We start from the raw sequence: 57,671 nt of genomic DNA, 5'->3' as shown, positions 1-57,671 counted from the left end.
GGCATGGCGGAGCGGCTGGCGCTCGTCGTGCGCGACGTGGCCGAGCTGCGGGACGGGCTGGAGGCGTACGCGGCGGGCGCGAACCCCGGCCCCGGCGTCTTCACCGGCTCCGGCGGCGAGGACGGGAGGCCGTCGGCGGCGGACTGCGTCCGGCTGTACCGGGCCGGACGGCTGGAAGAGGTGGCGGCCGCCTGGGCCGGAGGAGCCGAGGTGCCGTGGCGCGAGTGCCATGACGGCGGACGGCTGGTGTCGCTGCCGGTCTACCCGTTCCAGGAGGAGAGCTGCTGGCTCGGCCGCTGGCAGCGCGCCACCGCGACCCCCGAGCAGCCTGCCGAGTCACCCATCGAGCCGCCGGCCGTGGAGACGCCGGAGGAGCAGGCCGTGGAGCTCGTGCCGGACGGGGAAGGGCTGCGGTTCGAGGTGCTGCCCGACGGGGTGGCGCTGGTGGTGATGGGGTCCGGGGCGTCCATGTTCACCAGGGAGCTGATCGACGACCTCCAGGCCGCGTTCGCCGAGATCGCCGGGCGCGAGGACGTCAAGGCGGTCGTGCTCACCGGCAGCGGCAACGTCTTCAGCATGGGCGCCACCCCGGAGGCCCTGCGCACCCTCGCGGGCGGCGAGGGACGTTTCACGGACGTGCCCTTCCTGTACGAGGGGCTGCTGCGGTGCGACCGGCCGGTCGTCGCCGCCGTCCAGGGGCACGCGTCGGGCGGCGGGCTGGCCTTCGGGCTCTTCGCCGACCTCGTCATCATGGCGGCCGAGGGGGTCTACAGCGCCAACTTCATGAAGTTCGGCTTCACGCCCGGGATGGGCGCGACGTACATCCTGGAGGAGCGGCTCGGCCGGTCGGCGGCGCACGAGATGCTCTACACCGGCCGGTCCGTGACGGGTGAGGAGCTGGCCCGGCGGGGGGCCGGGGTGACCGTCCTGCCGCAGGGCGCCGTGCTGAAGGCGGCGCTCAGGCACGCCCGCTCGATCGCCGCGCTGCCGCTGCCCGCCCTGCGGGCGCTCAAGTCCGAGCTGGCCGGACGGGTGCTCGACCGGCTGACCGGCGTCATCGCGGGGGAGTCGGGGATGCACGAGCGCGTGCTGGGGGAGGAGTCGCTGGCCCGCGTCGACGACTACTTCGCCAAGGTGGACACCTTCAGAGGCGACGCCCCGAAGGCGGACACGGGCAGAAGCGCGTCACCGAAGGCCGGGGGTTCTGCGGGGGGCGGGCCTGAGCCGGGGGAGGTGCGGCGGGTCATCGAGGGCACGCTCATGAGCCACCTCTACCTCCAGGCCCACGAGGTGGACGACTCGCTGAGCTTCAGCGAGATGGGGCTGGACTCGATCGGGGCCGTGGAGATCGTCCGGGACCTGAACCGGAGCTTCGGGCTCGACCTGGACTCCGTCGCCGTCTACGACCACCCGACCGTCCCCGCTCTGGTGGACGCCGTACGGGAGGCCGTGGCCGCCGACGGGCTGACCGTGCCTCCGCCGCGTCCCGCCCCCGAGCAGCCGGTCCCGGAGGAGCGGCCCTTCGTGCCCGAACAGCCCACCCCCGCCGAGCGGGACGAGACGCCCGAACCGGGCGATCCGGAGGAGCGGGCGGGCCAGGTCCGGCTGCCCTCGCTCGACGGCGACCGCGCCGAACCGGACACCACGACCGCCGAGCCTCCCGCTAACACCGGCACGGTCACCCTGGAGGCGGTGAGGCCCACCGAAGAGCCCCCCGCCCGTGAGGAGCCCACCCCCGCACGAGAGAAGACGCCTGTCCGGGAGGGGGACATCGCGGTCATCGGCATGGCCGGGCGGTTCCCGGACGCGCCCGACCTCCGGACGTTCTGGCGGAACCTGGCGGACGGCCGGTGCAGCATCCGCGAGGTGCCCCCCGAGCGGTTCGACGTCTCGCGGGTGTACGACGCCGACCGCATGGCGCCGGGCCGGACGTACAGCAAGTGGGCCGCCATGCTCACCGACGTCGACGCCTTCGACGCGGCCTTCTTCAACATCTCGCCCCTGGAGGCCGAGACGATGGACCCGCAGCAGCGGCTGTTCCTCCAGGAGGCGTGGCACGCCCTGGAGGACGCCGGCTACGCCGCCAGGTCCGGTCGCCGGCCGTGGGGGTGCTTCGTCGGCTGCGGCGCGGGCGACTACGCCGGCCTGCTGGCGGCGGCCGGACGCGACGACACCGGGCACGCCTTCCTCGGCAACGCCTCCTCGGTGCTGCCCGCGCGGATCGCGTACCTGCTGGACTTCGGCGGGCCGACCATGGCCGTGGACACCGCGTGCTCGTCCTCGCTGGTGGCCGTGCACCTGGCCTGCGAGAGCATCCGGCGCGGCGAGTGCGAGGCGGCGGTCGCGGGTGGGGTGGCGGTGATGAACACCCCGAGGATGCACATCTGGTGCAGCAAGGCCGGGATGCTCTCGCCCACCGGCACCTGCGCGCCCTTCGACGAGTCGGCCGACGGCATCGTGCTGGGCGAGGGCGTCGGCGTGGTCGTGCTGAAGCGGCTGGACCGGGCGCTGGCGGACGGCGACCACGTCCACGGCGTGATCCGGGCCAGCGGCGTCAACGGCGACGGCGCGAGCAACGGCATCACCGCGCCCAGCGCCTCCTCCCAGGCGGAACTGCTGACCGAGGTGCACCGGCGGGCCGGGATCCGTCCCGGCGCGGTGGACTACGTCGAGACGCACGGCACCGGGACCGAGCTGGGCGACCCGATCGAGGTCAAGGCGCTGGCGAAGGTGTTCGGCGCGGACCGCGAGCGCCCGTGCCGCATCGGCTCGCTCAAGGCGAACGTCGGCCACACCACCATGGCGGCGGGGATCGGCGGGCTGCTCAAGACCCTGCTGGCGTTGCGGCATCGGCAGTTGCCGCCGTCGCCGGGGTTCGTCCGGGCCAACCCGAAGATCGACTTCGCGGACGGCGCGCTCGAAGTGGTCACGGAGCTGTCGCCCTGGACGCCCGGTCGCTCCGGCGAGCGGGTCGCGGCGGTGAGCAGCTTCGGCTTCAGCGGGACGAACTGCCACGTCGTGGTCGCCGAGCCGCCCTCCCGCGAACCGCGGGCCGGAGGCCGCGAGGACGTCGTCGTCCCCCTGTCGGCCTCGGACGAGCAGGCCCTGGCCCGGCTGCGCACCGGCCTGGCCGGCCACCTCGACGCCCACCCGGAGCTCGACGTGCGCGACGTCGCCCGCACGCTCGCCGTGGGCAGGCCGCACCTGGCCGGGGCCCGGTGCGCGTACGTGGCCGGGGACCTCGCCGACCTGCGCGGCCAGCTGCGCGACGGCGCCCGCCCGGCACGCGGTGAGGCGGGACGCCTCGCCGAGCGGTACATCGGCGGCGACGACCTCCCCTGGGACGACCTGACGGCGGGCGGGCGGCGGGTGCCGCTGCCGGGATACCCGTTCGCGGACGACCGGCGCCACTGGATCGGCGGCGACGACCACCGCGCCGGGCCCGGCGACGACCACCCCGCCGGGCCCGCCCCGGGGACGTGGATCCGCCCCGACGACCGGCTGGTCGCCGACCACCGGATCGGCGGCACCCCCGTGCTGCCCGGCGTGGCCCTCCTGACGATCGCCGCCGAGCGCGGCGGGCTGTCCGGTCCGGTGCGCTTCGAGCGGGTACGGTGGCTGCGCCCGTTCGAGGTGCGCGAGGCCCGCGCCCTGGACGTGGTCGTGCGCGACGACGGCGGCTTCGAGCTGGACGGGCACGCCCGCGGCACCCTGCGGACCGGCGACGGCGCACTCGGGCGGCTGGACGTCGCCCAGGTCGAGGCCCGTTGCGCGGACAGCCGCTCGGCCGACGACCTCTACCGCGCCTTCGACCGCGCCGGGCTGCACTACGGGCCCGGGTTCCGGGTGCTGCGCGAGGTCCGCGTCGGCGGCGGCGAGGCGCTCGGCGTCCTGCGCGACGGCGCGCGCTGGGAGGCGCTGCTGGACGGCGCGCTCCAGACCCTCGCGGCGCTGCGTCCCGAGGGCGGTGAGCCCGCGATGCCGTTCAGCGTGGAGTCGGCCGAGCTGGACGGCCCGCTCACCGGCCCCGCCCACGCCCACGTGACCGACGAGGGCCGGGACGGGTACACGGTCCGCCTCGCCGACTCCGCAGGGCGGGTCAGGGCCGAGTTCCGGGGGGTCGTCCTGCGGACCCGGCCGGCCCGCCCGGCGGACGGCATGATCTTCGCCCCCGTCTGGCGCCGGACCGAGCCCGCCACTGGGTCCGGTGCGGGCGGCGGCAGGGCGCTCGTGCTGCACACCCCCGCCGCCGAGCCGCTGGCCCGCGCCCTCCTGGACACCCACGAGGACGGCCGCCTGGCCCCGCTCGCCTCACCCGCAACGCCGGAGGAACGGTACGACACCGTGTACGTCCTCGCCCTGCCCGACCGGAACGGCCCGCCCGCCGGCGACCCCACCACCCATGATGTGTTCCGCCTGGTCAAGCGGCTTTCCGAGAAGGGGCGCGGCGGCCGGCGGCCCACGGTGAAGGTGGTCGTCGCCGGAGCCGTGCGGGTCGGGGACGAGGAGATCGTCCCGCACGCGGCCGGGGTGATCGGACTGACCAGGGCGGTGGCCGCCGAGCACCCGCACTGGACCGTCGCCGTCATCGACGTCGGCGCCGCGCCGCAGCCGCCCGCCGACCTCGCCCGCCTGGTACGCGCCGAGAGCTGCGCCGACGAGCTGGTCGCCCTCCGCGACGGCCACCGTCACCTCCGCACCCTGGAACCCCTGCCCCTGACCGCCGGACGCAGCCCGTACCGGGACGGCGGGGCCTACCTGATCGTGGGCGGGACCGGCGGCCTCGGACGCACCCTGAGCAGGCACCTGGCCGCCACCGCAGGGGCGCGGCTGGCCCTGGTCGGGCGGCGCGAGATCAGCCACGAGATCCGCGAGCAGCTGGCCGAGATCGAGTCGCTCGGCGGCCAGGCCGTGTACCTGCGGGCCGACGTTGCCGACCGGGCCGCGTTCGGCAGGGCCGTCGAGGCGGCGCGGCAGCGGTTCGGCGAGCTCCACGGCGCCTTCCACGCCGCTCTGGTGCTGCGCGACATGACGCTCGCCAACATGGACGACGACGCGTTCGCCCAGGTGCTGGCGCCCAAGGTGGCCGGCGCCGCCGTCTTCGCCGAGGCGCTGGCCGGCCTGCCGCTCGACTTCCTGGCCTACTTCTCCTCGGCGGCCTCGTTCGTCGAGGTGGGCGGCCAGGCGAACTACGCGGCCGCCAGCACGTTCGAGGACGCCTACGCGCTGAGCCTGCCCGACCGGCCGGTCAGCGTGATCAACTGGGGTTACTGGGGCAGCGTCGGCGCGGTCTCCGGCGGCGGCTACGACGGCCGGTTCGCCGAGCTGGGCATCGGCTCGATCGAGCCGGAGGAGGGCATGGCGGCGCTGGCGTCCGTCCTGGGCTCGGGCGCGCGGCAGGCGCTCGTCGTCAAGGCGGACCCGAAGGGACTGGCCCACATCGGCGTCCGCAGCCCGGACGCCGCCGCCGAGCCCGGCCGGACCGGCGAGCCCGGTGAGCTGGAACGGGCGCGGACGGCGTTCGCCGCGCTGGACGACCTGGCCCGCGGGTTGCTGCACCGGTCGGCCGACCGGGTGAGGTCCGTCGAGAACGTGCGCGCGGACCGCGGACGGCTGCGCGCCGCCGTGCTCGACCTGCTGGACGGGCCCGCGCCGCAGACGTCGCCGGCGGACGTGCTGGCCCGCTTCCCCGACCTGGAGCCGCACGTCAAGCTGCTGACCGCCTGCGTCGAGGCGCTGCCCGGCGTGCTGGCGGGCGAGCGCGACCCCATGGAGGTGCTGTTCCCCGGCGGCTCGATGAGCCTGGTCGAGCAGGTCTACAAGGGGCAGGCGGTCTCGGACCACTTCAACCGGCTGCTGGCCGGGGAGGTCGCCCGCGGCGGCCCCCGCCGCGTCCTGGAGATCGGCGCCGGCACGGGCGCGAGCACCGGCTTCGTGCTGGACGCCCTCGAAGGCCAGGACGTCGAGTACACCTACACCGACGTCTCGCCCGGGTTCCTGCGCCACGGCGAGCGGGAGTTCGGCGCGCGCCGCCCGGACCTCGTGCTCGCCCTCTTCGACGTGGAACGCGACCCGGCCGAGCAGGGCTTCGAACCCGGGACCTACGACGTCGTGCTGGCCACGAACGTCCTGCACGCCACCGCCGACGTCGGCCGGACGCTGCGCAACGCCGCCGCGCTGCTGCGTCCCGGCGGACGGCTGCTGGTCAACGAGGTGACCAGGGCGGCCGACTTCCTGACCCTCACGTTCGGGCTGACCCCGGGCTGGTGGCGCTTCACCGACGAGGAGCTGCGCCTGCCGCACAGCCCGCTGCTCGGCGCGCCGCAATGGCAGCGGGCGTTCCGGGACGCCGGTCTCACCCCCGCCCGCACCCTGGGCATCCCCGGCACGCCCGTCGCGGAGCTCGACCAGTGCGTCCTGGTGGGCGAGACGGCGGCCGCCACAGCTCCCGGCACCGGCGCCCGTGGCTACGTCAAGCGGGTGTTCGCCGAGGTGCTCAAGTACGGGAGCACCGATCTGGACGAGCGCGCCACCTTCGAGACGTTCGGCATCGACTCGCTGGTGAGCCAGAACGTCATCCACCGGTTCGAGCAGGACCTGGGGCCGCTGCCGTCCACCCTGCTGTTCGAGAACCTGACGATCGAGGAGCTGGCCGCGTACCTGGAGAACGAGCACGGCGAGCGCCTGCGCGCGGCCCTCGGCCAGGAACCCGCGCCGGAGGAGCCGGCGCGGCCCGCGCCGCGCCGCGAGCCCGCCGCGCAGGCCCTCGACATCGCCGTGGTCGCGGTGACCGGCCGCTACCCGGCCTCCCCCGACCTGGACGCCTTCTGGAGCAACCTGGCGAAGGGCGCGAACTGCATCACCGAGGCGGACCGCTTCGACCTGGACGCCCTCTACGACCCCAAACGCGGACGCAAGCAGCGCACCTACAGCAAATGGGGCGGCTTCATCGAGGGAGTGGAGCAGTTCGACGCGCCCTTCTTCGGCATCCTGCCGCGCGACGCCGAGATCACCGACCCGCAGGAACGCCTGTTCCTGGAGACCGCCTGGACCCTGCTCGAAGACGCCGGCTACCTGAGCGAGCACACCAGGCAGCCGAGCACCGGCGTCTTCGTCGGCACCATGTACGGCTCCTACGGGCGCATGGCCGCGGCCGAGGGCTGGCCGGAGGGCAGGTTCGCGGGGGCGCACTCGGCGTACTGGTCGATCGCCAACCGGGTGTCGTACTTCTTCGACCTGCGCGGGCCGAGCCTCGCCGTCGACTCGGCCTGCTCGTCGTCGCTGGCCGCGGTCCAGCTCGCCTGCGAGAGCCTGCGGCGCGGCGAGTGCGCGCAGGCCATCGCGGGCGGCGTGAACCTGATCCTGCACCCCGCCCACTTCGTGGCGCTCTGCTCGCTGAACATGCTCGCCGCCGACGGCGCCTGCAAGGTGTTCGACGAGGCGGCGGACGGGTTCGTCCCGGGGGAGGGCGTCGGGGCGGTGCTGCTCAAGCCCTTGGCCGACGCCGAGCGGGACGGCGACCGGATCTACGGCGTCATCAAGGGCGCCTTCGCCAACGCCGGCGGGAAGACCGCCGGGTACACCGTGCCCAATCCGAGCGCCCAGGCCGACCTGGTCACCGAGGCGGTCCGGCGGGCCGGGCTGGACCCGCGGACCATCTCGTACGTCGAGGCCCACGGCACCGGCACCGCGCTCGGCGACCCCATCGAGATCGCCAGCCTGACCCGGGCCTTCGCCTCCCAGAGCTTCGCGGACGGGGACCGCGTGGACCGGATGGTCGGCTCCGTCAAGGCCAACATCGGGCACCTGGAGGGGGCGGCGGGCATCGCCGGGCTGACCAAGGTGCTGCTGCAGTTCCAGCACGGCCAGGTGGCTCCCTGCGCGAACCTGGAGACGCCCAACTCCAAGATCGACTTCACCGCGTCCCCCTTCCGGCCGCCGGACCGGCTGACCGACTGGCAGCGGCCCTTCCTGGACGGCGAGACGTTCCCGCGCCGGGCCGGGGTCAGCTCGTTCGGCGCCGGCGGGGCCAACGTGCACGTCGTCCTGGAGGAGTACGTGCCCACCGCCGGGACGCCGCCGGAGCCCGCCGACGCGGGGGAGCAGGTGATCCTGCTCTCGGCGCGTACCCGCGACCAGCTCCGCGCCATGGCGGGCCAGGTCGCCGACGTCGCGGCGAGCGGGCGGGCGGGGCTGGCGGAGCTCGCCTACACCACCCAGGTGGGCCGCGCCGAGCTGCCCGAACGGCTCGCCGTCCGGGCAGCCGGCCTGGACGAGCTGGCCGCCCGGCTGCGCTCGTTCGCGGGCGACGGCGAGGCCGCAGGCGTCCTCGTGGGGACGGCGGAGCCAGGCGCCGGCCAGGCTCCGCCGGAGGACGGCGCGGAGGGGCTCGGGGCCGGATGGGTCGCGGGGGCCCGGGTGGACTGGGCCGCCAACTGGCCCACCCCCCACCCGCGCCGCGTGACCCTCCCGCCCTACCCCTTCGACCGCCGCCCCTACTGGCTCCCCACCACCCCCACCACCCACCCCACCACCCACCCCACCGACCAGATCGCCGGTGAGCCCGCCGGCAAGCCCGCCGACCGACCCAGCCCCCTGCCCCGACCTCCGGCCCCTCAGCCGACGCCCGCCGACGCGGCCGCCTCTCGGACGGGCTCCGAGCTCGCCGCCGGGCCGGCGTCCGACCAGAAATCGGGGGAGGCCGCCGACGGGCGTTGCACCTACCTGCGGCCTCGCTGGACACCCGCCGCACTCCCCGAAGGACCCAGGGAACCGGAAGCCCTCCTGGTGATCACCGACGACGACCGGCTGGCCGAAGCGCTCGGCGGCGCCCAACTCCGCCCCGGCGACGCCTTCCCCCCGGACGATCCCCCCGAACAGGCCGCCCGGCAGCTCGGCGACCTGGACCGGACGCCCGACGCCATCGTGATCGCCCCCTCGGACCCGTTCCCCGGGACCGCCGCCTTCGACGTCCTGCTGCGCACGGCCACCGCCGTCCTGCGCGACGGGGGCCCGCTCAGGGTGGTGGTGTCCGCCGCGACCGGCGAGCCGCACCACACCGCCCTGGCCGCCGCCCTGAGGACGCTGGCCCTGGAGCACACGGCGTTCAGCGGCGTGTGCGTCACCGGCGCCACCCCGGCGCAGGTCGCGGCCGAGCTGCGGGCGCCCGCCGCCGGAACCGCTCCCGAGCAGCGGGTCTCCGAGGTCGCCTACCGCGACGGCGTCCGCCTGGTGAAGGGCATGGAGCCGTACGAGCCGCCGCCGTCCGGGCTGGACGTCCGGCCGGACGGCACGTACCTGATCACCGGCGGCGCCGGGGCCATCGGGCTGGCGTTCGCCCGCTTCCTCGCCGGGCGCGGGGCGGCGAAGCTGGTCCTGACCGGACGCTCCGAGCCCGGCGACGACATCGAGCGCCGGATCGCCGGGCTGCCCGCCGTCTACGTGCGCGCCGACGTGTGCTCGGCCGCCGACCTGCGCGACCTGCGCGACCGGTACGGCCCCTTCCACGGCGTCATCCACGCCGCCGGGATCCACCGGGACGCGCGGGCCGTGCGCAAACGTCCCGAGGACACGCGGGCCGTGCTGGAGCCCAAGATCCTGGGCACTGTCCTGCTGGACGAGGCCCTGCGCGGCCAGCCGCTGGACTTCCTGGCGCTGTTCTCGTCGGTGGCCGCCGAGACCGGCAACATCGGGCAGATCGACTACGCCTACGCCAACGCCTTCCTCAACCACTTCGCCGAGCGGCGCGCGCGGCTCGGGCACGGCAGGACGCTCGCCGTCGGCTGGCCGCTGTGGGAGGAGGGCGGCATGAAGGTGGACGACGCCACCCGCCGGCTGTTCGAACGCCGCTGGGGCAGCGTCCCGATGAGCACCGCCGCCGGGCTCGCCGCCTTCGCCCGGGGGCTGGCCGGAGCCGAGACGAGCTTCGCCGTGGTCGAAGGCCCCGCCGAGCCCGCCCCCGAACGGTCCCAGCCGCCCGCGAACCCCGAATCCGAGGTTATGGAGATGAGTGAGCCCATGTCCGCGACGGAGACGACCGGGTCCGACGACCATCTGATCGAGGCGGTCCGGGCGGAGCTGCGTCGCGCGGCGGCCGGATTCCTGCTGGTGGGCGAGGAGCACGTGGACCTCGACGCCGAGCTGATGGACATGGGGTTCGACTCGATCTCCATGGCCGAGCTGGTGGACCAGGTCAACGAGCGGTACAAGCTGGACCTGCTGCCGACCGTGCTCTTCGAGGCCACCGACCTGACCACCTTCTGCGACCACCTGCTCGCCGAGCACCCGGCCGAGATCGCCGCCGCCCACACCCCACCCGCCCCCGCCGCAGAACCTCTCGCCGCCCCCGCCGGGGGGCAGGAGGACGCCGAGCCAGGCCCGGCGCCGGAGACCGTGACCTCGCCCCCACGGCCCGGCGCCGGGACCTCCCCGACCACCCCTGACAACCCACCGACCACAGGGACCGGCACAGAAACCGGCACAGCGACCGGTACAGCGACCGGCACGACGGCTGGGACCGCGACGGACACCCCCGCGACGGACACCCCCGCGACGGGTGGCATCGCGATCGTCGGCATGGCGGGCATGCTGCCCGGCTCCGCCGACCTGGACGACTTCTGGCGCCACCTGACCGAGGGCCGCGACCTGACCCGCCCGGTCCCCGAGGACCGGCGCGAGCTGCGCGAGAACCCCGAGACGGCGAACGTCCGCGCCGGCTTCCTCGACGACGTGCGCTCCTTCGACGCCGCGCTGTTCGGCATCTCGCCCAAGGAGGCGGCGATGATGGACCCGCAGCAGCGGCTGTTCCTGCAGACCGTCTGGCGGGCCGTCGAGGACGCCGGCTACCGCCCCGCCGACCTGGCCGGCACCAGGACGGGCCTGTTCGCGGGCGTGTCCGCGTGCGACTACGACGACCTGCTGCGCGAGCACGGCGTGCCGGTCGAGGCCCACACGGCCAGCGGCGTGGCCGACTGCATCCTGGCCAACCGCGTCTCCCACCTGCTGGACCTGCGCGGCCCGAGCGAGGCGGTCGACACCGCCTGCTCCAGCTCCCTCGTCGCCCTGCACCACGCGGTACGCGCCATCGAGGACGGCGAGTGCGACGCGGCCATCGCCGGCGGCGTCAACCTGACGCTCAGCCCGGGGCTCTACATCGCCTTCGCCAAGTCCGGGATGATCAGCGAGGACGGCGTCTGCAAGACGTTCGACGAGCGCGCCGACGGCTACGGCCGGGGCGAGGGCTGCGGAGCCGTCCTGCTCAAGCCGCTGCGGACGGCGCTGGCGGACGGCGACCAGATCCTCGCCGTGATCAGGGGCAGCGCGGTCAACCACGGGGGCCGGGCCAGCTCGCTCACCGCGCCCAACCCCGAGGCGCAGGCGCGCGTGCTGGTCGACGCCTACCGCAAGGCGGACGTCGATCCCGCCCGCGTCACCTACATCGAGGCGCACGGCACCGGCACCAGGCTCGGCGACCCGATCGAGATCGAGGGCATGAAGAAGGCGTTCGCCCGGCTGTACGCCGACCGGGGGCGGCCCGCGCCGGACGTCCCGCACGTCGCGCTCGCCACCGTGAAGACCAACATCGGCCACCTGGAGGCGGCGGCCGGCATCGCCGGGCTGCTCAAGGTGCTGCTCTGCATGCGTCACGGGGCGCTGCCGCCGACGATCCACTACGAGCGCCCCAACCCGTACGTGCGGCTGGAGGGCAGCCCGTTCACCATCAACACGCGGCTCACGCCCTGGGACGGGCCGGACCGGGTGGCGGGGGTCAGCTCGTTCGGCTTCGGCGGGACGAACGCGCACGTGGTGCTGGAGGCGTACCGGCAGCAGGTCCCGCCGGAGAAGGCGGGGGAGCCGCGGGTGCTGGTGCTGTCGGCGGCCCGCCGGGAGGCCCTGGAGGAGTACGCGCGGAACGTCGCCCGGTACATCCGGGAACATCCGGAGATCGGGCTCGACCGCATCGCCTGGACCCTCCAGAACGGACGCCGCCACCTGTCCGAACGGCTCGCCGTGGTGGTCAGCGATCGCGAGCAGGCGGTACGGGCGCTGAGCGGCGAACCGGCGGGCGTGCACAGGGGCACCGCCCGCAGGGACGCCCCGGCGCCGTGGGGCACCGGGCCGGAGGACCTCGCCGAGGCGTGGGTCTCCGGCAGCGAGGTGGACTGGCAGGGGTTGTGGCAGGGGCCGCGCCCGGTGCGGGTCTCGCTGCCCGGCCCGCCTTTCGCCCGCGTCGAGCACTGGTTCACCGCACCCGAGCCGTCCCGCGCCGCCGCCCCGGCCGCCGTGCCGTCCGCCGCGTCTTCGGACGGCGCGGTCGTGCGGCGGACCAGCGACGGGAAGGTCCGCCTGCGCGCCGCCAAGGGTGGCCGGACGCCGGACGCCCCCGCTCCGGCCCCCGCCGCCGAGCGGGCGGAGGCCGCGCGACTGGACGAGACGCCGGTCGCGCCCGCCGGAAGCGCCGGCGGGCCCGCCGGGGTGGAGGAGATGCTGCGCGAACGGCTCTCCACGATCCTGGACGCCGATCCCGCCGGTGTGGACGTGGACACCCCCTTCGAGGAGCTGGGACTCGACTCCATCTTCCGGATGGAACTGGTCAAGGCGATCAACACCGCCTTCTCCCTCGACCTCCAGGCAGCCGAGCTGTACGAGTACGACACGGTGGACCGGCTCGCCCGCGCCGTCGAATCAGCCATCACCGACTCCGCCCCCACCCAAAAACCGCAACCGAAACCCGCCCCGAAACCAGCGCAAAAGGCCGCGGAACCGGCCCCGAAGCGCACCCGCATGCCCGAGCAGGCGCAGGAGCCCGGCCCAGCGCGAGCCAAGGCCCCGCAGCAGGCGCGAGGGAAGGCAGGCACTCTGGAGGACCAGCTCGCGGACCTGGTCGGCGCGATCATCGAGCGCCCGCTCGACCCCGCCCGCAGCTTCGCCGACAACGGCCTGACCTCCTTTGAGATGCTGCGCGTGGTGAGCGTCCTGGAGAAGCAGGTCGGCGCGCTGCGCAAGACCCTCCTGTTCGACCACCCCACGCCCGCCGACCTGGCCGCCCACCTGCGCGACGAGCGCGGCACAGAGTCCGTACAGCCCCCGGAGCAGCCGGACGGGCCGGCACCGTTCGAGACGAGGACGCGCGACGGCGAGCCGGCCGTGCTGCTGAAGCGGGACCTGCACCGGCACCCGGACCTGCGGGACCTGGTCGCAGGCATCGACCGCCGCCACGCCAAGGAGGGCGGCCTGGCCGGACGCGACATCGCGCCGCTGGCCTTCATCGGCTCGGCGCGCAAGGGCTACCTGCACGTCTCCGAGAACGGCGGCAACCTGCTGGCCTGGAGCTACGCCGGCTCCGAGGAGTACTTCCATGAGCTGGTCGAGGAGTACACCGCCTACGCGCGGGCGCGCGGCCTGCGGCCCAACTTCCTGTCCCTCCTCCCGGTGCGCGAGGTGGCCGGGGAGCCGTACAGCGCGACGCCGTTCGGGGCCGTGCAGCGGCTCGACGACCTGGGCTCCTTCACGCTGAAGGGCGGCCGGATGGAACGCCTGCGCTACATGGTGCGGCGCTTCTGCAAGGCGGGCGAGTGCCGGACGGCCGAGTACCGCTCGGGCGAGGACCCCGAGATGGACCGCAGGCTGGCCGGGCTGGTGGACGACTGGGCCGGCCGCAAGCAGATGGTCAACCCGTACGTGTCGGTCGTCCGGCGGGAGATCGAGGAGGGCCGCCTGGACGGCAGGCACCGCGTCTTCGTCACCTACCTGGACGACGAGGTGGCCAACGCCGTCGTCATCACGAAGATCCCGTCGGAGAACGGCTACCTGCTGGACGTCGAGTTCTACCCCAAGGGCATGCCGCTCGGCGGGCTGGAGTTCGCGATCGTGCAGATCATCGAGCGGCTCGTGGAGGAGGGCTGCACGATGTTCAGCTTCGGCGCGAGCTTCGGCGTGGAGACGGAGGAGTCGGCCAACGCCGCCCCGGACGTGCGCCAGGCGCTGGACGAGCTGCGTTCCGCGGGCATCTTCGGCGAGGGGAACTTCCAGTTCAAGAACAAGTTCCGGCCGGTGAACGTGCCCATCTACCTGTGCCAGCCGGAGGGGGAGGACCGCACGCCGGTCTCGGAGATCATCCTCATGATCGCCGACCCGGACCTGCGCCCCGCCACCACCGAGGAGCCGGCGGAAGCCAAGCCCGAAGCCAAGCCAGAAGCCAAGCCCGAAGCCAAGCCGACAGCGGACATGCCGGACATGGCCGGACTGCTGAACCGGTACGGCGGCGAGCCGGCCCGCGTCCCCGCCCACCACGTCACCACCGACCTGATCACCGACTCCTGGGCCGAGCTGGACGCCCCTTGGATCGCCGAGCGGCTGCGGCGCCTGACGGAACGGTCGGCCGCCCGCCCGGACACCGAGATCGACGGCCTGCCGTTCCCCTTCGTCGTCCCGACGGGCTCCGGCCGGGCGGCCGAGGCGCTGCTGTGCCGGTCGTGGCCGGGCCGGCGCGGTCGGGTGCTGCACAACGGCCTGTTCCCCACGTGGTTCCTGAGCCTGGCCGACAACGGCTTCAAGCCGGTCGAGCTGCCCGGCGGCCCGGAGATCGACGTCGAGGCGCTGGAGGCGGAACTGGCCGGGGACGAGCCGGTGTCGTTCGTCTGCGTGGAGGTGGCCAATAACGCGGCCGGCGGCGCGCCGACCCCGCTGGCGAGCCTGCGCGCGGTCAAGGAGGCCGCGGCCCGGCACGGCGTCCCGCTGGTGATCGACGGCGCCCGCGTGGTGGACAACGCGGTGGCGGTCGCGGACGGCCGGGACGTGTGGGAGGTCGTCGGCGAGCTGCTCAAACTGGCCGACAGCGCCACGATCAGCCTGTCCAAGGACTTCGGGGTGCCGTTCGGCGGCCTGCTCGCCACCCGCGACGACGCCCTGCGCGAGCGGGTCGCCGAGCGGCTGGAGACGTGGGGCAGTGACGTCGGCCTGGCCAACCGCCGGATCATGGCGGCCGCCCTGGAGGACCGCGAGACGGTGGCCGACCAGGTCCGCGCCCGAGCGGACGCGGTGGCGGCGCTCCGGCAGGGCCTGTCGGAGGCGGGCGTCGCGCTGGAGGGCCCGCCCGGCGGTCACTGCGTGCTGCTGAAGGACGCCGACCACGTGCGCATCTTCCGCGAGACGGGCATCAGGGGCGCGCCGCACTTCGGCCGCGAGGGCGTGGTGCGCCTGGCGGTGCCGGTCGGCCTGAGCGTCGAGGAGGCCAAGGACGCCGCCGCCCGCCTGGGCGCCCTCCTCGGCGCCGACGCCTCGCGATCCGCCCGCCGCAAGGCCGACGCCCCGCAATCCGCCCGTCCCGAAGGCCGGAAGAACGAGACCCGGAGCAACCCCGACAACCCCAATCTGGCGATCCTGCGCGAACACCACCCCGACGTCGAGCACGAGATCGTCACCACCGCGGACGGCGACGTCGAGCTGTTCAGCGCCGGCTCAGGACCGGCCCTGCTGCTCATGCACCCCTTCAACATCGGCGCCGGCGTCTACGCCCGCCAGTTCGAGGGCCTGGCCCACCGCTACCGGGTGACGAGCGTGCACCATCCGGGCGTCGGCGCGACCACGGCCGCCGCCGACCTGTCGCTCAGCGGCCTGGCCCGGCTCTGCCACGACGTGGCGGGCGGCCCGGCGCACGTGGCCGGGGCGTCGTTCGGCGGGCTGGTCGCCCTGGCGTACGCGCTCGACCATCCCGACGACACCGAGTCGCTGATCCTGATCGGCAGCTCCTGCCGCATCGGCAACCGGGTCGGCGACATCGACAAGCTGGAGGTGGTGGCCACCCAGGACTTCGACCGGGTCATCGAGGGCAGCGGGTCCAAGCGGCTGCGCAAGCGGCGGGACGCCCTGATGCGGCTGCTGCTGCGCGCCGAGAGCATGGCCCCGCAGGTCGGCCTGCGCTACCTGGACGTGTTCGCCGAACGCCCGGACCTGGGCGACCGGCTGCCGGAGATCCGGGCGCGCACGCTGATCGTCCAGGGCCGGTACGACACCGTCATCCCGGCCAAGACCGCGCACCTGCTGCACGCCCTGATCCCCGACTCCCGGTACGAGGAGATCCCCGACGCGGGTCACTTCCCGCAGCTCACCAGCCCCGACCACGTCAACCGGCTGATCTGCGAGTTCCATGATGAACAGAATTGACGACAGCACCGTGACCAGGACCGAGCTGGTCAAGCCAGGGATGTGCGGGCCCAGCTCGCTGTTCATGGGCGAGGTCGGCGACTGGACCTGGGACACGGTCAGCGCGCTGTGCGGCACGAACGCCTTCGACGCGCGCAACGCCGCCGGCGACCCGACGTACCTGTCGTTCTACTACTTCCACGTCAGGGGCAGCCGCGACCTGCACGTCAACGCGCTGACGTTCGGCGACGAGCTGGAGGTCACCTCCCGGCTGTTCGGCTTCGGCAGCGAGTCGGTGCTGGCCCTGCACCGGATCGGCCGCGGCGGCGGCCGGACGGGCGAGCTCGACCCCGACCGCTTCTACGCCTTCGACGACCCCGGCTGCATCTACGTCGAGACCTTCAACCGCTGGATCTCGCGCAGCGCGCCCGGCAGCAACGAGGGGCTGGTCAAGTCGTCGCCGGTGGACTTCAGGCACGAGCACCTGCCGACGCTGCCCGGCGCGTACTCGCCGCGGAAGATCTACGGCCACGCGCGGAGCACCGGCACGTTCCTGGCCCGCAAACCGGACGACCCGGTCACGTTCACCGCCGACTACCCGGTGGAGCCGTCCAGGGACCTCAACGGCGTGGGCCTGCTCTACTTCGCCTCCTACTTCGCGATCGTCGACTGGGTGCTGCTGCGCTTCTGGCGCAGCCGGGGGATCGGCGTCGCCGACTTCCTCCGGCGGGTCGTGCTCGACCAGCGGCTGTGCTACCTGGGCAACGCGAACGCCGACTCGGTGCTGCGGGTGAGCCTGGAGTGCTGGCCGGCGCCGCAGGACGAGAACGAGGAGATCGTCAACCTCGTCATGGAGGACCGGGGCCGCACGATCGCGGTCAGCACCCTGCGCGTTCTCAGGAGGGGAGACACCGATGACGACGCGTGAACACGTCGAGGGCGTCGTGCACAAGACGATCGACGAGATCCTGCCCGGCGTCGAGATCGACGGCCGGGCGCACCTGAAGGACCTGGGCGCGGACTCCGTGGACCGGGTCGAGATCATCCTGGCCGTGCTCGACCGGCTCGGCGTGCGCGAGCCGCTGTCCTCCTTCGGCGGCGTGCCCAGCATCGACGCCCTGGTCGACTTCCTGTGGGAGCGTGTGAGGTGAACGTCGGAATCGAGGCACTCAACGTCTACTGCGGCCTGGCCCAGATCCCGGTGCCGGAGCTGTTCGAGGGGCGCGGGCTCGACGCCGAGCGCCTGGGCAACCTGATGATGCGCAACCGCTCGGTCGGCCTGCCCTTCGAGGACCCGGTGACCAACGCCGTCAACGCCGCCCGGCCGATCGCCGGCGACGACCGGATCGAGATCCTGATCACCTCCACCGAGTCCGGCCTCGACTACAGCAAGTCGGTGGCCTCCTACGTGCACGAATACCTGGGGCTGCCGAGGAGCTGCCGGGTCGTGGAGGTCAAGCAGGCGTGCTACGCGGCCACGGCGGCCGTCCAGCTCGCCGCCGCGTACGTCGCCTCGGGCGTGTCGCCCGGCGCGAAGGCGCTGGTGATCGCGACGGACGTGGCGCTGGTGGACGAGCGCGCCGCCTACGCCGAGCCCGCCATGGGCGCAGGGGCGGCGGCCGTGCTGATCAGCGACCGGCCGCGCGTCCTGGACCTGGATCTGGGGGCGTTCGGCAACCACAGCTACGAGACGATGGACTCGGCCCGGCCGGGGCCGACGTTCGACATCGCCGACTCCGACCGCTCGCTGTTCGCCTACCTCGACTGCCTGACGAGCTGCCTGGCCGGCTACCGGTCCAGGGTCGAGGACGCCGACTTCGCCACCACCTTCGACCATCTGGCCATGCACACCCCGTTCGCCGGGATGGTCAAGGCCGCGCACCGCAAGCTGATGCGCGAGTCGGGCGGCGGCACGGCGTCGGTCGAGGAGGACTTCGAGCGGCGGGTGCTGCCCTCGCTCGCCTACCCCAGACGGGTGGGCAACCTCTGCTCCGGCTCGGTCTACCTGGCCCTGGCCAGCCTGATCGACCACGCCACCCTGGACGGCCCGGCCCGGGTCGGCCTCTACTCCTACGGCTCGGGCTGCTCATCGGAGTTCTTCAGCGGCCTGGTCGACGAGGAGTCGGCGAGCACGCTGGCCGCGATGCGGATCGGCGAGCACCTGGACGGCCGCTGCGAGCTCGGCTTCGACGAGTACGCGGCGCTGCTGCCCGAGACCCTGACCTGCCTCGTGCCGGAGCGGGACAGGCAGGTCGACGTGGGCGCGTACGAGCACCTGCTCGCCCGCGCCCGCTTCGACCGCGACCTCCTGGTGAACACCGGGACCAAGGACTACCACCGAACCTACGAATGGCTGGCACCATGACAAATGCGGAGATTTTCGAGACCGTCAAGCAGAACGTCCTGAGGGTGCTGCCGGACCTGCGGCCCGGCGACGTGACGACCGAGGGCACCCTGACCGACCTGGGCGCGAACAGCGTCGACCGGGCCGACGTGGTCACCATGAGCATGGAGGACCTCGGGCTGACCGTGCCGGTGTCGGAGTTCCAGGAGGTGCACGACATCCGGTCCCTGGTGGACCTGCTGGCGAGGCATTCATGAAGGTCGTCGTCACCGGCATGGGCATCGTCTGCTCGATCGCCTCCACCGTCCCGTCGTTCACCAGGGCGTTGCGGGCCGGACGGTGCGGGATCGGGCCGGTGCCCGACCCCGGCGACGGCGGGCCGCGCCTGGCCGCCCTGGTCAAGGGCTTCCGCTTCCGGGAGGCGGTGGCGGCCCGCCGCCGCCTGCCCGAGGAGATCGTGCGCAACGCGCTGCGGGCGGCCAACCGCTCGCCGCAGCCGCTGCAGATGGACCTGGTCGCCGCCATGCAGGCGTACGAGCAGGCCGGGCTGCACGAGGCGCGCGCCGACCCCGAGCGGATGGGCCTGGTCGTGGCCGGGCACAACCTCAGCTCCGGCTACGCCCACGACCTGCACCCCAAGTACGAGGACAACCCCGCCCACCTGCCGGCCAGGTTCGCGCTGCACTTCATGGACACCGACCGGGTGGGCACGCTCAGCCAGGTGTTCGGCATCAGGGGCGAGGGCTACACCGTGGGCGGCGCCTCGGCCAGCGGCAACGTCGGCATCATCAACGGCAGCCGGCTGGTGGAGTCGGGGGCGGTGGACGTCTGCCTGGTGGTGGGCGCCATGACCGACCTGTCGCCGATGGAGAAGCGCGGCCTGGCCACGCTCGGGGCGGTCGCCGGCGTCGAGGAGCCGCAGCAGGCCAGGTGCCGGCCGTTCGACGAGGAGCACGAGGGGTTCGTGCCCGGTCAGGGCGCCGGCTGCGTCGTGCTGGAGAGCGCCCGTTCGGCCGCCGCCCGCGGCGCGCCGGCGCTGGCCGAGCTGTGCGGCTACGACCTGAAGCTGGACGCCAACAGCCTGCCCGACCCGCGCGAGGAGGGCGAGGCCAAGGTGATGGTCAACGCCATGGCCAACGCGGGCGTCGGGCCGCGCGACATCGACTACGTCAACGCCCACGCCACGGCGACGCCCAGCGGCGACGTGGCCGAGCTGGCCGCGCTGCGCAGGGCGCTGGGCGACAGCTTCGGCCGGCCGTGGGTCAACTCCACCAAGGGGCTGGTCGGCCACTGCATGTGCGCGGCCGGCGTGGTGGAGGCGATCGCGACCGTGGTGCAGATGCGCCGCGGCTTCGTCCATCCCAACCTGAACCTGCGCCATCCGATCAACCGCGACTGCCGGCTCGCACCCGGCAGGCTGCGGGCCGCCGACATCCGTTACGCGCTGTCCAACAGCTTCGGGTTCGGCGGCTTCAACACCTGCATCGTCCTCGGACGCGAGCGTTGACCGACGGCCGACGCATAGCGCCCAGGGTCAGGGGTAGCGAAAAAGAGAGCAAAAAAGGGAGCTGACATGACCACCCAAGGTAAGGGCTCGTACCAGATCACCGGTTGGGACGAGAAGCCCTACGAGGAGAAGAAGGGCCAGCCCAAGCTCACTCAGGCCCACGTCACCAACGCCTGGACCGGCGACATCGAAGGCGAGGGGCAGGCCGAGTACCTGATGGCCTACGCCAGCGACACCGAGGCCAGCTTCGTCGGCCTGCAGAAGGTCGTCGGGAGCGTCCGCGGCAAGAAGGGCTCCTTCGTGCTGCAGGCGACGGGCACCTTCGACGGCGGCGTGGCCAAGGCCGACTGGTCCGTCGTGCCGAACTCCGGCACGGAGGAGCTGAAGGGGCTGAGCGGCAAGGGAGGGTACGTCTCCAAGACCGACGGCTCGGCGGAGGTCACCCTCAACTTCAACCTCAAGTAGGCGCTGCACGCAGTCGGGTACGCGGGGCCGGGGGCTCCGCGTACTCGCATGTCAGGAACTGCTCAGTGTTGAGCAGACCGCCTCGCGCCCGCGCGCGACGATGGCCGCATGGACACTGAAGTGATCGTCGTCGGTGGCGGCCAGAGCGGGCTCGTCGCGGGCTACTACCTGAAACAGGCCGGCATCCCCTTCGTCATCCTCGACGAGGAACCGCGGCTCGGCGAGGCGTGGCGGCAGCGCTGGGACTCCCTGGAGCTGTTCACGATCGCCGAGTACTGTGCCCTGCCCGGCCTGCGCTTCCCCGGCCGGAAGAACCGCTTCCCCACCAAGGAGGAGATGGCCGACTACGTCGAGGCGTACGGCAAGGAGTTCGACCTGCCGGTCAGGCTCGGCACCCGCGTCACCTCCCTGGAGCCGATCGAGGGCGGCTACCGGCTGGAGACCACGAAGGGCACGTACGAGGCGCCGCAGGTGATCATCGCGACCGGCGCCTACCGGGTGCCGAAGGTGCCCGAGCTCGCGGGCAGGCTGGACCCCGAGGTCTACCAGGTGCACACCGGCCGCTACCGCAACCCGTCCCAGGTGCCGGGCGGGACCGTCGTCGTGGTCGGCGCCGCGAACTCCGGCGCCCAGATCGCGCCCGAGCTGGCCGCCGGCCGCCGCGTGCTGCTGTCGCAGGGCTCGCCGCTGCCGCACTTCGGCCGCCGGTTCCTGGGCAAGGGCCTGCACTGGTGGGGCGACAAGTTCGGGCTGATCGCCAAGCCGCTGATGGGCGAGCGCGACCGGCTGCACAAGAAGACGATCCTGGTCGGGCCGAGCCTGAAGAAGCTGGCCAAGCGGCACCGCTTCGAGCTCGTGGGCCGCACGGTCGACGCCGAGGGCCGCACGATGCGCTTCGAGGACGGCCGCTCGGCCGACGTCGACGCCGTCGTCTGGGCGACCGGCTTCCGCTACGACTACTCCTGGGTGCACGCGCCCGTCCAGGACGAGGGCGGCGGCATCACGCAGGACCGCGGTGTGACCGCGTCCCCCGGCCTCTACGTCCTCGGCATGCAGTGCCAGCACTCCTACGGTTCGGCGCTCATCTGGTGGGTAAAGGACGACGCGGCTTATCTGGTCGAGCGCATCAGGCAGTTCCGTCCCCAGGCGGTGGCGGGCAGAAGGGGTTGAGCGACATGTCCAGGCAGGTGGCGCTGCTGCGCGGAGTGAACGTCGGCGGCCGGAACATGGTGAGCATGGCCGAGCTCCGCAAGCTGCTGGAGGGCCTCGGCTTCGAGGACGTCAGGACGCACCTGCAGAGCGGCAACGTCGTCTACACCAGCGGGAAGAGCCCCGACAAGGCGGCGGCCGAGATCCAGGCCGCGCTCGCCCGCGACCTCGGCGTCTCGGTGCCCGTCCTGGCCAGGACGGGCGCCGAGCTGGGCGAGATCCTCAAGGCCAACCCGCTCGGGGACGTCGCCGCCGACGACGCCCTGCACCTCGTCACGTTCCTGTCGGACAAGCCCGACGCCGGGCCGATCAAGGCGCTCGACCCCGACGCCTTCAAGCCCGACGTCTTCAAGCACGTCGGCAAGGAGATCTACGTCTGGTGCCCCGACGGGGTGCGCAACACCAAGCTGTCCTACTCCTTCTGGGAGAAGAAGCTCGGCGTCACCGCCACCGCCCGCAACTGGAAGACCGTCTCCAAGCTGCACGAGCTGGCCACCGCCGGTTAGCCCGCCAGCACCCGCTTGAGCGTCTTGCCGATCGGCCCGCGCGGCAGCGACTTCGCGACCACGTACCGCGCCGGCCGCTCGGCCGGGTCCAGCCGGTCGGCGGCGAAGGCGCGCAGTTCCTCCTCGGGCACCGGCGAGCGCAGCACGACGGCCGCCGTGACGCCCTGCGGCCCCTGGAACGCCGCGGCCTCGACCACCTCGGGATGCCAGTGCAGGGCGTGCTCGACCCGCAGCGAGGAGATCCGGCGCCCGCCGGCGGTGATGACGTCGGCGGCCCGGTCGAAGAAGCGCAGCCTGCCCTCCCCGTCCAGCTCGCCCAGGTCGCCCATGTGGGTCCAGCCGTCGCGGAAGGTGCGCTCGTCGGCGGCGGCGTCGTTCAGGTAGTAACGGCGGGGGGCGGCCGAGCGCAGGCAGATCTCGCCCGCGTCGGTGACCCGCACCTCGGTGCCCGCGCTCGGGCGGCCCAGCAGCCCCTCGTCGTCCGGCGTGGGGGGCGTCTCCACCGGGCGGTGCACGAAGGCGGGGGCCGACTCCGTCGAGCCGTAGCCGATGACGATCCGCACGCCCGGCAGCGCCCGCATGAGCCGGGCCACGGTGGCCATCGGCACCGGCGCCGAGCCCAGCATGAGCGCCCGCAGGCCGGACAGGTCGTACCGCTCGTGCCAGCCGTGCGCCACCATCCGGGTCGCGGTGGACGGCGGGACGATCGCCATCGGCACCCGCAGCTTCTCCAGCATGCGGGCCACGTTCTCCGGCCCGAGGTCGGTCAGCACGTGCGTGGTCGCCGGGGCGGTCATCGCCGTCATCAGCGCGCTGTGCCCGGCGTTCGTGCCCAGCGGGACGGCGGCCAGCACCCCGTCCACGCCGGTGAACAGCTTCCCGCGGCCCTCGTGGCCGTAGGTGAGGTTCGCGACGGGGACCGCCACGGCCTTGGGGCGGCCGGTCGTGCCCGAGGTGTAGAGGATCTCGGCGACGTCGTCGTCCCGGGCGCCCGCCGCGTCACCCAGGGGGCCGGGCAGCACCTGGCCCACCCCGCACTCGGCCAGCCGGGCGCGGACCTCCTCCTCCGGCAGCGCGGGCGGCAGCCCGAGCACGGTGCCGCCGGCCAGGTGCACGGCCACGGCGGCGACCGCGTGCCCGATCCAGTCGTCGTGCCGCAGCGCCGTCCTGACCGGGGCCAGCCGGGCGGCCAGCTCCTCCGACCGGGCGGTCCAGTCGGCCACCCGCAGCTCGCGCTCGCCGTCCACGACGAGTGCCACATGATCGCCCCGACGGGCGCTGACCAGTTCTGCCGGGTTCGTCGTCATGCGGCCGATGGTAGGAAGCCGGGCGCTCCCCGGATGCTCAGTGTTGAGCAGACCCGTGGGGCGCTTTCGTGTGGGCTGGAGTCGGCATGGGTCCGCGAAGAAGTGGGACGGCTGCCAAGAACAAGGGAGGCGATGACATGAACCAAACCGGTTCGAGTACGCGCGGCCAGCTGTTCGCCACCATCGGCGCACTCCTGGCCCTGGCGCTGGCGTCGATCGACGTCTCGGTGGTGGGGGCGGCGATGCCCCGGATCGCCGCCGACCTGCACGGCCTGTCGCTGTACGCGTGGGTGGGGGTCTCCTACGCCGTCGCGGCCGCCGTCGTCGTGCCGATCGCCGGGAAGCTCGGCGACATGTTCGGCCGCAAACCGGTGCTGCTCGTCGGCCTGGCGGGCTTCCTGGTGGCGTCGTGGTTGTGCGGCGCGGCCCAGACGATGCCCCAGCTCGTCGGCGCGCGAGGGCTGGCGGGGCTGTTCGGCGGCGTGCTGATGGCCAACGTCTTCACGCTGCTCGCCGACGTCTACACGCCGGAGCGCCGCACCCAGATGCAGGGCGTCTTCTTCGGCTTCTCCGGCCTCAGCATGGTGATCGGGCCGCCGCTCGGCGGGTTCATCACCGACAACTGGAGCTGGCGCTGGGTCTTCTACGTCAACGTGCCCATCGGGCTGCTCGCGATCGCCGCCGTGCTGATCGGCGTCCCGTTCGTGCGCAGCGGCGCGAGCTGGCGCGACATCGACTTCGCCGGCGTCGTCACGCTCGTGGCCGGGCTCGTCCCGATCCTGATCGGGCTCACGCTCACCGGCGACCGGCACGCCTGGACCTCGCCCGAGGTGCTGGCCCTGCTGATCGGCGGCGCCGTGCTGCTGGTGGCGTTCTACTTCGTCGAGACGCGGGTGGCCAAGAACCCGCTGGTGCCGTTCGCGCTGTTCCGCAGCAACCAGGTGTCCGTCATGGCCGTGGTGGCCTTCTTCTCCGCGTTCGCCATGATGGGCACGGCCTTCTACGTGCCGCTGCTCTACCAGGGCGTGCTCGGCGTGAGCGCGACCCACTCCGGCACGCTGCTGATCCCGATGATGCTCGGCCTGATGCTCATGGCCCCGATCGCCGGCAAGGCGATGACGGCCATGCCGCGCTACCGGCTGCTCGGCGTGTTCGCCATGGCCGCCATCGTCGCCGGGCTGCTGATCCTGTCGGCCGTCGGGCCGGACAGCGGGCAGGGCCTGCCGATCGTCGCCATGGTGCTCATCGGCGTCGGCATCGGCATCGCGTTCCCGATGGCCACGGCCGTCACGCAGAGCGCGATCCCGATGGAGCAGGTGGGCGTCGGCACCAGCCAGATCCAGTTCTGGCGGATGATCGCCGGGCCGGTCTCGCTGGCGATCCTCGGCTCGATCATGTCGTCCCGGCTCGGCGTCGCCGGTCAGGGCGGCGAGGGCGTCGCGCCGGCGGTGCTCGCCGACGCGCTGGGCGACCTGTTCCTGGCCTGCGCGATCGCGGTCGGCATCGGCCTGGTGGCCAGCCTCTTCCTGAAGGAGGTCCCGCTGCGCGACATGTCGATGGGCAGGTCGAAGGCGGGCAAGGCCGACCAGAAGGCCGCACCCAACCAGGGGCGTGCCGCCAGGGCGTGACCCCGGAGCACCGGGTGGCGGGGCCGTGCGCGGCCCCGCCATCGCCATGTCCGCCCGCCATGTCCGCTCGTGCCGGCCTGCGCGCAGGGGCCTGCTCACAGTTGAGCAGACGCGGCCGGGCGCGCGGGCGAGGCTGCTGGCATGGACTCCTACCCCATCCCCCGGACGTGCCCGCTGGATCCGCCGTCCGAGTACCGGGACCTGCAGGCGGGGCGGCCCATCACGCGCGTCCGGCTGGACTTCGACGGGAGCGAGGTCTGGCTGGTGACGCGGTACGAGGACGCCCGCGCCGTGCTCGGCGACGCCCGGTTCAGCTCCGACTTCGCCACCCCCGGCTTCCCGGCCAGGCTCACCTCGCAGCCTCCGGGGCCGGGCACCTTCATCAGGATGGACCCGCCCGACCACTCGCGGCTGCGCCGCCTGCTGCTGCCGGAGTTCAACCGCAGGCGGGTCGAGGCGCTGCGCCCGGCCATCCGGCGCATCACCGAGGCGCTCGTCGACGAGATGGCCGCCCAGGGCCCGCCGGCCGACCTGGTCCAGACGCTGGCCCTGCCGCTGCCCTCCCAGGTCATCACCGAGCTGCTCGGGGTGCCGTACGAGGACCGCGACTACTTCCACGAGACCACCAAGGTCATCGGCGACCGCAACGTGGAGCCCGAGCAGCGCATGAAGGTCCGCGAGGACCTGCGCCACTACCTGGAGCGGCTGGTCGCCGAGCGCGAGCAGCGGCCCGCCGACGACCTGCTCAGCCGCCTGGGCGCCCACCGCGAGGCGGCCAAGGTCAGCCGGGAGGAGGTCGTCGGCATCGCCACGCTGCTGATGGTGGCCGGCTACGAGACCATCGCCAACCAGATCGGCGTGGGCACCGTGGCGCTGCTGGAGAACCCCGAACGCCTGGCCGAGCTGCGCGAACGTCCCGAGGCGCTGCCCGCCGCCATCGAGGAGATCATCCGCCACCAGACCGTCATCGACTACGGCGCCCGCCGCGCGGCCACCGCCGACGTCGAGGTCGGCGGCAAGCTGATCAGGAAGGGCGAGGGCGTGGTCGTCGTGCTGGCCGCGGCCAACCGCGACGAGGAGGTGTGGGCCGATCCGGACCGGCTGGACTTCGGCCGCTTCGGCGACCTCGCCGACCGGCAGGAGCACCTGTCCTTCGGCTTCGGCATCCACCAGTGCATGGGCCAGCTCCTGGCCCGCGCCCAGCTGGAGATCGCCTGGTCCACGCTGTTCGCCCGGCTCCCGGGGCTGCGCCTCGCGGTGCCGCTGGAGGAGGTGCCCTTCCGCTCCGACATGTTCGTGTACGGCGTGCACGCCCTCCCGGTGACCTGGGGATGAACCGCGACCCGCGGGACCGGGTCCGCGCGCTCTTCGACCCCGGGACCGTCCGGCCGCTGCCCGGGGACGACGACGGCGACGACGGCTGCGGCGTGCTCGCCGCCCGCGGCGGCATCGGCGGCGGACCGGCCGTCGCCTACGCCACCGATCCCGGCCGGATGGGCGGCGCGATGGGCGCCGAGGGCTGCGCCCGCATCGTCCGGGCCATCGACCTCGGCGTCCGGGAGCGGGCGCCCGTCGTCGGCCTCTGGCACTCCGGCGGCGCCCGGCTGGGCGAGGGCGTCACCGCGCTCGACGGCGTCGGCCAGGTGTTCGCCGCGATGGTCCGGGCCTCCGGCGCCGTCCCGCAGATCTCCGTCGTGCTCGGCCCGGCCGCCGGCGGCGCGGCCTACGGCCCGGCGCTCACCGACGTGGTGATCATGAGCGAGAGCGGGCGCGTCTTCGTCACCGGCCCGGACGTCGTCCGCAAGGTCACCGGCGAGGACGTCGACATGGAACGGCTCGGCGGCCCCGACCCGCACAGCAGGCGCAGCGGCCTGGCCCACCTCACCACCCCGGACGACGAGGGCGCCATCGACGCCGCCCGCCGGATCACCACCCTGCTCGGCGGCCAGGGCGAGCTGCGCCCCTGGGAGGCCCGCGACGACCCCGAGCTCGGCGGCCTGCTCCCCGAACGCGCCAGGCGCGCCTACGACGTGCACCCGATCGTCGCCCGGCTGCTCGACGGCCCCGGCGAGGAGCTGCATCCGAAGTGGGCGCCCAACCTCGTCACCACGCTCGGCCGGCTGACCGGCAGGACCGTCGGCGTCATCGCCAACAACCCGCTGCGCAAGGGGGGCTGCCTCGACGCGGCGGCGGCCGAGAAGGCCGCGCGGTTCGTCCGCATGTGCGACTCGCTCGGCGTGCCGCTCGTCGTGCTCGTGGACGTGCCCGGCTATCTGCCCGGCGTCCGGCAGGAGTGGGACGGCGTGGTCCGGCGCGGCGCCAAGCTGCTGCACGCCTTCGCCGAGGCCGTCGTGCCCCGGGTGACGCTGGTGCTGCGCAAGTCCTACGGCGGCGCGTACGTCGCCATGAACTCCCGCGCCCTGGGCGCCTCCGCGGTCTACGCCTGGCCCACCGCCGAGGTGGCCGTCATGGGCGCCGAGGCCGCCGTGGACATCCTGCACCGCAGGAAGCTGCGCGACGGCCCGCGGGACGGGCGCGAGGAGCTGCGCCGCCGGCTCGTCGCCGAGCACGAACGCGAGGCCGGCGGCGTCGGCAAGGCCGTGGAGATCGGCGTCGTGGACGAGGTGATCGAGCCCGCCGGCACCCGGCGGCGGCTCGCCGAGGCCCTGCTCAAGGCCGTGCCGCTGCGCGGCGACCACACCAACATCCCGCTGTGAAGCCCCTGCTCACTATTGAGCAGGCAGCACGGCGGGCCCTCATTAGCGTGACGAACAAGCCGACAGACGGAGTGGAACGATGACCAACCCGAATCCCGTCATCCCGCCGGCCGAGCAGCAGACCTCGGTGCCCGCGGCGGATCTGATCAACTCGGCCACGGCCGGCGTGATCGTCGAGCGGACCGCGCAGGTCAGGAACGGCTCCCACGCCAAGGGGCGCAAGTTCGCCCGCATGATGGCCGAGATGGTGACCGCCAAGCAGGTGGGCGTCGCCAGCGTCTTCCTGTACGAGGAGACGTTCGGGACCAAGGACCGGCTGCACTGGCTGATCCACCTCAGCTCGCTGCACGCCTACGAGCAGATGGTGCACATGGGCACCTCCGACGGCGAGTACCGCGACAACACCGCCGAAAGCGGCTGGGACGAGATCTTCGTCGACGGCAGCATGACCGAGACCGTGCTGCTGCCCCAGTTCTGGGGCATGTACGGGACCGCGGTCGACGGCGAGCGCGAGAAGCAGTCCACGGTCTACCTGCAGCAGGGCGAGATCACCGGGCTGCCCGGCGCCCGCGAGCAGGTGCCGCAGCCCTACGAGCAGCTCGTCCACTCGGGCAACTGCGGCCTGCTGCTGCACCGGACCGCCCAGCTCGACTACGACTTCCGGTCCGAGGGACGCACGTTCGCCCGCGAGGCCGCCGAGTCCATCAACGAGAACCTGCCCGGCGAGGCCACCGTCTTCGTCTACGAGGAGGCCTTCGGCGCGGCCGACCGCATCCACTGGCTGATCCACATGAAGTCGCTGAGCACCTACTACAAGGTCCTGGCGCTGCACGTGAAGGACGAGAAGGTGCGGGACCTGTACTTCCAGCAGCGCATCGCGCCCGAGCGCGGCGGCGGCACCTGGGCCAGGATGTTCGTGCCCGGCAGCATGCACGACACCGGCCTCACCCCGCACCACTGGGGGATGTACGCGACATGACCGGCCGCTGCCTGCACGAGATCTTCGCCGAGCGCGCCGCGAAGGCCCCCGACCGGATCGCCGTGACCTGCGGCGCCGAGGAGATCACCTACGGAGACCTGGACGCCCGCGCCGACCGGCTGGCCTGCCTGCTGCAGGCCGCGGGGACCGGCCCCGGCGTGCTGGTGGGGCTGTGCGCGGACCGCGGCATCGACCTGGTGGCCGGGCTGCTCGCGATACTCAAGGCGGGCGGCGCGTACGTGCCGATCGACCCCGGCTACCCGGCGGGGCGGATCGCGTACCTGCTGGAGGACAGCGGGGTCCGCACGGTCGTCACGACGTCCGGGGTGGCCGGCCGGCTCGGCGGCGTCCTGCCCGGCGAGGTCGTGCTCGCCGACGCCGAGCCGCCCGAGGGACACCCCGCGGCCACGGCCCGCGACGAGGACCTGGCCTACGTCATCTACACCTCGGGCTCGACCGGCGCGCCCAAGGGGGTCCTGGTCGAGCACCGCAACGTCGTTCGCCTGCTGGAGCGGACCGCGCAGTGGTTCGGCTTCGGCGACGACGACGTCTGGACGCTCTTCCACTCCGTCAGCTTCGACTTCTCGGTGTGGGAGCTCTGGGGCGCGCTGCTGTACGGCGGCCGGCTGGTGATCGTCCCGGCGGACGTGGCCAGGTCGCCCGAGTCGCTGCGCCGGCTGCTGGTGGCGGAGGGCGTCACCGTGCTGAACCAGACGCCCTCCGCGTTCCGGCACCTGGTGGCGGCCGACGCCCGGCAGGAGGAGCCGTCGCCGTACCGGCTGCGCCGGATCGTCTTCGGCGGCGAGCGGCTGGACGTCGAGCTGCTGGCCCCGTGGATCGATCGCTACGGCGACGAGCACCCGCAGCTCGTCAACATGTACGGCATCACCGAGACCACCGTCCACGTGACCTACCGCCGCGTCCGCGCGGCCGACCTCGGCCACCCGGAGCTGAGCCCGATCGGCGTGCCCATCCCGGACCTGCGCCTCGACGTGCTCGACGAGCACGGACGCCCGGCGACCACAGGGAACCTGCACGTCTCGGGCCCCGGGCTCGCCCGCGGCTACCTGGACCGGCCCGAGCTGACCGCCGAGCGGTTCAGGGTCGCGCCGGACGGCGGCCGCCGCTACGACTCCGGCGACGTCGTCACCCGCCTGCCCGGCGGCGAGTACGCCTACCTCGGGCGGTCCGACGACCAGATCAAGGTCCGCGGGTTCCGCCTGGAGCCCAGGGAGATCGAGCTGTGCCTCCTCGGCCATCCGGGGGTCGCCCACGCGGTGGTGGCCCACCGCGACTACGGCGAGGGCGACGTCCGGCTGCTGGCCTTCGTCGTGCCGGACGGCGATCCGGGGCCGGACCTGGTCGACCGGCTCACCGAGCGGGCCGCGAGCCGGTTGCCGGCGCACGCCCGCCCGTCCACCTACCACATCGTGTCGGAGATCCCCATGACGCCGCAGGGAAAGGCGGACCGCGCCGCTCTGGCCAGGTCCGCGCAGGCATCGTCGGCCGCCAAGGTCGTGCAGCGCATCGCCGAGGACGTGCTCGAACGCGACGAGGTGCCACCCCGGGTGGACCTGTTCGACCTGGGCGCGACCTCGCTGGCGATGACCCGCATCATCGCCCAGGTCAACGAGCGCTTCGGGCTGGAGCTGACGGGACGCGAACTGGAGGAGGAGGCGTCGGTCGCCGCCCTGGCCTCCTGCGTCGAGGAACGACTGACCGTGAGGGGATAGACCATGCACGAGACCACCGTCCGGGGCGAGCACTCGATGACCCCCGAGGAGCTGAAGAGCTTCCACACCCAGGGCTACTTCGGCCCGTTCAAGGTCTACGAGATCGACGAGATGCGCCAGAACTGGCGGCGCGAGCGCATGCGTCTCATGGACCGCAGCAACGCCGTCTACCGCGACGACGCCGCCTCGGGCAACACCAACATCTCCAACTACGACCGGCACCTGGACTCGCCCTTCCTGGCCGACCACATCAGCCGGCCGCAGATCGTGGACCGCGTGGTCAGCGTGCTCGGCCCGGACGTGCTCTGCTGGCGCACCGAGTTCTTCCCCAAGTACCCCGGGGACGAGGGCACCGACTGGCACCAGGCCGACACCTTCGCCAACGCCTCCGGCAAGCCGCAGATCGTCTGGCCGCAGGCGGAGGAGTTCGGCGGCACGATCACCGTCTGGACCGCCTTCACCGAGGCGAACGAGGACACCGGGTGCCTGCAGTTCATCCCCGGCACCCACGAGACGATGTTCTACGACGAGACCAAGCGCATGCACTACGACCCCAACAAGATCAACCAGGAGGACAAGGACGGCGTCCGGCGCGGCTTCTTCGGCTACGACTACCGCGACCTGCAGATCGACCCCGACTGGAAGCCCGACGAGTCGCAGGCCGTCTCCATGGTGATGAGGCCGGGCGAGGCCATCCTGTTCTGGTCGACGCTCATGCACGCCTCGCTGCCGCACAAGGGCCTGACCGACGAGATGCGCCTGGGGTTCGCCGCCCGGTACGTCCCGACCAAGGTGGACGTCTACCCGGACACCGACGAGATCGAGGAGTACGGCGGCCGGGTCAGCCTCGACCGGTACGGCGCCGTCCTGGTCACCGGGCAGAACACCAACCCCAACAACCGGATCGCCACGGCCACCACCACCGGCCACCCCTTCACCACCCGATGAGGCCCGCCGTGACCTCGCGAAGCCCACGGCGCGCGGCGACCCGCGCGCCCTCTGACGATCCACGGAATGCGGTGATCATCTCGTGGCCGCCGAACTGAGACGTCTGACCCGGGCCGTGCAGGACGCGCGGCCGCTGGTGGACGTCCTGCGGCATCCGGTGCGCCTGGCCGGCCCGCCCGGCCTCGCCTCCCTCCTGGGCCGTGTGACCCGACGGCTGGGCGCACCGGAGTTCGCCCTGACCGACCACGACTCGCTCGACACCTTCGAACGCCTGGTCAGCGACCATCTCGCGCTCCATGACGGCATGGGCGAGGACCTGCCGCCGGCCGCCGTCGACGAGGTCGTGGACGGCGCGGCGCGGGACGGCTTCGAGGGGCTGTGCACGCGCGAGGAGGTCGCGCGGGCGGACGGCGGCCCGCCGCTGCCCGCCTACGCGGCCGGCGACCCGCGGGCCCCGGCCGTCGTGATCGTGGCCGCCTGCGGCATGCCGGCCCGCCTGTGCGAGCAGTGGATGCGGTTCCTGTCCCGCACCCATCACGTCCTCACCTGGGAGACCCGCGCGTTGTTCGGGCCGGACCCCTCGGCGGAGCCGCCGGACGCGGGGGTGCCGGCGCAGGCCGGTGACCTCTTCGCGGTCATGGACCATTTCGGCGTCCGGCGGGCGCACCTGATGTGCCTGTGCGGCGGGGCCGTCATCGGCCTGGCCGCCGCGCACCTCGATCCCGGCCGCGTCGGTTCGCTCAGCCTGTGGCACGGCGACTTCGCCGCCGTGAAGGGCGCCGACCGGACCCACCACCAGCAGAACCTGGTGGGGCTCATGGAGATGGCCGCGGCCGGCCCCGACCGGGCCGCCGCCATCCATCCCGTGCTCTGCCAGACGATGCTCTCCTCGGTGCCGCCCGACCTGGCGCACCTGGTGGTCTACCCGTACGCGACGCCCGAGCTGCTGCACCGCTACTGCCGCCTGAACGGCGAGATCATGACGACGGACGTGAGCCCCTGGCTGGCCGGGATCGACCGGCCCGTCCTGGTGGTCTCCAGTCACGACGACGAGACCGCCCACCCGGCGGGCTCGAAGGCGGTGGCGGCGGCGCTGCCGGACGCCGTCCTGCATCTGCGGGCGCACGGCGACCACATTTCGCTGTTCAAAGGTGACCCGGAGTTGATGGATATGGCCCGGGACTTTATTGACTCCGCAGCCGCCCGATAACAGCCGAAATCCGCTTCCAGGTAATTCTCCGGACATATCAGAGAATTATGGGGCAGCTTGTTAATCAGTCGATTGATGGGTAGGGGCAACGACGACATGAAATGAATTCCGAGGGGCGGGCTAAATGAAGTCATCGGACGCTGCGCAACTGAGAGCCGGGCTCCGCTCCTTCATCTCGCAGGAAACGTCGGGCGCCTGCTCGATCCGGGTGCCGAGACGCACCAACATCTACAACTGCGGTCAGCGCGACAGCAACATCTACGTGATCGAGAGCGGTCAGGTCAAGACCCAGATGTACGCGCGCTGCGGCAAGGAATGCCTGCTCTCGATCTTCACCGCCGGCGACATCTTCGGTGAGTCCTCCCTGCTCGGGGCCGAACGCAGCGAGACGGCCACCGCCATGCGGACCACCTGGGTCCGCCGCATCCCGGCCGCCCGATTCCGCGCCGCCATGGCCGAGAACGAACTCATGGACGGATTCATCGACTATCTCGCGCTACGCCTGCGGGAACAGCAGGAAGTGATCGCGACAATGGTCACGATGGACAGCGAGCAGCGTCTGGCCTCCGTTCTGCTGCGCTTATCCAGAAAGATCGGTAAGCGCCGTGCCCCGAATGTGCGGGCCATCGAGGAACGCATCACCCAGGAAGAACTCTCCGGCATGGTCGGCACCACCCGGTCGCGCGTCGGATTCTTCCTCAAACGATTCAAGGACGCCGGCCTGGTCCTGCCCACCTCGGACCCGTACCTGGTCGTGGACGAGGAACGCCTGGCCGAGTACGTCGACGAGGTCAACTGACGGCCGACGAGGTCGACTGACGGCCGGCGAGGTCGACTGACGGCCGGCGAGGTCGACTGACGGCCGGCGAGCCGCCCCCGGCCCGGTCCGCGCGCGGCGGGCCGGGCCGGGCGGCGTTCAGCAGGAGATCAGCTCGAACGGCACCGCCGGCCGGCCGCCGAACCGCTGACCCGCGGCGTTCACGAACCCCTCCAGCGGCACCCGGGCCCCGCCCGGCGGCACCCCCAGCGCCGACAGGTACGCCGCGTGCGCCTCGACCGAGGCCAGCGCCGCGTCCAGGTGCCCGGTCACGTCCACCGCGTGCGTCGGCCGCACGGAACCGGCGATCGCCACGTACTTGACGCCGCCCCACGGCTCGGCCCCCGCGTCGGGCAGGATCCAGCGGTTGCCCGCGTCGAGGACCGCGTCCAGCACGGCCCGGCCGGTGACGCGGTGGTCGGGGCTGTTCCACTTCCCGGTGAAGGTGAAGTCGTGGTGGTTGAAGGTGATCACCAGCTCGGGCCGGTGCCGGCGCAGCGCCGCCACCAGGTCGTGCCGGAGCCGGGGGGAGTGCTCGATCCCGCCGTCGGGATGGTCGAGGAACTCGACCGACGAGACGCCGACGATGGCGGCGCTCGCCCGCTGCTCCTCCTCCCGCACCTTGCGCGCCTGGTCCGGCGGCATCGAGTCGATGCCCGCCTCGCCGCGGGTGAGCAGGAGGTAGCCGACCTGCTTGCCGGCCCCGGTCCAGGCGGCCACGGCGCCGGCGCTGCCGAACTCCATGTCGTCGGGGTGGGCCACGACGGCCAGTGCTCTCGTCCAGTCATCGGGCATGGGCTGTAAGTCGTCCGTCATGCCCTTCCCCCTGACATGCACGAAGATCGCTAAACCTGTTGGTCCGGGCCGTAGCGCCGGGCGACGTCCTGGGAGGAGGGCCAGCGGCTGTAGGCCGGCGAGCGCGGCCAGCCGTCGGGGGAGTCCTGCCACTCCTCCTGCCGCCCGTACGGCAGCAGGTCGATCAGCGCGAAGGTGTGCGTGAGCTGCTCGGTGCCCCGGCCGTCGGTGTGCCAGGTGCGGTACACCGCGTCGCCGTCGCGCAGGAACACGTTCACGGCGAAGCCCGCGCCGGGCGGCGCGCCGACGTCGGCCCCGAACGGGCTGCCGGCCGTCGAGTACCAGGTCATCCGGTTGCCGACCCGCCGCCGGTAGGCCAGTGCCTCCTCGATCGGGCCCTGGGTGACGACGACGAACCGGGCGTCGTAGTCGTCCAGGAACTCCAGGCGGGTGAACTGCGCGGTGAACCCCGTGCATCCCGGGCACTGCCACTCCTTGCCGGGGAACCACATGTGGTTGTAGACGATCAGCTGCCGCCTGCCTTCGAAGACGTCCGCCAGCCGGACCGGCCCGTCCTCGCCCTCCAGGACGTAGTCGGGCATGCGCACCATCGGCAGGCGACGGCGCTGGGCGGCGATGGCGTCGAGCTCACGGGTGGCGGCCTTCTCCCTGGCCCGCAGCTCGTCGAGCCGGAGCCGCCAGGTCTCGGCGTCGACGACGGGCAGTAGTGCGTTCGCGCTCATGGTCCCTCACTGTTCGGTCGCGGCCTGCGATGCACAGGGACAGACCCGCCGCGGACGCGAAACTCATCGGCGGCCCCGCATCCCGCCGAGGCCGCCCGCACGGACTCCTGAGCACGTCCGGGCGGTAGCCTTCTACCTCGGGTAGAACCCGGGAGGAGTCGCGGATGCAACTCGGCAATCTCGAACGGTCGATCATGGAAGCCCTGTGGCGGCGTCCTCAGGGCATGTTCGCCCACGACCTCGCGGCCGGCCTGCCCTCCCAGCCCGCCGTCACGACGGTGCTGACCGTGCTGATGCGCCTGGCGAACAAGGGCATGGTCGCCCGCGAGCGCGTCGGCCGGGCCCACCTCTACAAGGCCACCGCGGGCAAGGACGCCTTCGTCGCCGAAGCCATGCGCGCGGCGCTGGCGGAGGCCGGCGACGTGGTGGCGGCCGTGCAGCGGTTCGTCGGCACGGTGACCCCCGAGGTGGCCGCGGCGCTGCGCGAGGCGCTGGAGGAGCAGGACGGACCGGCGCGGTGATCGCCTGGTTCGTCGCCGCCGGGGTGGCGCTGCTGCCGGTGACGCTGGGCGGCCGCCTCGCCCGCGCCCTGGCCGGAGCGGCCTGGTCATATCGTTGCCCGCGGGCGGCGCTGGCGCTCTGGCAGGCCATCGGGCTGGGCGCGGGCCTGGGCGCGGTCGGCCTCGGGCTGGTGGCCGCGGTCGCGCCGCCGGCGGCGGTGTTCCCGCACGGCATGCACACGCTGCTGCGGCAGATCGTCAGCGGCCACGGGCTGGACGGCCTCGGCCCGCTGCACCTGCCGGCCCTGGCCTGGTCGGCGGGCCTGCTGAGCTGGCTGGCCGTGCACACGGCGCGGGCCACGGCCAAGACCCTTCGCGAGCGGCGGCGGCAACGCCTGCTGGTCGACGTGGTGGCCGACCACCATCCGGCCTACGACGCCTACGTGCTGCCGGTGGCCGGGCAGGTGGCCTACTGCGTGCCGGGCAGACGCCGGCGCGTCGTGCTGAGCCAGGGCACCCTCGACGCGCTGGCGCCGGCCGAGCTGCGGGCCGTCCTGGAGCACGAGCGGGCGCACGCGCGCGGCCGTCACCACCTGGCCCTGCTGCCGTTCGTGGCGTTGTCGCACGCGTTCTCGTGGCTGCCCGCCGCGCGCACGGCCCGCGAGGCGGTGGCCGTGCTGCTGGAGATGATCGCCGACGACCACGCCCGCCGCGTGCATGGAGAGCTGCCTCTGGCGCGGGCCCTGGTACGCATGGCGGCCGGTGGCGCTTCGCCGGGGGCGGCCACGTTCGCCCTGGCCGACGCCGGTGTGGTGGAACGGCTGGAGCGCCTGCTCGACGGGCGCGGCCGGCCCCGCTGGGTGTCGGCGGCGGCCTACTCGGCGGCCGTCCTGCAGCTGAGCGGGCCCCTGGCGGTGCTGATCGCGCCGCTGGTCTGCTTCGCCCTCTAGCGGCCCCGGTCCTGATCGCGCCCGCGGTCGTCCTGCCCGGCGGGCTCGCCGTCGCGCTCCTCGCACCGGTGCTGACGGCGGCCCCCTGTCAGCCGTCCCGTACGCCGGGCAGGTCAGGAGCTCGGCACCGCCAAGGCTTGGACGTTCTGCATATCCTGGGCAGCCCGCCCGGAAAGAGGTGTCCCTGTGTACGAGATCGTGGCCGCTCTCGCGCCCCCCGTCGTGGTCGGCGGAGCCTTCATCGTCGGCGTCGTCCACCTGGTACGCGCCGAAGGGCGGGCCAAGGCCGCCGAAGCCCGGGCCGCGCGTGAGCGGGCGGCGGCCGCGCCCGACCCGGGACGGCAGCCGGAACCGCGGGCCGACGGCTGACCCCCCGCCGCTACCGGCCGGGCTCGTCGCAGCCGGGCCGCGTGTGCCCGGTGTGCTCGCCGCCCGCCTCGGCCGCGTAGCGGAGCAGGTGGCGGGCGGACGCCTCCAGGTCGGCGGCGGCGGTCACGCACGCCGCCAGATGGGCGGTCACCGCCGAGCGCAACCAGGCAGGCGTCCCGTCGCCCGCCTTCAGCCCCGCCTCGACGGCGCGCAGCCGCTCGGCGCAGGCGGCGAGGGCGCGGGCGTCCGCGCGCAGGACTTCGGCGTGCGCGACGATCGCGGCGATCCGGGCGGACATGGCTCCTCCGTCAGCCTGTCGGCACCGGGACGGCGGCGTCCCGGAGCGTCCGGCGGGTGGTGGCCGACAGGCACAGCAGCGGGCGGGCGCCGTCGAGGCCCAGCTCGCGCAGCCGTCCGGCCAGCGGGTGGGCCGACCGCGGCTCGACGGCCAGCCGCAACGACGGCGCCGCGTGCAGCCGGGCCCGCCCGCGGGCGCGTACGTGGGACCGCAGCACCGCGCCGGCCTCCCGGGCGTAGCCGACCAGGCCGGGATCGTTCAGCGGCAGGCCGGGACCGAGCCGCCCGCGCAGGGTGAGGATCCGGTCGGCGGCGAGATGCGCGGACCGCGCGCCGAGCCGCAGCTCCAGAGCCGTCAGGTACGTCTCGCCGCCCCACAGCCGCGCGCCCAGGGCCTGGACGACCGCGCTGTCGACCGCGGAGCCGACGAGGAAGGCGCCGGAGCGGCGCACGTCCGCGGCCCGCAGCAGGTCGGGAGGACCGAAGCCCCGCCACGGCGGGCCGGGCTCCGGCGACCGGAACGGCCCCGGCACGACGACGCCGACCTGCAGCTCCGCGTAGTCGCCCACGCCGGTGCGCCGGTTCCGGGCGGCGTGCACGACGACCAGCGCCCGCCCCGCCACCCGTACGACGGGACCGAGCCCCGTGCCCTCCAGCAGCCCCGCCACCGCCGCCGGGCTGACGGCGAAGCAGGCCGTGATCGCCTCGCCGTCGCGGCAGATGATCGGCAGCTCGACGACCCCCTCGGGCCCGTGGACCGGCACGGCCCGGAAGGGCGATCGCTCCGGCGCGGGCGGACGGTCGAACAGCAGGTACGCCTGGGAGCGCACGACCCGCCCCCGGTACGGGGCGAGCCGCTGTTCGATGACGTCGCGGGCCTCGGCCAGGTCGTCGGTGAGGTTGGCGAGGTAGCGCTCGATGCTGTGGCACTGCGGGAACATGTGGGTGGAATCGCTGTAGTCCACCACGTACCAGTCGGGGTGCAGGTCGAAGCAGGTGCCGGCGCCCTGGCCGTCGAGGGTGGGGATGATGTCGTGCTGGTTGGTGACGCTGGCCACCCAGGTGCGCGGGTCGGCGGGGCGTTTGAAGTCGACGGGCGAGCCGACGGCGACGGCGTGCGTGACCGTGTGCCGGGCGCAGAAGGCGGGGTCCTGGGCCAGGTTCATGATCGCCGCCCCGCCCGCGCTGTGCCCGACGAGCGCCAGGTCGGCGCCCGGCGGCGGCCCGTAGTCGGCGACGGCCTGTGCCAGGGCGCGGCTGTAGGGGCTGGCGGCCAGCACGGCGCTGCTGAACGCGCCGAGCAGGTCCTGGGGCGACTCGCCGTCGGGACGCCCGAGCCGCATGCCCGGCGCGTGCAGGACGTGCCGGATCACGCCGTCCGGCCCCTCGACGCTCTGGAGGAGGGCCCGCCCGGTGGTGCCGATCGTGCTGATGTTGGACAGGAAGCCGAGCAGCGAGCCGCGCGCGCACAGCCGGGCGGACTCGGCCGCGCTCAGCTCGACCCGGCGCGCGGCGCCCTCCCCGACGTCGAGGACGGCGATCGCCCTGTTGCTCAGCCCGAGGAGCGGATCGGCGGTGGCGAAGCCCCTCCCCGTCGCGATCAGCCAGGCGGCGGCGTCGTTGAGCGGGTTCTCGTCCAGCAGCGCGCGCAGCGCCAGGACCTCGCCGAAGACCGGCGCGAGCTGGCTCAGCGCGCGCACCGCGCCACGGTCCTTGAGCAGGGCGCGCAGGGCCCGGACGGCCTCCACGTCACGGTCGGCGGCGGCCGCCTCGATGAGCCGGGCGAGCATGGGGTCCTCGGTCAGCTCGGGATGGGCGACCGCCACCGCCGCCACGCGCAACCGCAACGACGTGGCCAGCACCCGTACGGCCAGGCTCTCGGCCCCCAGCAGGGCGCCGGCCTTGGCAGCCGCGGTCGCCAGCCGGCCGCCGGCGAACGAGTACCCGAGGCCGCGGCCGTTCGTCGTGGCCCGCAGCAGCGCGCGGTAGGCGGGCCGGGCCGCCGAGGGGGCGCGTGGCACGGCGCGCAGCAGCGCGTCGTCGGTCAGCGCGGCCGTGGCGTGCGACGCCGCGCCGTGGATGGTGACCGCGACGTCCACCAGCTCCCGGGCCAGGGCGCGCAGGGGCCCGGCGGCCGGATCGTCGTCGCCGGTCATGGCCGGGCCCGCCGGGACATGCTGACGAAGCGGGGGGCCGGGTCCTCGGGCGTGTTGCGGCGCAGGACGTCCGAGAGCGTGCGCGTGGCCGCGATGACCCGCAGGCCCTGGGGGGAGAAGGTGGCGGCGTTGAAGATCCGCGGCGCCAGCAGCGGGTTGGTGAGCGCCTGGGAGAAGGCGTCGATGGCGATGATCTTGGTCAGCAGCGGCGGCAGGATCGCGTCGGGGGAGCCGGGCTCCTCGGCGAACAGCCCGACGTACAGGTCGACGTCGTCCACGTCGCGGTAGAGGTCGCGCAGCGCGCCGCTGACCCGCCGGTCGCCGGTGATCTGCTCGAAGGCGCGCACCCGGGGGAAGCGGCAGTGCTCGCGGTAGCCGTTGTACGGGGCCAGGCCGAGCATCCGGGAGTCGGCGACGCTGGCCACGTCGATCTCGCGCAGCACCGGGTCGGTGTTGAACAGGCCGATGCGGCCAGCGCGCTGGCGGGAGGCGTCCTCGAACAGCCGCCCGAGGCCGGGCCCGGGGAGCAGCGAGCCGGCGAAGAAGGTCTCGGCCATCGGCAGCTCCCGCCCGGCCACCGACAGACGGGACGGGACCAGGCTGTGCCAGCGGTAGACGAGGTTGAACTCCACGGAGGCCCAGTTCTGCCGGTGCCAGGCCGCGCGGTCGAGCCGCGTGGACAGCCACGGGTCGAGGGCGAACCGGAAGTGGTAGGGGGTGATGTGGTTGATGTACTCCTCGACGACCAGTTTGATCAGCAGCACGATGAGGACGTTGCGGGCGGTCTGGAACAGCCGTTCGTCGTCCCAGCGCGGATTCTCCCGGGCCAGCAGCCGCGCCACCCTGTTGTGCTCGCGCAGGAACAGCACCGTCAGCATCGTGAAGCCGATCTGGCCGTTGCCCCGGTCGCTGCCGGTGGCGAACAACGTGTCGCGCCGGGCGTCGGAGAGCTGGTCGAAGCGGATGACGCGCAGCGGGGCGAACTCCGGCTTGATCTTGCCGTTCGCGCACAGGTAGGGCGGGAACTCGCCGCCGCCGAGCGACTGGCTCTTGAGCAGCCCGCCGTCGAAGGCACGCAGCGCGGCCGTCGCCGCCTCGTCGAGGCCGTAGACCTGGTTGAGGTCGATGTGGTGGTTGGAGCTGTTCTTGCGCGGGTCGCGCGGGACGTTGACGTCGCCGCGCAGGAAGCCGTCGGTGAACCACTGGGCGAAGTAGGCGAAGAGCACCGTGGAACGCGGGCACGGGATCATGGACTCGCCGCGGGCGAACAGGTCGGCCGCCCGCTCCGGCGTGGGCAGCCGATCTTCGGCGACGGCGACCGGAGGCAGGTGCCTGCCGCTGTAGGCGCGGTCGGTCAGGGAGGCCCACGAGGTGTAGTCGGCCATGGTGCTCAGCGGCTCGGGGCGCGGGGGCATCTCGCGGATCGCGTGGTCGATCAGCGAGGCGTTGATCCGGCGCCGCACCGGGCGGCTGCTCTGCAGCAGGTCCCAGAGGGGCCGGCCGTGGGTCAGGGCCAGGAACCTGAGCCGGTTGGACAGGCCGTCCGTGGCGATGCTGCGTGCTCGGCTCGCCATCGTCAGCCTTCCCGCACGCCGGCGCCGAGCCCGAGCGCGAAGGCGTCGGGGAAGATCCCGAGTGAGCGCTCCACCCGGCCCTCCGGCGGCGGCAGCAGCCGCACGCCCGGACGCAGCAGCAGCCGGCGCACGGTCTCGGCGATCACCACTTCGGCCACGTGCACGCCCAGGCAGGCGTGATGACCCGAGCCGAAGAACAGCTGATGGTGACGGGGACGGTCGAGGCGGAACTCGCCGGGATCCGGCACCACGGCCGCGTCGAACATGGCGGAGGCCGGCGCCGCGAGGACGAACGTGCCCGCCGGGATCACCGTGCTGCGCGGCGTGCCGGCGGCCAGCACGTGGTCGCGTTCGCACAGCCGGGGAAGCAGCTTGAAGAACGGGCTGAACCGCAGCGCCTCCCAGACGTACGGGTCGAACCTCTCGGGATCGCCCGCGACGGCCGTCGCCTCGGCCAGCACCCGCGGGCGCAGCAGGAGCTGCTCGACCGCCTCGGCCATGGCCCCCGGCGCGCTCTCCACGAAGCCCAGCGGCAGCCCGGCCATGTTGATCACGATGCGGTCGTCGGAGACGGCGGGCAGGGACGCCCGGACCAGGCGGGCGAAGACGTCGTCGGGCAGGTCCCGGCCGGCGCGCAGCGTGGCCCGGTGCTCGGCGAGCAGGTCACGCAGATACCCGACCAGCTCGGCGCCCGCCTTGACGGACGCCGCCTGGAGCTCGGGGTCGCCGAGGAAGTTGGCGAAGCCGTCGGCGACGATGGCCCGCGTCCAGCGGCCCAGGGTCCGCGGGGCGGGGCCGGGAACGCCGAAATACCGCGCGCACACGCCGAGGGCGACCGGGCGGAACAGCCCTTCGACCGCCTCCAGCCGCCCGCCCGGCTCGGCGGCGTCGAGCAGCTCGTCGGCCAGACGGCCGGTCAGCTCGCGCACGCCGGCCGCGTCCTGCGGGGCGAGCATGAGCTGCATCAGGCCCTTCTCCCGCCAGTTCATCGGCGTGGCGTCCCGGCCCAGCATGAACGGGGCGCCCAGCGCGGCGTCGAGGCGGGGACCGAAGGCGCGTACGGAGAAGACCTGCTCGTGGGCGAGCACCTCGGTCACGTCGGCGAAGCGGGTGACGACCGTGAAGGCGGGCGTGACGAAGACCGGACGCCGCTCGCGCAGCTCGGCGAACAGGCTCCGCCAGTCGGTCCGCATCCACTCCCGGACCAGGCCGAACGCCGATATCGGGTCTTTGGCCAGCGTCTGGTCGTACCTCTCCAGATAGCCGCCCGTGGTCGCCTGATCGACAGCACCCATTCCGTGGACCTTCCGCCTGATATCGGAGCGCACAAGGATGATCACTTTGCGCAATCACAATCTAGGGAGGCGTCACACCCTTTCTTCATGACAATCGAGTGCATTGTTTTGGTGCCTCACGGTAATTACTCCGTCACTGTCAGGACATTGCCGCAGTCCATGGGCCTGGTCATTGAATAAGGAGCCTGATCGACCCGTACCGCTCATGGGAGGAAACGTGACGTCACCCCTGCCGCAGCCGGGCACGGCGGAGACGGTGACGGTCACCACCGGCCGCCGCACCGCCTATCTGGTCGTCCTGGTCGTCCTGCCCGTGCTGCTGCTGGCCCTCGCGGTGCCGGCGGCCTGGGGGTGGGGCATCGGCCCGCGCGACCTGGTGATCGCGGTCGTGATGTACCTGGTGAGCATCTTCGGCATCGCCATCGGCTACCACCGCCTGTTCACCCACCGCGCCTTCAGGGCCAACCGGGCGCTGCGGATCGCGCTCATGCTGGCCGGCGGCATGGCCGTCGAGGGCCCCCTCACCCTGTGGGCCGCCGAGCACCGCCGCCACCACAAGTACGCCGACCGCGAGGGCGACCCGCACTCGCCGTGGCGCTACGGCGACAGCGGCCCGGCCCTGCTGCGCGGCATGCTGCACGCCCACGTCGGCTGGTTCTACACGGCCCGCCGGCGCTCCAGCCGCCGCCACTGGGTGCCCGACCTGCTGGCCGACCCGGACGTGCGCCGCCTCGACGCCGCCTACCCGGCGGTCGTGCTGCTGTCGTTCGCGCTTCCGGCCGCCGCCGGCGGGCTCTGGTCGATGTCGTGGGCGGGCGCGTGGAGCGGGCTCCTGTGGGGCGGCCTGGTCCGCTACGCCGTGGTGCACCACGTCACCTGGTCGGTGAACTCGATCGCCCACACCTTCGGCGACCGCCCGTTCCGCACCAGGGACCGGTCGTCCAACGTGTGGTGGGTGGCGATGCTGACGCTCGGCGAGGGCTGGCACAACTGGCACCACGTCGACCCCACCTGCGCCCGGCACGGCGTGCTCAAGGGCCAGCTCGACCCGAGCGCGCGGCTGATCCGCTGGTTCGAGCGGGCGGGCTGGGCCCACGCCGTGCGCTGGCCGGCCCCCGACCGCCTGACGGCCCGCCGCGCCGAGCGCGTCCCCGGCCGCGTCCCCGACTGAGCACCGGGCGGGCGGGCGCGGCTCACCGGCCCAGGTCGTCCCACTCCTGGAGCAGGTGGGACGTGGCGGCGGCGGGGGCCGTGAACGACCAGCGGCCCGGCGGCAGGTCGAGGGCGCAGCCGCCGTCGGCCAGCCTGGTGGTCGGCAGCTGCTCGTTCAGGCCCATGAGGAAGGTGCCGTTGACGGTCATCCCGTCCCAGGCGCCGCCTACGGGCAGCACCGCGCGGGCGGTCACGCCCTCCGGGACGGCGAAGGTGAACTGCACCCCGTCGGGCCCGGCCCGCCAGCCCGACTCGACGGCCCCCGACGCGCTCGCGTAGCGGGCGTGCGCCTGCCGCAGCAGCGGGACGGGGCCCGGACGCAGCAGCAGCTCGCCGAACCCGCCGCCCGTGCCGCGCGGGTCGTCGCCCAGGCCGGCCACGTGCCGGAACAGCCAGTCGCCCACGCAGCCGTAGGCGTAGTGGTTGAAGGAGTTCATGGACGGCGTCTGCAGGCCGTACCGGTGGTGCCAGGCGTCCCAGCGTTCCCACATGGTCGTCGCCCCGGCGCGGAGCTGGTAGCGCCACGACGGGTAACCCTCCTGGTTGAAGATCCGGCACGCCACGTCGTGGTGGCCGGTCTCCGACAACACGGGCAGCAGCAGGGGGGTGCCGACGAAGCCCGTCATGAGCCGGTGCCCGTCGGCGCGGACCAGGTCGGCCAGCGCCCGCGCCGCCGCGGCGCGGTCCTCCGGCCGGACGAGATCCCAGGCCAGGGCGACGGCGTAACCGGTCTGCGTCTGCGTGCGCAGCCTCGGGCCGTCGAGGAAGGCCCGGCGGAAGGCGTCCGACACGCGGGCGGCGGCCTCCTCGTACTCGGGGGCGTGCGGCTCGCCGAGCACGGCGGCCGTGTGCGCGATCAGGCGGAGGCTGCGGGCCAGCGCGGCGGTGGCGATGAGGCTCCTGGGCGTCTCCACCGTGCCCGGGGCCAGCCAGTCGCCCAGCGCCCGGCCCGGTCTGAGGCCGTCGTCGGACTGCGCCAGGCAGTAGGCGGCCCACCGCCGCATCGGGTCGTACGCGCGGCGCAACGTGCGGTCGTCGCCGTAGCGCCGCCACAGCAGCCACGGCACCTCGACCAGCGCGTCGGACCAGACGGGGGAGTCGTAGCCGTACTCGGGCAGGACCGGCGCGACGTGCGGGACGGCGCCGTCGGCCCGCTGCCCGTCGATCAGCGTCGTCACCCAGCCGGACAGGAACGCCTGCGTGTGCCGCAGGAAGCTGAGCGTCGAGCCGAACACCGAGATGTCGGCCGTCCAGCCGGTCCGCTCGTCGCGCTGGGGGCAGTCGGTCGGCACGCTCACCAGGTTGCCGTCCGCCGACGCGCCGATGTTGGCGACGAGCTGCCGCACGGCGGGATCGCTCACGGTCAGCGAGCCGGTGACGGCGAGCGCGGACGACAGCAGCACCGCCTCCAGGTCGTCCGGCCTCAGCGCGCCCGGCCAGCCGGTGACCTCCGCGTAGCGGAACCCGTGCAGGGTGAAGGCGGGCTCCACGACGTGTGATCCGGCGTCGAGGACGAACTCGTCACGCTGGTCCGCGGTGCGCAGGTTGTCGGTGTAGAGCCGCCCGGTCGCGGTCAGCTCCTCCCCGTGCCGGACGACGATCCGCACGGGCCCCGGCGCGTCCACGCGCAACCGGACGCGCCCGACGACGTTCCGCCCGAAGTCGGCCACCTGCACGCCCGGCGCGGGCTCGGTCACCGACACGGCGGGCACCGCGCCGATCACCCGGACCGGGGGAGCGGGGTCGGCCTCCACCAGGATCTCCGGCGCGGCGGTCGTCCCGGCCGGGCCGGTCCCCTCGGCGGGCGCCTGGACGGTCTCGCCCATCACCAGGTCGGCGCGCGGGCGGCCGAGGTCCCGCCGGGTCCAGGCGGCGTCCGTGGCGAACACGCGGCGGGGGCCGTCGTCGTCCCGCACGAGCACCTGGGCGCTGACCGCGGGCCGGTCACCGTAGCGGCGCGGGCCGCCGCCGGCGACGTGACCGGCGTACCAGCCGGGAGCCAGCCACAGCTCCAGCTCGTTCTCACCGGGCGCCAGCAGGTCCGTGAGCTCCAGCAGCCGGTAGCGCGTGCGGCGGCCGTAGTCGGTCCAGCCGGGGGCCAGCTCCTCCTCGCCCAGCCGCGCGCCGTTGAGCAGCGCCCGGTAGACGCCGAGCGCGGTGGCGGCCAGCCAGGCGCGTCCCGGGGCGGGACGCCAGGTGAACGTCCCGCGCAGGCTCACCCCGGCCTCGGGATCGCCCGGCAGCCAGGGCGCGTCCCATGCGCCGCGCGCCCGCAGGCCGGTGGTGAACGCGCCCGCCGCCAGCCCCTCCACCTCCCACGCGTACGACGTCAGCGGCGTCAGCAGCGCGTCCGGCACGTCCACGCCGGACGATCCGGCGGGCACGGAGGACCGCCACACCTCGCGCCCGTCCGCGGACAGCACCACGGTGGCCGCCGCGGTCGTCCGGGCGTCCCACGACAGGCGGGGCGACGGCTCGTCCACGCCCACCGGATCCGCCAGACCGCACGTCAGGCCCGCCCGCGCGCCGGGCGGAGCCGGCCGGATGTAGGGCGTCTGCGCGCCCGAGACCTGCACGTCGAGCACCCCCGAGTCCCGGTTCACGCATCGAGCCCGGTGGTGAAGGCGTTGTGCAGGCCGTCGACGTCGACGCCGGACAGGCTCGGCGCCATCACGTTGATCAGCAGCACGAAGCACGCGTCCTGCTCCGGGTACATCCACCACTGGCAGCCCGAGGCGCCGCCGTGCCCGTACAGCCGCCGTTCCAGCAGCCCGGGGGCCGAGTGACGCAGGTTCCAGGTGAGCCCCCAGTCCTGCCCGGCGTTGACCGGGTCGGGCTGCAGCTTGACCAGGCCCGTCGTCTGCGGGGTCGTCATGGCGGCCAGGGTGGTCGGATGGATCAGCGCGCGGTCGCCGCGCAGCAGCGCCCCGCCCAGCGCCAGCAGGTCCTCGGCGCGGGAGAACAGCGCGCCCGCCGGATGGCGGAGCCGGACGAACGCGTCGAAGTCGAAGCCGGGCCCGAGCAGTTCGAGGCCGTGCACCTCGGCCGCCTCGCACGCCGGGTCGAAGGTGATCCGCCCGCCGCCCGGCACCAGCGTGTTCAGGTCGGAGTCGACCAGCTCGGCCACGTCGCGGCCGGTGACGTCGCGGACCATCTCCGCGATCCCGGCGAAGGCCAGGTTGGAGTAGTGGCTGAGGGTGCCCGCCTCGAACAGCGACGGCGCGGTGAGGAGGTGTTCCACCAGGTCGTCGGGCGTCAGCGTCTGCTCGGCGATGCCGCTGGTGTGGGTCAGCAGGTGCCAGAGCGTCACGTCGGGCCGGGCGAAGTGCGGCAGCACGTCCCGCAGCGGGCGGCGCAGCGACAACAGCCCGCGCTCGACCTGGCGCAGGGCCAGCAGGCCCATCAGCGGCTTGGTCACCGAGAACAGCGCGAAGTGGTCGTCGGTCCTGGTCCCGCGGCCGTCGTGGGCGCCGAACGCCTCCAGCACCTGGATCCCGTCGGAGGTCGCCGCGCCGAACACCGCGCACGGCAGCCGCCCCTCCTTGATCTCGCGCCTGACCCAGTCGAGCGCGATGTCGTGCGTGGTCATCCCTTCAGTGCACCTTCCGTGAGGCCGGCCAGGACGCGCTTCTGCGCGACGGCGTACACCGCCACCAGGGGCAGCGTGGTGAGCAGGACGTGGGCGAAGACGAGGTTCCAGTTCAGGCTCTGCAGGGTGCCGGAGGCGAACTGGAACAGGCTCAGCGGCAGCGTGGCGTTCGCGCTGCCCTGGAGCAGGAAGAGGGCGAAGAAGAAGTCGTTCCAGACGTTGATGATCAGGATCACGCCGCCGACGAACAGCACGGGCCGCAGCAGGGGCAGCAGGATGCGCACGAACACCTGCGGACGCGAGGCGCCGTCGATGGCCGCGGCCTGCTCCAGGTCCGGCGGGAACGCCCGGACGAACCCGGTGGCCAGGAAGATCACGACGCCCAGGCGGCAGCCGGTCATCGTCAGCACGTAGCCGAGCGAGCCGCCGTCCAGCGACAGGGCGCGCAGCAGGTAGACGGTCGGGATGATGGACGGCGGCAGCAGGATCGACAACCCCATCACGAAGTAGGCCGCCTGCAGCCACCGCGACCGGCTGCGCCCGAACGCCCACGCCGCCGCCGCGCCGAGCAGCACCACCGCGATCACGATCGGGACGGTCACCTTGAGGCTGTTGAGCAGCCCGGTCAGGTAGCCGCCCCGGTCGAGCACGATGCCGTAGTTCTCGGCGATCGCCCACGTCCTGGGCAGGCCGAGGCCCAGCTCGGCGGCCTCGCCTGCGGGCTTGAAGGAGTTGACGACCACCAGCCAGACGGGCACGAGCACCCACGGGACCGCGAAGATCGTCAGCGCCGCGTACTTGAGCGCCGCTCTCATCCCGTCACCTCCCTGCGCCGCAGCCACCACACCAGGGGCACGGCCGTCGCGATCACCAGCAGCGTCACGGTGAAGCCCAGCGCGCTGGCCGAGCCGAAGAAGCCCTGGCCCCATTGCTGGCGCATCACCACGTTCAGGGCCCGCGTGTGGTCGCCGGGGCCGCCGCCGGTGGTGGCGGCGATCACGTCGTACGCGCTGAGCGCGCCCACCAGCGTGACGGCCACGTTGAAGGTCAGCGCGGGGGCGAGCATCGGGAACACCACCCGCCGCAGCCGGGTCCACGGGCCGGCGCCGTCCACGGTCGCCGACTCCAGCAGCGACTTGGGGATGGAGTTGAGGCCCGCGATGTAGACCAGGGTGATCAGCCCGCTCCACTTCCACGCGTCGATGAAGGCGACCACCACCAGCGCGGTGGACGGTTCGCCCAGCCACGCCCACTCGATGCCGAGGAAGGAGTTGATCGCCCCGTCGGGGGCCAGCAGCCCGCGCCAGATGTACCCGGCGGCCAGCGGCGAGATGAGCGTCGGCAGGAAGAACGCCGAGCGGAAGACGGTGTTGATCCCGCTGGTCCGCTGGAGGGCCAGGGCCAGCGTGAGGCTGACCGTGTTCTGGATCGCCATGCACAGGATCGCGTACAGCACGGTCACGGTGACCGCGTTGGCCAGCAGGTCCTGGTCGATCAGCGTGCGGACGTTCTCCAGCCCGTTCCAGGTGATCTCGGCCCGGAAGCTCGTCCAGGAGGAGAACGCGAACCGCACGTTGAGCAGGAACGGGGCGACGAAGAAGACCGTGACCAGCACGATCGCGGGCAGCGCCCACGGCAGCCAGGCCGCCCTGTTCCGCATCACCATCCGGGCAGCCCTGCCGCCTTGGCCGCCTGCTCGACCTGGCCCTGGAGCTGGGTCGCCGCCTTCTGCGGGTCCTTCTGGCCGGCGATCAGCTCGGACATGAGCTGGGCCAGCCCGCCCATGCCGGGGATGTCGGAGTTGAAGGCGATGACGGCGCCGGTGTCGTACGCCTTCTTGACGTCCTGCAGCACGGAGGAGACGCCCTGCGGATCGGGCACGCCCTTGAGCACCGGGAAGGTCTTGGCCGCGGCGACGTACTCGGCGTAGGCCGGGCCGGTCATGAAGCGCACGAAGTCGAGCGCGGCCTTCTCGCGCGCCGGGTCACCGGTCTTGGGCAGGTAGAACGTGCCGATCGGGCCGGGCGCGTAGGTCACCAGCGGCTTGTCGCTGGACAGGCCGACGAAGCCGACGGACTCGTCCACGGCCTTCTGGTCGCCGCCGGCGGCCGCGAGCAGGGCCGGGAGCATGTCGGAGTGCTGGGCGACCATGGCGGCCTCGCCGGTCACCAGGGCCTTCATCGAGTCCTCGAACTTGGCGGTGACGATGTCCTTGTTGAAGCAGCCGTCGGCCTTGAGCTTGGCGTAGGCGGTCAGCCCGGCGACGAAGGGCGAGCCGGGGTCGGCCAGCGTGCTGCTGTGGCCGGCGATGGCCTTGCCGTAGGCGTTGGCCTGGTTGGCGCCGGCCAGGTAGAGGATGGGCAGGATCTGCACGGGCCAGATCGAGCCGCCCGACTCGAAGACCGGCGTGACGCCGGCGGCCTTGAGCTTGGGACAGGCGGCGGCCAGCTCGGTGAAGTTCGCCGGCGGGGTCAGCCCGGCCTTGGTGAAGACCTTCTTGTTGTAGTAGAGGCCGAAGACCTGGGGGAAGCCGGTGATGGCGGCGTAGACCTTGCCGCCCACGGCCCCGGCGGCCTGGTAGAGGTCGCCGGACCTGGCGATGTACGCCTCGCCGGTCAGGTCGCGCAGGTTCTCGGCCGGGTTGAGGGCGAGCAGGCCGCTCACCGTCGCGTGGTACTCCAGGACGTCCGGGCGCTCGCCGGTGGCCCACTTGGTCTGGGTGGTGTCCTCGAAACCGTCGGACGGGATGGACACGAGCTCGATCTTGTGGCCGGACTGCTTCTCGAACTTCTTGTACATCTCCAGCAGCGGCGCCGGGTCCGCGCTGTTGTGCCAGAGGGTCAGCTTCACCTGACCGGTCCCCTCGGGGGCGGAGGATCCGCAGCCGGAGAGGGACAGGGCGAGGACGGCGCCTATCGCCGCGCCGAGCGGACGAGTTGGTGCTCTCACGCTCGTGCTCCTGTTCATGAGGGGGAGAATGTGTAGAACGTTCTACGGCAAGATCGAAACCTCCGTCAAGGGGTGGACCTGAGGAGTGGTGGCGGGCTAGCCTCTGCTTCCAGCAAAGTGTGTAGTTCGTTCTACGAGAACCTAAAAAGGATGGCGTGTGACGAGCGGACGGGTGACGATCGCCGATGTGGCCAGGCGGGCCGGGGTCTCCACGGCCGCCGTGTCGAAGGTGGTGCGCGGCGCGTACGGCGTGAGCGCGGAGATGCAGGCCAAGGTGCGGCAGGCCATCGACGAGCTGGGCTACCGCCCGCACGCCGCCGCCCGCGCCCTGCGTGGACGCACCTACACCCTCGGCGTCATGCTCTCCGACACCCGCAACCCGTTCTTCCCCGACATCATCGAGGGCATCACCGGCCGGCTGGGCGACACCGAGTACCAGGTGCTGCTCGGGCCCGGCGGCATCGAGCCCAAGACGCAGGCCAGGATGACCGACGCCATGATCGACCGGAGCATGGACGGGCTCATCCTGATCTCGCCGGTCATGACGGACGCCGAACTCGCCGCCATCGCGGCGGCCGTCCCGGTCGTCGTGGTGGGCAGGCACGGCGGCGCCGCGGACCACGACGCGGTCGTCGACGACGACGTGATGGGGGCCCGGCTCGTGGTCGACCACCTGGTCGGGCTCGGGCACACCCGCATCGCGCACATCACCCACCTGGAGCGGGCCCGCGCCCAGGGACTGCCGCACATGGTGCGCGCCGAAGGCTACCGCCAGGCGATGCGCGCCCACGGGCTCGCCGACGACGTGCTGGCCACCTCCTTCACCGAGGAGGGCGGCTACGAGGGCGCGCGGGAACTGCTCGCCCGCGACGACCGGCCCACCGCGATCTTCGCCGGGGCCGACATCGCGGCGCTCGGCGTCCTGCGCGCCGCCGACGAGGCCGGCCTGTCGGTGCCGGAGGACCTCTCCGTCGCCGGTTACGACAACATCGGCATCGCCTCGCTCAAGCGCATCTCGCTCACCAGCGTCGACCAGGACGGACGGGTGATCGGGGCGACCGCCGCGCGCCTGCTCGTCGAGCGCATCGAAGGACGCACCCGGTCGGTGGCGTCGTCGGTGTCGCCCACGCTGATCGTCCGCGGGACCACCGGACCGCCCCGCCGCTGAGAACTCGGCCGCGCCTCGGGGGACTGTCGCGGGCCATGTATTAAAACGATTCGATGGAAGGACCCCCCACGTGAGACGACTCGCTCTCCTCGCCCTTCTCCTCCCGCTGGTCGCGCCCGCGCAACCGGCCCTGGCCCAGGCGTCCGCCACGGTCTGCCCGGTCAGGGTGGACCCGGCCGCGTTCGCCTCCGAGGCCCGCCTGAGCGCCCTGGCCACCCGGCAGGGAACGTTCGGGCCCAGGCCGACCGGCTCGGCCGCGCACGCCGGCTACGTCGACTGGCTGGAGGAGGAGATGGCGGCCATCCCCGGCCTCCAGCTCTCCTCCCTGCCCTACGCCATCGACCGCTGGGACAACCTCGGCACCGGGCTGACCGTCGGCGGCACGTCCGTGCAGGTCGCGGCGCCCGTGCCGTTCTCCTCCTCCACGGGCGCGGGCGGCGTCTCGGCGCCGCTCGTGCACCTGGCAGCGGGGACGAACATCACCGCCGCCAACGCCGCCGGGAAGATCGTCGTCCGGGACCTGCCCTGGACCAGCGTGCCCAACCTGCTGTTCTATCCGCCCACGCTCGGCTACTCCATGTACGACCCGGGCATGACGATCAACCTGCTCGGCTCGGAGTCGATGGAGGCCCCGGCCGCGGCCGACGCCGACCTCAAGGCGGCCGCCGCCGCGGGCGCGCTGGGCGTGATCGAGGTCAGCCAGCTCCCGCACGCCCAGATCAAGGACATGTACGCCCCCTACGAGGGCCTGCCGTACGGCGTGCCCGGCGCGTACGTCGGCGCCGACCAGGGCAAGCAGATCAAGGACGCGCTGGCCGCCGGGCAGCCGGTCCAGGCGTCGCTGACGGTGAACGCCGCCTGGACGCCGACGACGACCCGCACCCTGCTCGCCACGCTGCCCGGCGGCAGCGCCCAGAAGATCGTCGTGGAGAGCCACACCGACGGCATGAGCCCGGTGTGGGACAACGGCCCGCTCACCATGATCGAGATGGCCCGTTACCTGTCGACGCTGCCGGTGGAGTGCCGTCCGCGGACCGTGCAGTTCGCGTTCGTGACCGGCCACCTCTACCAGCACCTGACCGGTCCCGACGTCCGCGAGGGCGGCGCCGGCCAGCTCGCCGCCCAGCTCGACGCCGAGTACGACCAGGGCAAGGTCTCCTCCGTCGTCGTGCTCGAACACCTCGGCGCCAAGCGCTACGACGCGGTCGCCAGGCCGAACGGCCTGCCGGGCAAGCAGCTCGTCGCCAGCCCCACCCTCACCGAGCTGCTGTGGGTCCCCGTCAGCGAGAGCACGCCGCTGCGCGAGCTGGTCAAGGGCCACATCGAGTACTGGGACGTGCGGCGCACCGCGATCCTCAAGGGCCTGTCGGCGGCCGACCTGGCCACCGTGCCGCACCACTGCAGCTTCGGCGGCGAGGGCACGCCGTACAACCAGCACCTGCTGCCCGTCATCGCGCCCATCGCCGCGCCCAAGACGCTGTTCTCGCCGCAGTTCGGCGCCGAGGCGATCGACCTGCCGGTGATGCGCAAGGCGTCGCTCGCCTTCACCGACGTCGTGCTCGACCTCGGCCCGATGGCCCAGTCGGCCGTCGCGGGCGACGTGACGACCATGCGCCAGCAGCGCGCCTCCGGCACGCCGGGGTGTGCGTGAGCATGGACCGAAGGGCACTCGTGCGCCGGCACAACGTCGCCGACGCCGGGTGCCCGCTCACCGTCGGCAACGGCGAGTTCGCCTTCACCGCCGACGCCACCGGGCTCCAGACGTTCGCGCCGCTCGGCACGCAGGCGCAGTGGGGCTGGCACACGATGCCCAACCCCAAGGGCCACGTGCTGGAGGACGCGCTCACCGACTACGACGGCGTCGGCTACCCCGACCTGTATCCGGCCACCGAGGCGGGCGGCTGGCTGCACGTGAACCCGCACCGCCTGCACCTCGGCCGGATCGGCCTCGACGCCGGCGAGGACGTCCCGCTCGGCCGGTCGGCGCAGATCCTCGACCTGTGGACCGGCACGCTGTCCAGCTCCTTCGAGCTGGGCGGCCGGCCGCACGAGGTGGAGACGGTCTGTCATCCCGAGCGCGACCTGCTGGCCGTACGCGTCTCCGGCGGCACGGGGATCAGGATCGCCTTCCCCTACGCCAGCGACGGCTGGCACACCACCGCCGACTGGGACAGCCCCGACCGGCACACCACCACGTGCGCGCGGCGCGGCTCGCGCTGCGACTTCACCCGCGTCCTGGACCAGGACGGCTACCACGTGGCCGCCGAGTGGACGGGAGCGGCGCGGTTCACCTCGCCCGCCCCCCACGTGTACCTGATCCAGGGCGAGGAGCTGGAGCTCGTCGTCGAGTTCGCCCGGCACCCCGTCGGCGCCGGCCTGCCGTCCTTCTCCCAGGTCCGTACGGCCGCCGCCGCCCACTGGGAGCGGTTCTGGACGCGCGGCGGCGCGGTCAGCTTCGAGGGCAGCGCCGACCCGCGGGCGCCCGAGCTCGAACGCCGGGTCGTGCTCTCGCAGTACCTCACCGCGGTCAACTGCGCGGGCACCACCCCGCCGCAGGAGACCGGGCTGGCCGTCAACTCCTGGAGCGGCAAGTTCCACCTGGAGATGCACTGGTGGCACGCCGCCCACTTCGCCCTGTGGGGCCGGCCGGAGCTGCTGGAGCGGAGCCTGCCGTGGTACCGCTCGATCCTGCCGCGGGCCAGGGCCACGGCCGCGCGGCAGGGGTTCCGCGGCGCCCGCTGGCCCAAGCAGGTGGGGCCGGAGGGCAGGGAGAGCCCGAGCGAGATCGGCGCCTTCATCGTCTGGCAGCAGCCCCACCTGATCTCCTTCGCCGAGCTGCTCCGCCGGATCCGTCCGGAGGCGCTGGAGGAGTACCGGGACCTGGTGTTCGAGACGGCCGAGTTCATGGCCTCCTTCGCGGCCGGCGGGCACCTGGGGCCGCCGCTGGTGCCGGCGCAGGAGTCCTACCACGAGTCCAGGAGGACGGTGCGCGACCCCGCGTTCGAGCTGGCCTACTGGTGGTGGGGGCTGGCGACGGCCCAGCGGTGGCGGGGCCTGCTCGGCCTCGATCCCGACCCGGAGTGGGCGCGGGTGCTGGACGGCCTGGCCCGGCCGCTGGTGCGCGACGGCGTGTACGCGGCCATCGGCGTGGAGCCGTACACGGTCAGGACCGACCATCCCTCGATGACCGGCGCGCTCGGGTTCGTGCCGCCCACCCCGCTGATCGACCCCGAGACCATGCGGGCCACCCTGCACGACGTGCTCGCCGACTGGGACTGGGACAGCGCCTGGGGCTGGGACTTCCCGATGCTCGCCATGTGCGCGGCCCGGCTCGGCGAGCCCGGCACCGCCGTGGACGCGTTGCTGATGGACGCCCCGAAGAACACGTACCTGCCCAGCGGCCACAACCACCAGTGGCCCGGCCTGCTGCCCCTCTACCTGCCGGGCAACGGCGGCCTGCTGGCCGCCGTCGCCCACATGGCGGCGTCGGGCTGTTTCCCCGAGGGCTGGCGGGTTCAGGCGGAAGGGGTGGTCCCGATGCCGTGATCAGGGCCGTGATCGGGGCCGGCGAGCAGGGCGACCGTGTAGTGGTAGAGGTCGCCCGCCGACGACGTCAGCCTGGCGGCGCGGCCCGCGCGCACCTCCGAGGCGATGAACTCGGTGGTGCCGTAGACGATCAGCCGGGGGATCGCGGCGCGCAGCGGCGGCAGCGAGGGGTCCTCCAGCCTGGCCCGCGCGGCCAGCGCCGCCAGCATGTCCAGAAAGGGCCGGTAGGCGGTGTCACGCTGCTCGACGGCCCGCTCGCCCGCCCTCGGCAACTCCACGAAGTACGCCTGCGCGTACTCCGGGCGCTCCTGCCACCACCGCAGGTAGGCGGCCAGGCCCAGCCGCAGCGCCGTGCGCCAGTGGTCGCCCGCCTCCGACGCGGCCGCCCGGATCGAGTCGATCATCTCGGGCAGGTCGCGCTCGCAGCCGGCGAGGAAGCACGCCTCCTTGTCGGCGAACTGGGCGTAGAAGGCGTTGCGCGAGACCCGCGCGGCGGCGATCACGTCGGGCACGCTCGTGGCGGCGTAGCCGCGCCTGGCGACCAGCCGCAGCATGGCCTCCACCAGCCGGTCGCGCTGCGACTCGCGCACCGTGTCGGGGGAGAGCCCGTGCCGGCCCCGGGGAAGCGGCCGAACCGCCGGAACTTCCTTCTGTTCATCTCTTGACATCGCTCACCGATCGTACTTCCCTCTCTTAGGAGACGTTCACGTCTCCAAATATCCCACGAGGTGACCATGGAGAACATCACTCGTCGGCAGGCGTTGCGGGCAGGGGCGCTCGGCCTCATGTCGGCCGGATTCCTGTCGTGGACCACCGCGGCCGACGCCGCCTCCACCATCGAGACCATCTACAAGGCGACGGGTCCGTGGCCGGTCGCCACCGGCACCTCGGGCGGCCACCGGCTCTACTACCCCTCGAACCTCGGCGCGGGCGGCGTCACCCACCCGATCGTCACGTGGGGCAACGGCTCGTGGGCCACCCCCGACAACTATCCGGGGCTGCTCAACCACCTGGCCTCCTGGGGCTTCGCGGTGGTCGCCTCCACCGACACCACCACGGGCACCGGCGCCGAGATCCTCGCCGCCGCCCAGCACCTCGTGGGCCTGGACGCCGACCCCGCCAGCGTCTTCCACGGCAAGCTGAACACCGCCCAGGTCGGCGCCGTCGGCCACTCCCAGGGCGCGGGCGGGGTCGTCAACGCGGCCAACCACTCCGCCGGGCTGATCAAGACCGTCGTGCCGATCGCCGTGCCCGCGCAGTGGATGGCCAGCCCCGGGGACGAGTTCTCGGTGGCCGCCCTGACCTGCCCGGTGCTCTTCCTCAGCGGCGCTGACGACTGGCTGATCTCCTCGGCCGCGACCGTGCAGGGCTACTACGACCAGGCCACCGCCGGAGCGGGCCGGGCGCTGCTCAAGGGCGCGGGACACAACGACATCCAGAACACCGGCGGGGCCTTCCTCGGCTACGTGACCGCCTGGCTGAGGTACCGGCTCCAGGCCGACGCCCAGGCCCGCGGGGCGTTCGCCGGCGGCGCCCCCGAGCTCCTCACCAACACCGCCTGGCAGAACCAGGCGCTCAAGAACCTCACCTAGGAGAACCACCATGGCGGATCTGACGCGGCGTGGGCTCCTCGCCGCCGGCGCGCTCACCCTGCTCGCCGGATGCGGCAAGGACCAGCCCCGGCAGCAGGCCGCGGCCGCCGGGCCGCACGGCGAGGTCACCGTCTGGCTGCACGGCTCGCAGGACACCGGACAGCAGTTCCAGGAGCTCGTGCACCGCTACATCGCCGAGTTCAAGGTGGACGTCAAGCTGCTCTACCTGCCCGTGGGCCAGCTCGACGCCAAACTGCTGACCGCCTTCAGCGGCGGCGCCCCGCCCGACGTCTTCAAGATCGGCCACTGGAGCTTCCCCGCCCACGCCAAGAAGCAGCGGCTCGCCCCCGTCGACACCAAGGCCCTGCCCTTGGCGAACTACGAGCCGGGCACGACCGCCCCGCTCACCTACCAGGACGTGCCCTACGGCGTGCCCATCGACTTCAACCCCTGCCTGCTCTACTACCGCAAGGACCGGTTCGAGCAGGCCGGGCTCGACCCCGACAAGCCTCCGGCGACCTGGGAGGAGGTCGCCGAGTACAGCGCCAGGCTGACCTCGGCCGACCGGGCGCGGGTCGGCCTGCAGTGGCTCTACGGCGATCCGCAGTGGGCCCTCATGACGCTGACCGCCCTCGTCCGCGGCAAGGGCGGCGAGCTCGTCGCGGCGGGCGGCGGCAAGGCGTCGCTGGCCACCGAGCAGGGCATCGCCGCCCTGACGTACATGTCGGGCATCGGCAACCCCAAGCTCTCCAACCCGCTGGGCGCGCTCGGCCTGTTCTACTCCGGCCAGGCGGCCATGGTCGTCAGCGGCGCCTTCCTCGGCCCCGCGCTGGAGAAGCTGGGCAAGGACAAGCTCACCTTCGGCAAGCAGTACGGCGTCGCCCCCATGCCCACCTGGGACGGCGGGCCGTCCGTCGTCCCCGCATACACGTGGGGCTGGGGCGTGGCCAAGGACTCGCCCAACCAGTTCACCGCCTGGCACCTGGTCAACTACCTCCAGGGCGCCCCGTCGGTGGCCGCCAACCTCGACAACGGCATCATCATCCCGACCAAGGGCTGGCGCGAGGCCGGGCCGCGCGGCAAGTCCGAGATCATGGAGATCGTCGCGGACAGCCTGCCGCACGTCGACTTCGGCCCGATCATCCCCGGCGCGCTCGAACTGGCCAAGGCCGCGTCCGGCGCCGTGGACTCCGTCGCCCACGGCAAGGCCACCCCGGCCCAGGCCGCGGCGACCTTCGACGCCACCGTGCGACCGGTCCTGTGAGCGTGCTCGGCGGAGTCGGAGCCCGTCCGCACGGTCCGGTGAGCGTGCTCGGCAGGGTCAGGGCCCGGCCCCAGGCCACGGCGGGCGTGGCGCTGACCCTGCCGGTGGCCGTCTTCTTCGTGGTGTTCTGGCTGGTCCCGTTCCTGTCCGCGATCTATC

40 protein-coding genes (2 of these 40 cut by a window edge) are annotated in these 57,671 nt (G+C 73.2%); 27 read left to right on the top strand and 13 right to left on the bottom strand.

What is annotated here, in order from left to right:
• From ACIBQ6_RS44415 to ACIBQ6_RS44375, 9 genes are all read left to right on the top strand, one after another.
• Positions 1-16,164, top strand: partial view of an SDR family NAD(P)-dependent oxidoreductase gene (locus tag ACIBQ6_RS44415; RefSeq protein ID WP_397218842.1) — the 3' portion only. Its footprint begins 4,032 nt before the window's first position; only the last 16,164 of its 20,196 coding nucleotides appear in the window; its start codon lies beyond the left edge, outside the window; it ends in the stop codon at positions 16,162-16,164.
• Positions 16,148-17,071, top strand: a complete 924-nt coding sequence (locus ACIBQ6_RS44410) for an LnmK family bifunctional acyltransferase/decarboxylase (RefSeq protein ID WP_397218841.1) — start codon at positions 16,148-16,150, stop codon at positions 17,069-17,071. Before ACIBQ6_RS44415 ends, ACIBQ6_RS44410 begins: the two co-directional genes overlap by 17 nt.
• The gene (locus ACIBQ6_RS44405; RefSeq protein WP_352327369.1) at positions 17,058-17,294 is read left to right on the top strand and encodes a phosphopantetheine-binding protein; all 237 of its coding nucleotides are present in this window, start codon (positions 17,058-17,060) and stop codon (positions 17,292-17,294) included. Before ACIBQ6_RS44410 ends, ACIBQ6_RS44405 begins: the two co-directional genes overlap by 14 nt.
• Complete coding sequence (locus ACIBQ6_RS44400) at positions 17,291-18,508, top strand: hydroxymethylglutaryl-CoA synthase (RefSeq protein ID WP_358298247.1); 1,218 nt, start codon at positions 17,291-17,293, stop codon at positions 18,506-18,508. The genes ACIBQ6_RS44405 and ACIBQ6_RS44400 overlap by 4 nt, the downstream gene beginning before the upstream one ends.
• Entirely contained in the window at positions 18,505-18,744 is a 240-nt protein-coding gene (locus tag ACIBQ6_RS44395; protein ID WP_358298245.1) for a phosphopantetheine-binding protein, read from the top strand. Before ACIBQ6_RS44400 ends, ACIBQ6_RS44395 begins: the two co-directional genes overlap by 4 nt.
• Entirely contained in the window at positions 18,741-19,994 is a 1,254-nt protein-coding gene (locus tag ACIBQ6_RS44390) for a beta-ketoacyl synthase N-terminal-like domain-containing protein (protein WP_358298243.1), read from the top strand. The genes ACIBQ6_RS44395 and ACIBQ6_RS44390 overlap by 4 nt, the downstream gene beginning before the upstream one ends.
• 66 nt (positions 19,995-20,060) lie before the next feature.
• Positions 20,061-20,459, top strand: coding sequence for a DUF3224 domain-containing protein (locus ACIBQ6_RS44385; RefSeq protein WP_352327373.1), 399 nt, complete (start codon positions 20,061-20,063; stop codon positions 20,457-20,459).
• Positions 20,460-20,567: 108 nt separating this feature from the next.
• On the top strand, positions 20,568-21,629 hold the full coding sequence (locus tag ACIBQ6_RS44380) for an NAD(P)/FAD-dependent oxidoreductase (RefSeq protein WP_358298241.1): 1,062 nt from the start codon (positions 20,568-20,570) through the stop codon (positions 21,627-21,629).
• A 5-nt stretch (positions 21,630-21,634) separates the two neighbouring features.
• A complete protein-coding gene (locus tag ACIBQ6_RS44375) occupies positions 21,635-22,174 on the top strand; it encodes a DUF1697 domain-containing protein (RefSeq protein ID WP_397218840.1) in 540 nt (179 codons plus the stop codon).
• Here the strand turns inward: ACIBQ6_RS44375 and ACIBQ6_RS44370 are convergent.
• Positions 22,171-23,481, bottom strand: a complete 1,311-nt coding sequence (locus ACIBQ6_RS44370; protein WP_358298237.1) for a fatty acid--CoA ligase family protein — start codon at positions 23,479-23,481, stop codon at positions 22,171-22,173. The genes ACIBQ6_RS44375 and ACIBQ6_RS44370 overlap by 4 nt on opposite strands.
• Before the next feature lie 137 nt (positions 23,482-23,618).
• Between ACIBQ6_RS44370 and ACIBQ6_RS44365 the strand changes: the two genes are divergently transcribed.
• The 8 genes from ACIBQ6_RS44365 (at position 23,619) to ACIBQ6_RS44330 (ending at position 33,495) form a co-directional block, all read left to right on the top strand.
• Complete coding sequence (locus ACIBQ6_RS44365) at positions 23,619-25,109, top strand: MFS transporter (protein WP_358298235.1); 1,491 nt, start codon at positions 23,619-23,621, stop codon at positions 25,107-25,109.
• A 141-nt stretch (positions 25,110-25,250) separates the two neighbouring features.
• Positions 25,251-26,444, top strand: a complete 1,194-nt coding sequence (locus tag ACIBQ6_RS44360; RefSeq protein WP_358298233.1) for a cytochrome P450 — start codon at positions 25,251-25,253, stop codon at positions 26,442-26,444.
• Complete coding sequence (locus tag ACIBQ6_RS44355; protein WP_358298231.1) at positions 26,441-27,826, top strand: carboxyl transferase domain-containing protein; 1,386 nt, start codon at positions 26,441-26,443, stop codon at positions 27,824-27,826. Before ACIBQ6_RS44360 ends, ACIBQ6_RS44355 begins: the two co-directional genes overlap by 4 nt.
• A gap of 79 nt (positions 27,827-27,905) precedes the next feature.
• Positions 27,906-28,805: a DUF6039 family protein gene (locus ACIBQ6_RS44350; RefSeq protein WP_397218839.1), complete on the top strand. Its 900-nt coding sequence runs from the start codon at positions 27,906-27,908 to the stop codon at positions 28,803-28,805.
• Positions 28,802-30,538 carry an amino acid adenylation domain-containing protein gene (locus ACIBQ6_RS44345; RefSeq protein WP_397218838.1) on the top strand — a complete coding sequence of 579 codons (1,737 nt, stop codon included), beginning with the start codon at positions 28,802-28,804 and terminating at the stop codon, positions 30,536-30,538. The genes ACIBQ6_RS44350 and ACIBQ6_RS44345 overlap by 4 nt, the downstream gene beginning before the upstream one ends.
• Positions 30,539-30,541: 3 nt before the next feature.
• Complete coding sequence (locus tag ACIBQ6_RS44340) at positions 30,542-31,486, top strand: chlorinating enzyme (protein WP_358298225.1); 945 nt, start codon at positions 30,542-30,544, stop codon at positions 31,484-31,486.
• A gap of 82 nt (positions 31,487-31,568) precedes the next feature.
• Positions 31,569-32,696: an alpha/beta hydrolase gene (locus ACIBQ6_RS44335; protein ID WP_358298223.1), complete on the top strand. Its 1,128-nt coding sequence runs from the start codon at positions 31,569-31,571 to the stop codon at positions 32,694-32,696.
• Positions 32,697-32,820: 124 nt separating this feature from the next.
• Positions 32,821-33,495 carry a Crp/Fnr family transcriptional regulator gene (locus ACIBQ6_RS44330; RefSeq protein WP_358298221.1) on the top strand — a complete coding sequence of 225 codons (675 nt, stop codon included), beginning with the start codon at positions 32,821-32,823 and terminating at the stop codon, positions 33,493-33,495.
• A gap of 117 nt (positions 33,496-33,612) precedes the next feature.
• Here the strand turns inward: ACIBQ6_RS44330 and ACIBQ6_RS44325 are convergent, their stop codons facing one another.
• Positions 33,613-34,329 (bottom strand): PIG-L deacetylase family protein, encoded by a 717-nt coding sequence (locus tag ACIBQ6_RS44325; protein ID WP_352365061.1) that lies wholly within the window; start codon positions 34,327-34,329, stop codon positions 33,613-33,615.
• Between the two features lie 29 nt (positions 34,330-34,358).
• A complete protein-coding gene (locus tag ACIBQ6_RS44320; RefSeq protein ID WP_397218837.1) occupies positions 34,359-35,051 on the bottom strand; it encodes a DUF899 domain-containing protein in 693 nt (230 codons plus the stop codon).
• A 164-nt stretch (positions 35,052-35,215) separates the two neighbouring features.
• Here ACIBQ6_RS44320 and ACIBQ6_RS44315 point away from each other — a divergent pair, with 164 nt between their 5' ends.
• From ACIBQ6_RS44315 to ACIBQ6_RS44305, 3 genes are all read left to right on the top strand, one after another.
• A complete protein-coding gene (locus tag ACIBQ6_RS44315) occupies positions 35,216-35,572 on the top strand; it encodes a BlaI/MecI/CopY family transcriptional regulator (protein WP_358298217.1) in 357 nt (118 codons plus the stop codon).
• Positions 35,569-36,501 (top strand): M56 family metallopeptidase, encoded by a 933-nt coding sequence (locus ACIBQ6_RS44310; protein ID WP_397218836.1) that lies wholly within the window; start codon positions 35,569-35,571, stop codon positions 36,499-36,501. Before ACIBQ6_RS44315 ends, ACIBQ6_RS44310 begins: the two co-directional genes overlap by 4 nt.
• Positions 36,502-36,687: 186 nt before the next feature.
• Positions 36,688-36,870: a hypothetical protein gene (locus tag ACIBQ6_RS44305; protein ID WP_397218835.1), complete on the top strand. Its 183-nt coding sequence runs from the start codon at positions 36,688-36,690 to the stop codon at positions 36,868-36,870.
• 10 nt (positions 36,871-36,880) lie between these two features.
• Here the strand turns inward: ACIBQ6_RS44305 and ACIBQ6_RS44300 are convergent, their stop codons facing one another.
• From ACIBQ6_RS44300 to ACIBQ6_RS44285, 4 genes are read right to left on the bottom strand one after another with little or no spacing between them, the layout of a single operon-like run.
• Entirely contained in the window at positions 36,881-37,168 is a 288-nt protein-coding gene (locus ACIBQ6_RS44300) for a hypothetical protein (RefSeq protein ID WP_358298211.1), read from the bottom strand.
• 10 nt (positions 37,169-37,178) lie between these two features.
• Positions 37,179-39,323 (bottom strand): hypothetical protein, encoded by a 2,145-nt coding sequence (locus ACIBQ6_RS44295; RefSeq protein ID WP_397218834.1) that lies wholly within the window; start codon positions 39,321-39,323, stop codon positions 37,179-37,181.
• Complete coding sequence (locus ACIBQ6_RS44290) at positions 39,320-40,897, bottom strand: peroxidase family protein (protein ID WP_397218833.1); 1,578 nt, start codon at positions 40,895-40,897, stop codon at positions 39,320-39,322. The genes ACIBQ6_RS44295 and ACIBQ6_RS44290 overlap by 4 nt, the downstream gene beginning before the upstream one ends.
• 2 nt (positions 40,898-40,899) lie before the next feature.
• Positions 40,900-42,192 (bottom strand): cytochrome P450, encoded by a 1,293-nt coding sequence (locus tag ACIBQ6_RS44285; RefSeq protein WP_397218832.1) that lies wholly within the window; start codon positions 42,190-42,192, stop codon positions 40,900-40,902.
• Between the two features lie 217 nt (positions 42,193-42,409).
• Between ACIBQ6_RS44285 and ACIBQ6_RS44280 the strand changes: the two genes are divergently transcribed.
• Complete coding sequence (locus ACIBQ6_RS44280) at positions 42,410-43,363, top strand: acyl-CoA desaturase (RefSeq protein ID WP_397218831.1); 954 nt, start codon at positions 42,410-42,412, stop codon at positions 43,361-43,363.
• 22 nt (positions 43,364-43,385) lie between these two features.
• On the opposite strand, the gene ACIBQ6_RS44275 is transcribed toward ACIBQ6_RS44280, so the two are convergent.
• Genes ACIBQ6_RS44275 through ACIBQ6_RS44255 form a run of 5 tightly spaced genes read right to left on the bottom strand, consistent with a single transcriptional unit; the run spans position 43,386 to position 49,942 of the window.
• Positions 43,386-46,007, bottom strand: a complete 2,622-nt coding sequence (locus ACIBQ6_RS44275) for a family 78 glycoside hydrolase catalytic domain (RefSeq protein WP_397218830.1) — start codon at positions 46,005-46,007, stop codon at positions 43,386-43,388.
• Positions 46,004-46,993, bottom strand: coding sequence for a serine hydrolase domain-containing protein (locus tag ACIBQ6_RS44270; protein ID WP_358298193.1), 990 nt, complete (start codon positions 46,991-46,993; stop codon positions 46,004-46,006). The genes ACIBQ6_RS44275 and ACIBQ6_RS44270 overlap by 4 nt, the downstream gene beginning before the upstream one ends.
• The gene (locus tag ACIBQ6_RS44265) at positions 46,990-47,808 is read right to left on the bottom strand and encodes a carbohydrate ABC transporter permease (protein ID WP_352365036.1); all 819 of its coding nucleotides are present in this window, start codon (positions 47,806-47,808) and stop codon (positions 46,990-46,992) included. The genes ACIBQ6_RS44270 and ACIBQ6_RS44265 overlap by 4 nt, the downstream gene beginning before the upstream one ends.
• Positions 47,805-48,659: a sugar ABC transporter permease gene (locus ACIBQ6_RS44260; protein ID WP_352365034.1), complete on the bottom strand. Its 855-nt coding sequence runs from the start codon at positions 48,657-48,659 to the stop codon at positions 47,805-47,807. Before ACIBQ6_RS44260 ends, ACIBQ6_RS44265 begins: the two co-directional genes overlap by 4 nt.
• Positions 48,653-49,942, bottom strand: a complete 1,290-nt coding sequence (locus ACIBQ6_RS44255; RefSeq protein WP_397218829.1) for an ABC transporter substrate-binding protein — start codon at positions 49,940-49,942, stop codon at positions 48,653-48,655. The genes ACIBQ6_RS44260 and ACIBQ6_RS44255 overlap by 7 nt, the downstream gene beginning before the upstream one ends.
• A gap of 157 nt (positions 49,943-50,099) precedes the next feature.
• On the opposite strand from ACIBQ6_RS44255, the gene ACIBQ6_RS44250 reads away from it, so the two are divergent.
• The 3 genes from ACIBQ6_RS44250 to ACIBQ6_RS44240 all read left to right on the top strand — a co-directional run bounded on the left by ACIBQ6_RS44250 (position 50,100) and on the right by ACIBQ6_RS44240 (position 54,656).
• On the top strand, positions 50,100-51,110 hold the full coding sequence (locus ACIBQ6_RS44250; RefSeq protein WP_358298187.1) for a LacI family DNA-binding transcriptional regulator: 1,011 nt from the start codon (positions 50,100-50,102) through the stop codon (positions 51,108-51,110).
• Between the two features lie 70 nt (positions 51,111-51,180).
• On the top strand, positions 51,181-52,761 hold the full coding sequence (locus ACIBQ6_RS44245; protein WP_358298186.1) for a hypothetical protein: 1,581 nt from the start codon (positions 51,181-51,183) through the stop codon (positions 52,759-52,761).
• Positions 52,762-52,763: 2 nt separating this feature from the next.
• The gene (locus tag ACIBQ6_RS44240; protein WP_397218828.1) at positions 52,764-54,656 is read left to right on the top strand and encodes a hypothetical protein; all 1,893 of its coding nucleotides are present in this window, start codon (positions 52,764-52,766) and stop codon (positions 54,654-54,656) included.
• Here the strand turns inward: ACIBQ6_RS44240 and ACIBQ6_RS44235 are convergent.
• Positions 54,626-55,324 carry a TetR/AcrR family transcriptional regulator gene (locus ACIBQ6_RS44235; protein WP_397218827.1) on the bottom strand — a complete coding sequence of 233 codons (699 nt, stop codon included), beginning with the start codon at positions 55,322-55,324 and terminating at the stop codon, positions 54,626-54,628. The two genes, ACIBQ6_RS44240 and ACIBQ6_RS44235, sit on opposite strands and share 31 nt — an antisense overlap.
• 66 nt (positions 55,325-55,390) lie before the next feature.
• On the opposite strand from ACIBQ6_RS44235, the gene ACIBQ6_RS44230 reads away from it, so the two are divergent.
• The 3 genes in view from ACIBQ6_RS44230 to ACIBQ6_RS44220 are tightly spaced (at most 10 nt apart) and all read left to right on the top strand, a layout consistent with a single transcriptional unit that may run on beyond the window.
• Positions 55,391-56,248, top strand: a complete 858-nt coding sequence (locus tag ACIBQ6_RS44230; protein ID WP_397218826.1) for an alpha/beta hydrolase — start codon at positions 55,391-55,393, stop codon at positions 56,246-56,248.
• Positions 56,249-56,258: 10 nt separating this feature from the next.
• Complete coding sequence (locus ACIBQ6_RS44225) at positions 56,259-57,512, top strand: ABC transporter substrate-binding protein (RefSeq protein ID WP_397218825.1); 1,254 nt, start codon at positions 56,259-56,261, stop codon at positions 57,510-57,512.
• Positions 57,513-57,514: 2 nt separating this feature from the next.
• Positions 57,515-57,671, top strand: the beginning of a protein-coding gene (locus ACIBQ6_RS44220) for a sugar ABC transporter permease (RefSeq protein ID WP_358298176.1). The gene runs 761 nt beyond the window's last position; only the first 157 of its 918 coding nucleotides appear in the window; its start codon is at positions 57,515-57,517; its stop codon lies beyond the right edge, outside the window.

This window comes from Nonomuraea sp. NPDC049655, from assembly GCF_044465465.1.
In the GTDB taxonomy this organism is placed as follows: Bacteria; Actinomycetota; Actinomycetes; order Streptosporangiales; family Streptosporangiaceae; genus Nonomuraea.
Note: the sequence above shows the minus strand (reverse complement) of the source record. Positions and strands in the feature narration are given on the sequence as shown.

What these genes read in the sequence shown, in the direction of transcription:
- ACIBQ6_RS44325 (WP_352365061.1), bottom strand. Translation starts at nt 34,329, where the DNA reads ATGACGGACGACTTACAGCCCATGCCCGATGACTGGACGAGAGCACTG.
- ACIBQ6_RS44380 (WP_358298241.1), top strand. Translation starts at nt 20,568, where the DNA reads ATGGACACTGAAGTGATCGTCGTCGGTGGCGGCCAGAGCGGGCTCGTC.
- ACIBQ6_RS44315 (WP_358298217.1), top strand. Translation starts at nt 35,216, where the DNA reads ATGCAACTCGGCAATCTCGAACGGTCGATCATGGAAGCCCTGTGGCGG.
- ACIBQ6_RS44270 (WP_358298193.1), bottom strand. Translation starts at nt 46,993, where the DNA reads ATGACCACGCACGACATCGCGCTCGACTGGGTCAGGCGCGAGATCAAG.
- ACIBQ6_RS44320 (WP_397218837.1), bottom strand. Translation starts at nt 35,051, where the DNA reads ATGAGCGCGAACGCACTACTGCCCGTCGTCGACGCCGAGACCTGGCGG.
- ACIBQ6_RS44360 (WP_358298233.1), top strand. Translation starts at nt 25,251, where the DNA reads ATGGACTCCTACCCCATCCCCCGGACGTGCCCGCTGGATCCGCCGTCC.
- ACIBQ6_RS44405 (WP_352327369.1), top strand. Translation starts at nt 17,058, where the DNA reads ATGACGACGCGTGAACACGTCGAGGGCGTCGTGCACAAGACGATCGAC.
- ACIBQ6_RS44410 (WP_397218841.1), top strand. Translation starts at nt 16,148, where the DNA reads ATGATGAACAGAATTGACGACAGCACCGTGACCAGGACCGAGCTGGTC.
- ACIBQ6_RS44285 (WP_397218832.1), bottom strand. Translation starts at nt 42,192, where the DNA reads ATGGGTGCTGTCGATCAGGCGACCACGGGCGGCTATCTGGAGAGGTAC.
- ACIBQ6_RS44365 (WP_358298235.1), top strand. Translation starts at nt 23,619, where the DNA reads ATGAACCAAACCGGTTCGAGTACGCGCGGCCAGCTGTTCGCCACCATC.
- ACIBQ6_RS44350 (WP_397218839.1), top strand. Translation starts at nt 27,906, where the DNA reads ATGACCAACCCGAATCCCGTCATCCCGCCGGCCGAGCAGCAGACCTCG.
- ACIBQ6_RS44225 (WP_397218825.1), top strand. Translation starts at nt 56,259, where the DNA reads ATGGCGGATCTGACGCGGCGTGGGCTCCTCGCCGCCGGCGCGCTCACC.
- ACIBQ6_RS44290 (WP_397218833.1), bottom strand. Translation starts at nt 40,897, where the DNA reads ATGGCGAGCCGAGCACGCAGCATCGCCACGGACGGCCTGTCCAACCGG.
- ACIBQ6_RS44330 (WP_358298221.1), top strand. Translation starts at nt 32,821, where the DNA reads ATGAAGTCATCGGACGCTGCGCAACTGAGAGCCGGGCTCCGCTCCTTC.
- ACIBQ6_RS44240 (WP_397218828.1), top strand. Translation starts at nt 52,764, where the DNA reads ATGGACCGAAGGGCACTCGTGCGCCGGCACAACGTCGCCGACGCCGGG.
- ACIBQ6_RS44295 (WP_397218834.1), bottom strand. Translation starts at nt 39,323, where the DNA reads ATGACCGGCGACGACGATCCGGCCGCCGGGCCCCTGCGCGCCCTGGCC.
- ACIBQ6_RS44390 (WP_358298243.1), top strand. Translation starts at nt 18,741, where the DNA reads ATGAAGGTCGTCGTCACCGGCATGGGCATCGTCTGCTCGATCGCCTCC.
- ACIBQ6_RS44395 (WP_358298245.1), top strand. Translation starts at nt 18,505, where the DNA reads ATGACAAATGCGGAGATTTTCGAGACCGTCAAGCAGAACGTCCTGAGG.
- ACIBQ6_RS44265 (WP_352365036.1), bottom strand. Translation starts at nt 47,808, where the DNA reads ATGAGAGCGGCGCTCAAGTACGCGGCGCTGACGATCTTCGCGGTCCCG.
- ACIBQ6_RS44375 (WP_397218840.1), top strand. Translation starts at nt 21,635, where the DNA reads ATGTCCAGGCAGGTGGCGCTGCTGCGCGGAGTGAACGTCGGCGGCCGG.
- ACIBQ6_RS44260 (WP_352365034.1), bottom strand. Translation starts at nt 48,659, where the DNA reads ATGGTGATGCGGAACAGGGCGGCCTGGCTGCCGTGGGCGCTGCCCGCG.
- ACIBQ6_RS44370 (WP_358298237.1), bottom strand. Translation starts at nt 23,481, where the DNA reads ATGACGACGAACCCGGCAGAACTGGTCAGCGCCCGTCGGGGCGATCAT.
- ACIBQ6_RS44235 (WP_397218827.1), bottom strand. Translation starts at nt 55,324, where the DNA reads ATGTCAAGAGATGAACAGAAGGAAGTTCCGGCGGTTCGGCCGCTTCCC.
- ACIBQ6_RS44355 (WP_358298231.1), top strand. Translation starts at nt 26,441, where the DNA reads ATGAACCGCGACCCGCGGGACCGGGTCCGCGCGCTCTTCGACCCCGGG.
- ACIBQ6_RS44385 (WP_352327373.1), top strand. Translation starts at nt 20,061, where the DNA reads ATGACCACCCAAGGTAAGGGCTCGTACCAGATCACCGGTTGGGACGAG.
- ACIBQ6_RS44345 (WP_397218838.1), top strand. Translation starts at nt 28,802, where the DNA reads ATGACCGGCCGCTGCCTGCACGAGATCTTCGCCGAGCGCGCCGCGAAG.
- ACIBQ6_RS44300 (WP_358298211.1), bottom strand. Translation starts at nt 37,168, where the DNA reads ATGTCCGCCCGGATCGCCGCGATCGTCGCGCACGCCGAAGTCCTGCGC.
- ACIBQ6_RS44230 (WP_397218826.1), top strand. Translation starts at nt 55,391, where the DNA reads ATGGAGAACATCACTCGTCGGCAGGCGTTGCGGGCAGGGGCGCTCGGC.
- ACIBQ6_RS44340 (WP_358298225.1), top strand. Translation starts at nt 30,542, where the DNA reads ATGCACGAGACCACCGTCCGGGGCGAGCACTCGATGACCCCCGAGGAG.